Here is a 57671-nt window from a genome sequence, read left to right as displayed (position 1 = left end):
ACTTTCTAACTCTTCACTTCCTATATAAAAAGCTCCACCTTCTATACGAGGATCTGAAAACAGAAGAAAAGGACAGCCCAGATTTTTCATCATCCAGTAACCTTCAAAGCCTTCCGCAGGTCGATATCCTGAAAAATAAATAGCTAAAGGTGGTTTGAAATCTCCTGGATGAAAGAAATAATTAATTTCATCTCTTTTGTTATCATGAAGAGTATTTCCACCTAAAACGAATTTACCGAATTGTTTTCTACTCCAACGTTGATGAAGATTCCCTATTTTTAGTTTTCCCTGTCCTCTTGCTTCAATAGAAATTGCCAAATAGGCATTATATGTTTGCTCAATCAGAATAGTAGAAGCCAAATCCGACTCTTCAAAAACAAGATCCTCTGTAATATCAGCAATCGATCCTTCAAAAATCTTTTTGATACGAAATCTAAACTCAACTCCTGAACTTTTTTCATATTCAAGCCATAATTCAATTGGTAGGCTGCGTGTTACAGCAATATTATAACTCCAATATGCTAGCTGAGAAAACTCCTCACCAAAATCTCCCTCTAATTCTACATATTCATGTCCTTGATAAGATACATTTCCTTGAAACGAATGGTGAACCTGTATTGTAGAAGGTTTCATTTTATCGCCATATCCTCCTCCAAATAGAGAAGTCGATAAATCTTTTAGCAATCTTTCTGGTTCGGAGAAGTCAATAGCTCTTGCACAACGTTTTTTCAGTAAATCTAAAACATCAGAATCACTTAACTGAAAATCCTGAGGATAAAAAACTGTATAAGGATCTAATTTTTTCGAAAAAGGCAACAAATCACTTAGATAACGCCCATCTTCTATCAAAACAGCATGAAAACTTGAAATCTTATCTGTCTCCATCATTTTGCGAATAGCAAGAGGTGAATCTGGACAAAAATAGTACCAATCCATGTTTTCAGGAATATCATAATGGTGTTTCCAATTATCAATTCCAATTTGTAAAATTTTAAGTTCCCTCACCATTTGTTACTTCTCCAATCCAATGATGCAATTTTTCTAAGAAACGTTTTCCTGTATGCTCTTTAATTTTGTCAATTGTATAAATTAGCGACTGATTCCATTCCTTGAGTGTATCTAAATAATGAGACATAGCCTTGTGAAGTTCTGATACTTCCGAAAGAAGATAGCCATTCTTTAAATGTTCTACATAAACGGTCTTGACTCTATTGATTTGAGGAATCCCCGCACTTATGGCAGCTATCTGTGTATAAAGATGAGGCTGAAGGCTAAGGTCAATAAGCAAACGTACATATTCTAAATTTTTAATCAAGTCCGACTCATCATACATATTTATAAATTGATAACGTAAGTTCTGATTCTCATTTTCTTCTAATGGATTCTCAGCTTCTCCATAATCTGATTCTTTTTCAAAATTAGCTACCTGGATACGTTGGAAAATCATATCTTGTACCATCTCTTCAACTTGATTCATCTGTTCCTGATTTGCAGCAAAAGTACCAAAAACTAATTCTGTATCGTCTGTCTTAGCAATAAATGATAGAACTTCATAAATACCTTCTTCATCAAGTCCCTCTTCAAAATTAAGATGGTAATAAATAATTGATTCTTTCTTTCTTTGACTTCTTCCAAGTCTTAAACGAGTATCAAAAGGAGACAGATGTTGAAATTTAGCAATTTTTTCAGGGTAGAGGCTCTGTAACTGTTGCAGGCTATCCTCTCTATCTACTAAAACTAAATCAACCTTTTCACAAATCATACTCAATTCACTTAAACTTTCTTGAGGGTTACGACCAATGAAAAGACTCAAAATTTTAGTACTATTCTCTGGTAAACGAGATAAAACAAATTCATTATGTTTGTCGTGAGAAGGTAGGATATAAATATCATCCTCCTTGTATTGTTGCAAGAGTCTTCTTTCAAAGAATTCCGCAATCAATTCCCCTATATTTTTATAGATTATATTTTTATATTGATAGGAAAAAATAGGATTTATTTCAACTCTGCCATCTTCTTGCAGATACTCTCTAAATTGCCAAATTCCATTCAAATTCAAATATTCCTGATAAGATGGAGCCCCATCTTTAAAATAAATCACACTTGACACAAAGCCACGATCATCCATTATATAATGTTCAAGTAATTGACCATTTTCATGAAAATATTGTATATCACTTATAAAACCTTCCTCGCCTTGTTCTACTTGAGCATACCGTTTACCATGTTTGTAAACAGTAATTGCAAATGGACTATATAGAAATTCACACTCTCTATCCCATTCAATATCCCACATATTCAACACTTGGACATGTGCATCATGCAAATCTTGCATGTCATCAAATATAGAATAAACAGATGCTTCTAAGACACCATGGCGATGTAAAAAATAACGTAGATGAGGTTGATAAGCTAATATCATTAGGTAAGAGGTGATTTCTTGTCGCTGGAATAAACGAATTTGATTAAAAGTATCGTCAAATTCTAGTTTAAAGAAGCTACGATACCACGGTGTAATATCCGCATGCCACTGTCGCCCTGAACCATACCAGGCTGGAATAAAATAATACATGCTATCCTCCTAAATTAGTGGTTTATAAGTTTCATTCAGTCTCAGAGCTATCAATTCTTCTCTTACCATGAAAATCATACCAAGTAGCATAAATAAAAGCCCTGGAATCATTGTCAAGCGTAAAAAACGCTCATCATATAAAACAAAAAGCATAGGTAGCCCTGCAATCACAATACTATACACAGCTCCGATAAAGGCAAATCGAAAAATTAATTTATTGATAAACCGACTTGTTTCTTCCCCTGGATAAATCCCATAAATATACTCACCCGATTTTTTCATCGAATCAGCTATCTGTTCTCCACTCATATTAACAAAAGCAAATAAAAAGTTGAAAGCAAATAAGATGAAAAGATAGGTATAAATCCACAAAGGTTTTCCAATGTTCAAATCCTCTATCAATTTTGTATAGAAAGGATTATGAGAATCAACCATTCTAAGTAACACTAAAATATAAATGGGAAGGGTCATAAAGGTCATGACATACATATAGGGCATCCCTCCCGCAGGTGTCAAGGATATTTCAAAATAAGAATAGCGTTTAAAGCGGCTATGTAAACCAATTTTATTGACTGCTACACGGTAACGAGCACGATATAAAATGACATTTATGTAGGTGAAAACAAGTGCAATTAAAAGCATCAAAACAACTACCTCTTTGGGGATTGATAATATTTGAATTGAATTTATTACATCTTGTGGCATATTGATGATCATGGAGGTCAGCATAATTAACATTGATCCTCCAACACCATTACTAGCATTAATATCCGATAACCAGACCAAGAAAAAACTACCTGCACATAAGAGGCTGATATTTAAGATATAAACCAGTACAGTTGAATAGCTTGATTGGACAGGTAAACTTAGAACTACAGCTGCTGACTGAATAAGCGCAATCAGTAAGGTTAAGTACATCTGTCGCCTATCTTGTAATTCTTTTCCACCTCCAGTAAGCCCTTTAAAAAAAGAAAACATCTTCCACAAAATCATGGCAGACATCCAAGGTGAAAGACCAATAGAAAAAAGAGATAAGCTTCTTAAATTCCCACCTGTAAGAGCGGTTGAAAATGCTAAATAAGCAGTCGTTCCCCCTAGAAAATCTCTACTATTCAAATCAACAAAAGGTAAACTAATTCTACCACCCAATACATATATAAATAATAGAAAAAAACTAATACTCAGTTTTTTAAAAATGATGGATGAAACTATATTTTTCATAAGTGACCCTTTCTACACCTGATTACAATGTTACTATTTACCCCTCTAATGAATTGGTTTAATCCTGATGTAAGTAGAGGTGACCTTGTCTAACTATCTACGAAAGCAGAAAACGACCGTTAGAGACCAAGTTATTTGTCTTATATTTTTTGAATATTTATTATCAGCAAACACTGTTTTAAAACTAAATACTTTATCTAAAACAAGAGTTAAATAATAGAAGAGAAGAGAAAATTCAAAATAATTCTCAAATATAATAATTATATCAAAAAAAGCAGAAAAAATCTGCTCATAACTTCTGATTTTCTACTCTAGCTTCAGTCTTATTAGCTGAGGCTAAAGCCTTTCATTTCTTATTTTTCGACTACTCATATTTTCAGTTCATAACAAGCAAATTACGAACAGATTTCACTTAAAAATCAACTATTTTATCATTTTTCATCCATCTTTTCGATTAAGTAGATCATTTCTTGATATCTTCGATAGATTTCCGTATTTTCCAAACCACAAGTATAGGCTTGATAACTTCTAAATCCAAGTGATTCCAAGAGAGTCTCTTTATAAATGTTTGAGTAGAGTCCTTTCATTGTAACAAGACACAATCGTTCTACTAAAGTATCCAGTACATCTTCTAATAACTTTTCTGTAATGGTTTGGATAACTGATCCGCCTCTTATCCTATAAAAATATAAACATTTGTTAATATAAACAAGTTTTGAGGATTCTAAAAACAATTTAATATTTGTTCTGGTATCCTCAATTAACTTACCTTTTGGAAAACGAATCATACGAAACAATTCCCTTTTAAATAGTTTTGCCCATGGATTTGAGTACGAATTATCTTCCATTTCTAACTTGGGTAATTCTCTAATAAACTCATCAGACATCCAGATACGCTCGTAATATTCCCCTATAATCGGAATATTATAAACAGATTGCGAATCATCATATTTTACATAAGTTGATAGAGCTATATCCGCTCCTGTCCTAGTAATAGCTTCATACAAATCCGCTAGAAATGTTTCCTTTAACCAATCATCTGAATCAACGAAGGTAATATACTCTCCTTTAGAATGTTCTATCCCATAATTTCTCGTATCAGACGGACCACCATTTTCCTTTTCAAAGTACTGAAAGCGTCTATCCTTAGTCAAATATTCCTTACAAATATTTGCTGAACCATCTGGCGATCCGTCGTTAATCATTAACACTTCGAAATTAGTATATGTTTGCACTAATAAACTATCTAAACAAAGACGAAGATATTTTTCCACATTATAAATAGGAACAACTACACTGATTAACTCCTCTTTCATCTAATCCAACTCCTTATTATCTATCAAATCACCTATTTTAGAAACCATATCTTCAGGATGAGAGTGATCACAAATAAAGGAAACTTTTTCTCTGTTATGACATGTATTATCAAAGGCAAAAATAGGCTTTCCAATTCGGTATACCTCATCTATAATGTTTGCTATTTCTCCCTCATGATTGATATCCAAATAAAAATCGATTTCTTCTAAAATCTTTATAAGATTCATAGGATTAAATACCGGATAAATGCGAACATTCAAATATTTTTGTAAATCAACTATATTTGGTGCAAAACGCGTATAAGCTAAAATCGAAAAATGAACCTGTGGTAGCTCTTTGATTAGATATTCTATAGCTTCAATATCACATGTATTTGTAAACACAGCTGAATACAATCTTGGCGGAGAAGAGACTAGAGAATTAAATCCTACTTTAAAATTCCCCTTTCTCATAACAATATCCGACCATTCTAAACCGTAATAAAACCACCAATCCGTTCGAAAGCGATTTAAGTTAATATTCGCCCACGGTTTATCTCCTGTAAAATGAATAATAGCTGCATCTTTTTCTATTTCGATTGACTCACTGTACCAACTATCTACCTGACAGTTACGTGCCGCAGTATCCATCCCTACCATAAAATTCCACCTCTGAGAAAGAGGGCGCCAGCGCTCTTTGAATAAGAGATTCAAAATTCCTTGATCTCCATAAACTTCTTGGTGAAACTGATTGGTTAAATCAAGTAGCGAATCTGTGGCGCTTTCTTTTCTCCACAAATCTGCATTGATTAACATCATACCTGAATTAAAAGTACTAGAATCAAGTGGATCTGCTACCGCAGCTAGTGGGCTATCTCCAAGATCATATGAAAACAATTCATCTATACTAGACCTAACTATTATATCTGAATCCAAGTATAAAACCTTATCCTCTGTCACAAATTTAGGAATAAAATAGCGGAAAAAAGCAGCATAAGTTATACTCGAATAGGGTAAGTGATACTCACGCAAATTATGACTTGTTATTTTTACATTGACAATTTCTGACGATAAGGGTTCCAAGCGTTTTTCCATCAGCAAAAACCACTCGGTTGGTAAGTCGTCATTAAAAATATAAAATTTGCATTCACGATTGTGAGCACATATAGATTTGATAGCAGTCTCGACCTTATCCTGATATCCACTATCTGCACCAAAAGCAATTATTTTTTTCATGACTTTTTAGTCTCCTAACTTAATCAATTTCCAACAACCTACGCTATTAACTAACAATTTATATTTTAAGAAAATTTTCTTTTAAAACTTCAATATTATACGAAGAGGTTGTTTTTCTCCTATTTTAATAATATCAAACTAGTTAATAGTAAAACATTTTTTTATATATTGCACCATTTTTTCAGGCTCATTATTTTCAAAAATAAAACTTTTCCCCGTCAAGTCATGACTTGTATTATCAAAACTATAAATAGGAATATCTATACTATGTACTGTTTGAATAATATTCGCAATTTCTCCCTCATGATTGATATCTAAATAAAAATCTAACTTACTCATTATTTCCTGATTTTGGTAAGGACTATGATGAGGATAGAGCGATATATTTTTGAAAGATTCTAGAGCCATTATTCTCGGTCCAAAGTCAGTATACGCTAGTATATGAAAATGAACACTTGGAAGTGCCTCTACCAGATACTCTATATGCTCCAACTCTTGCGTATCTGTAAAAATGGCTGTATGGAATAAACTCACTGTTGCAATGTCACTAAATGTTGTCGGCTTTCTATCCATTTGTGATAAGATAGTTTCCCAATCCAAACCATTGTAAAACCACCACAATTCTCTATATCTTGTTTTTGGTGATTTCTTCCACGGTTTATCTTTGCCTTCATAGTGAATAATAGCAGGTTCATAGTTTTCATCCCAACTATTTAAAAACCACTCTGGCTTTTGAACTAAATAAGCAACCGTATCAAGTCCAACCATAAAATTATAATGAGGAGATACTTTCTTCCACTTATGCTCAAATAATAGATTTAAGACTCCTTGGTCACCATAGACTTCTTGATGTTTTTCTGCAGTCAACTCTAACAGATTTTGACAAATATTATCAGTTTTCCACTTATGAACATTTACCATCATCATTCCTGCATTAAAGTGTCCCCCCCCCAACTATCTTGAACAGCTATGATATAATTTTCTTCAAAATCTTTTTTAAATAATGAATCTATATCTCCATTAACAACCATATCACAATCTAAATATAAAGCTCTATCTTCCTTAACAAATTCTGCAATAAAATAGCGAAAATATGTCATGTATTTGATGTGTTCATTTGGAGTAGAAAAATGCTTTACTTTTTCTGCATCAATTTTTATATTTAAAATCTCACAGTTTATTTTCTCCAGTTTCCTCTCCATCAGAGAAAACCACTCTTTTGGAATATCTTCATTAAAAATATAAAATTTCAAATCTCTATTATGGTAACAAATAGATTTAATAGTTGTTTCCAACTTATCACGATAATTATTATCAGCTCCTAAAACAATTGCTTTCATTTCCATTTCCATTCTCATACTCCTCTGTCTCTTTAACAAAATGTCAAATTCTCTAATTAATAATTATTTTTGAAGATTGTTCTCCAAGAAAACAATTCCAGAGTTCTAAGATTCGTTCCTCTAGGTAATCACGCGCCAACTGATAAGAATTTCTATGAAAATCCTCCATATCTTTAGAAGACAGTTCAACTAATCTCTGAGCCATATCCTCTACCAACTCCTGATCACTTCTACCTTCAAAAGGGACTAAATAACCATTTTCCCCATCTAGTATAAAGGTCGGATTACCATATCTCACATCAAATCCAACAATAGCCAATCCTGCTCCAACCGCTTCCATCAGGGTCAAACCAAAAGTCTCAGTTATAGAAGCTGTTAGATAAATACTATGTTTTATATACTCGTCATCTAGTCTCGCATATCCTTTTAGATGGATATAATCCTCTGCCGAATATTCACAAATCAGTTCTTTTAACCCATTATATTCCATACCTTGACCAAAGATAGAAAAATCAATATTTGCACCCTTCTGATGTGCTAAAACAACTGCTCTAATAGCTAAATCGACTCGCTTTGAGTAAATCAATCTTGACGCAGTCATAATTTTTTGTGGTTGCCTAACTTTGTCTGGATATTGTAAAGACTTCAAACTCCCTACTGGAATAGTATAAATTTGGGGAGCTTGCTGCCCTTCTTTTTGAAAAGACTCCTTCAAAATTTCTGCCTGTAAGTTAGTAGATGTAATCATGAAGTCCAAACGATGAGCATACTTCACAGGGTAGTAATACTCATAGCTAAAGGGATGTTCTCCAAAAGTATGCTCCGAATGAAACACCAATCCTAGTTTTGCACCTGAAGATTGTTCCAGTAGCGGACGAGCAAAATCAATATTAGAAGCCCTATCCATCAACACAATATCACTATCTTTTAGGTGGAGCTTGTTTATAACAAGTTTCATCAGTTCTTCATGGGTTATTAGTTTACTATCTTTTAATAGATAATAGAGTTTCTTTTTCAGAGAAATTTCCTCTAATGCTATACTCCCGTCTTGGTTATGATAAACACGTCTTCCTAGTTCAGCTAAAATTTGATTATTTTGATAGTTCAATACAAAATAATCGGTTACCAATTTCCGCGTAGAATAAATCTCCCTTTTCAGTAAATATCCTTCTGAAAAATAATCCACATATTGAACTTTATTTAAAAAATATTTACTATATCGAAAAACGACTATTTCTCCATTATCCAGCTTATAAGTTTTACCTTGGTCAGAGCTATCAATTTGTTGCGATTCCTCCAATCCCAGAAGCATCTCCATATCATTGGAAGAAAGTACAGGCTCTGTTACCAACTGATCTGTGAACAGAAGTTGAGCAAAAAGAAGTTCATTGTATCGATAACCTTTTGATAAAAAATAATTTAACTGATCAATACTTGGCCAATGAGTAAACACAAAATATGTCTCTACTCCTAACTTACGAAATATTTTAAGACGATGAGCTTGAGCAACATCAACTCCATTTGGTTCAAACCCTAACAATAGATTAAAATTATAGACAGTCACATTCTCTCTCACATTCATTAAATAATTGGAAATAATCCTCTACACTAGCCACTCCTAATTGTTCAGCTTGTCTTACTACCAGCTGACCATACAATTCTGGGCTGTTTAAAATTTGACGTAAGTGTTGAACAAGAGCATCAACTGTATCACAACAAGTTTCAAGTTTCTTATATTCTTCATGGTGAGTTAGATGGTTAAAAGTATAAAGTAGCACACCTTTTTCCACTGCACAGGATGAGGACTCAAAAATTTCAATATCATACTGAATATCTAAATAAAATGTACTTTTATCTAACAATTCTTGGAAAAAATCATAGCTAATTCCGGGATAGATATGTAGATTAGAATAGATAGATAGATTTGTAATTCTACTTCCCATCTCTGTGACTGCACCCACATGAAAATCAATTTCTGGAAACTGAAGTAAGAGTTCCTCCAAGCCCTCTATCCATTCTGAATTTGTCATAATAACCGCTTGAGGCTTATCCTGCAACTTCCTTTCTCTAGCACATCCATATAGATGGAGATACGGAGAATCTTTTATCCCTTTCGGAGTTGTTAAAATAACTTGATTGACTTTTTCCTTTACCTTATCTGCCTCTTCTAAATTACTTGCCCAATAAAAAATATCGTATTTTTCATTAGAAGAAATAAGATCAAGGATTTCCTCCTCCATGATACAAATATTTTCTTGTTCCAATAAATTTGTTAGCATTTGTTTCACAAATGTCATACGACTTGGATAAATAAGGGGATTATTTTTTGGAGTAACACAAGATATCTTATTTTGCTGTACCCATTCCACTATCACTTCGTCTCCATCAGAATTATAGATTGTACGTAAATGAACTACACCTTCATCATCTACCAATTCTCTACAAAACTTCCATCCATTCACTCCATAATAGTCCACATAGGTAATATGCCCTGCATCGTCGTACCAGCAAACTTTGGAAATCCACCGTTCTGCTATTGGATGATGGAAATAAATAGTAGCCTTTTTGATTCCTCTATCATAAACTGAACCCTCAAAGCCATCCGTCGTAATTTCCCAATAAGTTGGGATTGAAAGTTGATTCAAAAAAAGAGGTTGTTTTTTCTTCTCACTAACAAAATAAGTTAAGGGACTAAGCTCCCCATCAGTAAGACAATCAAAGTCTTCAAAGCAATCTACATACAAGATTGCAAACGGAAGGTCTAGTTCTCGATATAAATTCTTTAATTTTTTTATTTTTGGATTTGCCTTTGTTGCAACAAAAAACATCATTCACCTTCTCAATTATCCATATTAAAATATTTTAAAATTGACTCAATATTCTCTATTATTCTCCCAAGGTCAGTAAATAATTTCCAATATGCTGAATCATCCCTTGAACATCCTGATTTTCAAAAACATAGTGAGATATTTCTTGTGCATGATTTGTTGCTTGGAAAGAATAGAAAGGAATTCCCTTATCTACTACTTTTTGGATAATGTTATAAATTTCGCCCTCATAGTTAATATCTAAATAAAAATCTAACTGATTGAAAACTTTTTCATGCGTCAAAGGGTCAAAGCACGGATACAGAGTAACATTTTTATACTTTTCTAACATTAAAATTCCTGGTGCAAAATAGCAGTGGGCCAAAATATTAAAATTCACTTGTGGAAGAGCTTTAATCAGATTCTCTGCTTCATGCAAATTCACGGTATTCGTGTAAATAGCTGTTTGATAAGGTGGTTTTGAAACAAGAGCGCTCCATCCTTCTTTTACAGGATATTTTCTAAGAAGAACATCCTCCCATGACAATCCATAATAAAACCACCATTCTTCTCTGAATCGATTAAAATGATGTTGATGCCACGGCTTCAAACCTGTAGTATAGTGAATGACTGCTGGTTTTCCTTTAAAAAGATCATACCAAGCCATATCCCCTAGTGTAAATTGCTGACTATCTGACCCCACTTGAAGATTATAGGTTAGAGGAAGACGATACCAATTATCCTGAAAAGCGAGATTCAAGATTCCTTGATCTCCATAAACCTCATGATGATGTTGAGCAGTCAAATCAAATAACTGTTTCACAACATCTTCCTCTCTCCATTTTTTATTATCTATCAATAATAATCCAGAATTAAACTTATCCGATGCTGTCGGTAAATCCTCAACTGCAGCAACAGGATAACCTTGCATATCCAGTTCAAATAGTTCTGATAAATCCTGTGTTACAATCATATCACTATCCAAGTACAAAACCTTATCTTCTACTACATGATGGGGAATTAAATAACGAAAATAAGCAGCATGGTTTAAATGCGCTGTTGGAAGTTTATAATCCTGAAACATAGCTGAAGAACATCTAACATTTACAATCTCTGAATCTATTTTTTCAAGATGATTCTCTACTAACTGAAACCAATCAGTTGGAATATCTTCATTTAGGATATAAAACTTAATCTGCTTCATATGGCTACATATCGATTTAATTGTTGTTTCTAAATAACTCACATAAGCTTGATTTGCCGCAAGAACAATTACTTTTTTATACATAATTCCCCCTTATAGATTTTATTTTATTCAAAATACAAAAAATAAAAAAAGTTACTTCAAACATATTCTATACTATATGTATCATACCAAAAAAAGAGCTATTTTCCAAATGATACAGTCATAATTATCCTATATTTTCCAACCAATTAGGGGTTGGGGAAAAGCACAATCCGAGGAAAAGATTTAGGACATTTTCTCATCATAAAACGCATATTATCGAGGGGTTTCAATACCTGATAATATGCGTTTTTCTGATTTTAATACTCTTCGAAAATCTCTTCAAACCGCGTCAACGTCGCCTTGCCGTACTCAAGTACAGCCTACGGCTAGTTTCCTAGTTTGCTCTTTGATTTTCATTGAGTATAAAGACTTTTGCCCAGTATCTTTTCTATTTAGTCTGGGAAAGCTCTTTTAACTATGAAAGTCAATGTTAGTCTTCGTCATCTCTTTTACGACGTTTGGCAACCAATCCTAAACCTGTTAAACCAAGTATCAATCCAAGAAGTCCTGATTTCACAGACTGTTTCTCTCCTGTATTTGGTAAGTCTTGGCTCGCTTTGGTTCTTGTCTCTTGTGGTCGAGAATTAGTTGATCCACTTGTACTTGTTGACGCCGATGTACTTACTGAGGTACTTGTACTCATTGTGTCTGAGGAACTTGTACTTGTTGACAGAGATGTACTTACTGACCCACTTGTGCTCATTGTATCTGAAGCACCTGTACTTGTAGAAGCATACGCGCTAGCACTTATTGATGCTGAAACACTCGTGCTGGTTGAAGTAGACGTACTTGCTAATATACTTGCGCTTGTTGAAGCCGATGTGCTAACTGACATACTGATAGAATCCGATTTAATAATACTATCAATATCTAGGCTAGGGAGTGGTTTAACAATTTCCGGCATTCCCTTACTTGTAACAACAGAATTGCTTGCGCTGATTGAAGTCGATACACTTGCTGATGTACTTGTGCTTGTTGAGGTTGACGTACTTGCGCTCGTTGAAGCGGACTCAGACGCTGATTGACTTGCGCTCGTTGAAGCACTTGTTGATGCTGATTCAGACGCTGATTGACTTGCACTTGTTGAAGCACTTGTCGATGCGGATTCTGACGCTGACTGGCTCGCGCTCGTTGAAGCACTTGTCGATGCGGACTCTGATGCTGACTGGCTCGCGCTCGTTGACGCTGATTCAGAAGCTGACTGACTTGCGCTCGTTGAAGCACTTGTCGATGCGGATTCTGACGCTGACTGGCTCGCGCTCGTTGAGGCACTTGTCGATGCCGATTCAGACGCTGATTGACTTGCGCTCGTTGAAGCACTTGTCGATGCCGATTCAGAAGCTGACTGGCTCGCGCTCGTTGAGGCACTTGTCGATGCCGATTCAGACGCTGATTGACTTGCGCTCGTTGACGCTGATTCAGAAGCTGATTGACTTGCGCTCGTTGAAGCACTTGTCGATGCTGACTCTGATGCCGATTGACTTGCACTTGTTGAAGCACTTGTTGATGCTGACTCTGACGCTGATTGACTTGCGCTCGTTGAGGCACTTGTCGATGCGGATTCAGAAGCTGACTGACTTGCGCTCGTTGAAGCACTTGTCGATGCCGATTCAGAAGCTGATTGACTTGCGCTCGTTGAGGCACTTGTCGATGCGGATTCAGAAGCTGACTGACTTGCGCTCGTTGAAGCACTTGTCGATGCCGATTCAGATGCTGACTGACTTGCGCTCGTTGAAGCTGACTCAGAAGCTGACTGACTTGCGCTCGTTGAAGCACTTGTCGATGCCGATTCTGATGCCGATTGACTTGCACTTGTTGAAGCACTTGTTGAGGTTGATTCTGAGGCTGATTGACTTGCGCTCGTTGAAGCACTTGTCGATGCGGACTCAGAAGCTGACTGGCTTGCGCTCGTTGAAGCAGACTCTGATGCTGACTGACTTGCACTTGTTGAAGCACTTGTCGATGCGGATTCAGACGCTGACTGACTCGCGCTCGTTGAAGCACTTGTTGAGGCAGACTCAGAAGCTGACTGGCTCGCGCTCGTTGAGGCACTTGTTGAGGCAGACTCAGATGCTGATTGACTTGCGCTCGTTGAGGCACTTGTCGATGCCGATTCAGAAGCTGACTGGCTCGCACTTGTCGATGCTGATTCAGAGGCTGACTGGCTTGCGCTCGTTGAAGCAGACTCTGATGCTGACTGACTTGCACTCGTTGAAGCACTTGTTGAGGCCGATTCAGACGCTGATTGACTTGCACTTGTTGATGCTGACTCTGATGCCGATTGACTTGCGCTCGTTGAAGCACTTGTCGATGCGGACTCAGACGCTGATTGACTTGCGCTCGTCGAAGCAGACTCTGATGCTGATTGACTTGCGCTCGTTGAGGCACTTGTCGATGCCGATTCTGATGCCGATTGACTTGCACTTGTTGAGGCACTTGTCGATGCTGACTCAGACGCTGACTGACTCGCGCTCGTTGAAGCACTTGTTGATGCAGATTCAGAAGCTGACTGGCTCGCGCTTGTTGAAGCACTTGTCGATGCTGACTCTGATGCCGATTGACTTGCGCTCGTTGAGGCACTTGTCGATGCCGATTCAGAAGCTGATTGACTTGCGCTCGTTGAGGCACTTGTCGATGCCGATTCTGATGCCGATTGACTTGCACTTGTTGAAGCACTTGTTGATGCTGATTCAGAAGCTGACTGGCTCGCGCTTGTTGAAGCACTTGTCGATGCTGATTCAGACGCTGATTGACTTGCGCTCGTTGAGGCACTTGTCGATGCGGATTCTGACGCTGATTGGCTCGCACTTGTCGATGCTGATTCAGAGGCTGACTGGCTTGCGCTCGTTGAAGCTGATTCAGAAGCTGATTGACTTGCGCTCGTTGAGGCACTTGTCGATGCTGATTCAGAAGCTGATTGACTTGCACTCGTTGAAGCACTTGTTGACGCCGATTCAGAAGCTGATTGACTTGCACTTGTTGATGCAGACTCAGATGCTGACTGGCTCGCGCTGGTTGAAGCACTTGTCGATGCTGATTCTGATGCCGATTGACTTGCACTCGTTGAAGCACTTGTTGAGGCTGATTCTGAGGCCGATTGACTTGCGCTTGTTGAAGCACTTGTTGATGCGGACTCTGATGCAGATTGACTTGCGCTCGTTGAGGCACTTATCGATGCAGATTCAGAAGCTGACTGGCTCGCACTTGTTGAAGCACTTGTTGATGCTGACTCAGAAGCTGACTGACTTGCGCTCGTTGAAGCACTTGTTGATGCTGACTCTGACGCTGACTGGCTCGCGCTTGTTGAAGCTGACTCTGATGCCGATTGACTTGCGCTCGTTGAGGCACTTGTCGATGCGGACTCAGATGCTGATTGACTTGCACTTGTTGAAGCACTTGTCGATGCTGATTCAGAAGCCGATTGACTTGCGCTCGTTGAGGCACTTGTTGAAGCTGACTCTGATGCTGACTGACTTGCGCTTGTTGAAGCACTTGTTGAAGCTGACTCTGACGCTGATTGACTTGCACTTGTTGAGGCACTTGTCGATGCTGACTCTGATGCCGATTGACTTGCGCTTGTTGAAGCACTTGTCGATGCGGACTGACTTGCACTTGTTGAAGCACTTGTCGATGCTGACTCAGACGCTGACTGGCTCGCACTTGTTGATGCAGATTCAGACGCTGATTGACTTGCGCTCGTTGAGGCACTTATTGAAGCTGACTCTGATGCTGACTGACTTGCGCTTGTTGAAGCACTTGTTGAAGCTGACTCTGACGCTGATTGACTTGCACTTGTTGAGGCACTTGTCGATGCCGATTCAGAAGCTGACTGGCTCGCACTTGTTGAGGCACTTGTCGATGCCGATTCTGATGCTGATTGACTTGCACTCGTTGAAGCAGACTCAGAGGCTGACTGACTTGCGCTCGTTGAAGCACTTGTCGATGCTGACTCTGATGCTGACTGACTTGCGCTCGTTGAGGCACTTGTCGATGCGGATTCTGACGCTGATTGACTTGCACTTGTTGATGCACTTGTCGATGCGGATTCAGACGCTGACTGACTTGCACTTGTTGATGCACTTGTCGATGCGGACTCTGACGCTGATTGACTCGCACTTGTTGATGCACTTGTCGATGCGGATTCAGACGCCGATTGACTTGCGCTCGTTGAGGCACTTGTCGATGCTGACTCTGATGCCGATTGACTTGCGCTCGTTGAGGCACTTGTCGATGCCGATTCAGAAGCTGATTGACTTGCGCTCGTTGAAGCACTTGTTGAGGCCGACTCAGACGCTGACTGGCTCGCGCTGGTTGAAGCACTTGTCGATGCCGATTCAGAAGCTGATTGACTTGCGCTCGTTGAGGCACTTGTCGATGCTGACTCTGATGCCGATTGACTTGCGCTGGTTGAAGCACTTGTTGATGCGGACTCTGATGCCGATTGACTTGCGCTCGTTGAGGCACTTGTCGATGCGGACTCTGATGCCGATTGACTTGCGCTCGTTGAGGCACTTGTCGATGCCGATTCTGATGCTGACTGACTTGCGCTCGTTGAGGCACTTGTCGATACGGACTCTGATGCAGATTGACTTGCGCTTGTTGAAGCACTTGTCGATGCTGATTCAGACGCTGACTGGCTCGCACTCGTTGAAGCACTTGTTGAGGCCGATTCAGAGGCTGATTCAGAAGCTGATTGACTTGCGCTCGTTGAAGCACTTGTCGATGCGGACTCTGACGCCGATTGACTTGCGCTCGTTGAGGCACTTGTCGATGCTGACTCTGACGCTGATTGACTTGCACTTGTTGAGGCACTTGTTGATGCCGATTCAGAAACTGATTGACTTGCGCTGGTTGAAGCACTTGTCGATGCGGACTCTGATGCCGACTGGCTCGCGCTTGTTGAAGCTGACTCAGAAGCTGACTGACTTGCACTCGTTGAAGCACTTGTTGAGGCTGATTCAGACGCTGACTGGCTCGCACTTGTTGAAGCACTTGTCGATGCCGATTCTGATGCCGATTGACTTGCGCTTGTTGAGGCACTTGTCGATGCCGATTCAGAAGCTGATTGACTTGCGCTCGTTGAGGCACTTGTCGATGCGGACTCTGATGCCGATTGACTTGCGCTGGTTGAAGCACTTGTTGATGCGGACTCTGATGCCGATTGACTTGCGCTCGTTGAAGCACTTGTCGATGCTGACTCAGAAGCTGACTGGCTTGCGCTCGTTGAAGCACTTGTCGATGCTGATTCTGACGCTGATTGACTTGCGCTTGTTGAAGCACTTGTTGATGCTGATTCAGACGCTGATTGACTTGCGCTCGTTGAGGCACTTGTCGATGCTGATTCTGACGCTGATTGACTTGCGCTCGTTGAAGCACTTGTCGATGCTGATTCAGATGCTGACTGGCTCGCGCTTGTTGAAGCACTTGTCGATGCTGACTCTGAGGCCGACTGGCTCGCGCTTGTTGAAGCTGACTCTGAGGCCGATTGACTTGCGCTCGTTGATGCACTTGTCGATGCTGACTCAGACGCTGATTGACTTGCACTTGTTGATGCACTTGTCGATGCTGATTCAGAAGCTGATTGACTTGCGCTCGTTGAAGCACTTGTCGATGCTGATTCAGACGCTGATTGACTTGCACTTGTTGATGCACTTGTCGATGCTGACTCAGACGCTGATTGACTTGCGCTTGTTGAAGCACTTGTCGATGCGGACTCTGAGGCCGACTGGCTCGCGCTTGTTGAAGCTGACTCAGACGCTGATTGACTTGCGCTCGTTGAGGCACTTGTCGATGCGGACTCTGAGGCCGATTGACTTGCGCTCGTTGATGCACTTGTCGATGCTGACTCTGACGCTGATTGACTTGCACTTGTTGATGCACTTGTCGATGCTGATTCAGAAGCTGATTGACTTGCGCTTGTTGAAGCTGATTCTGATGCCGATTGACTTGCGCTCGTTGAGGCACTTGTTGAGGCCGATTCAGAAGCTGATTGACTTGCACTTGTTGATGCACTTGTCGATGCGGACTCTGAGGCCGATTGACTTGCACTCGTTGAGGCACTTGTCGATGCCGATTCAGAAGCTGATTGACTTGCACTTGTTGAAGCTGATTCAGACGCCGATTGACTTGCGCTCGTTGAGGCACTTGTCGATGCGGATTCAGAAGCCGATTGACTTGCGCTCGTTGAGGCACTTGTCGATGCTGACTCTGACGCTGATTGACTTGCGCTCGTTGAGGCACTTGTCGATGCTGACTCTGACGCTGATTGACTTGCACTCGTTGAGGCACTTGTCGATGCTGACTCTGACGCTGATTGACTTGCACTTGTCGATGCTGACTCAGAAGCTGACTGGCTCGCGCTCGTTGAGGCACTTGTCGATGCTGATTCAGAGGCTGATTGACTTGCGCTTGTTGAAGCAGACTCTGACGCTGATTGACTTGCGCTTGTCGATGCACTTGTCGATGCTGACTCTGACGCTGATTGACTTGCACTTGTTGAAGCACTTGTCGATGCTGACTCTGATGCAGATTGACTTGCACTTGTTGAGGCACTTGTCGATGCTGACTCTGATGCCGATTGACTTGCGCTCGTTGAGGCACTTGTCGATGCTGATTCAGATGCTGATTGACTTGCGCTCGTTGAGGCACTTGTCGATGCTGATTCAGATGCTGATTGACTTGCGCTCGTTGAGGCACTTGTCGATGCTGACTCAGACGCTGACTGGCTCGCGCTTGTTGAAGCTGACTCTGACGCTGACTGACTTGCACTCGTTGAAGCACTTGTTGAGGCTGATTCTGAGGCCGATTGACTTGCGCTTGTTGAAGCACTTGTTGATGCGGACTCTGATGCAGATTGACTTGCGCTCGTTGAGGCACTTATCGATGCAGATTCAGAAGCTGACTGACTTGCACTTGTTGAAGCACTTGTTGATGCTGACTCAGAAGCTGATTGACTTGCGCTCGTTGAGGCACTTGTTGAAGCGGACTCAGACGCTGATTGACTTGCGCTCGTTGAGGCACTTGTTGATGCTGATTCAGAAGCTGATTGACTTGCGCTTGTTGAAGCACTTGTCGATGCTGATTCAGACGCTGATTGACTTGCACTTGTCGATGCTGATTCTGAAGCTGATTGACTTGCGCTTGTTGAGGCACTTGTCGATGCTGACTCAGATGCCGATTGACTTGCGCTTGTTGAAGCACTTGTTGAGGCTGACTCAGACGCTGATTGACTTGCGCTCGTTGAAGCACTTGTTGATGCAGATTCTGAAGCCGATTGACTTGCGCTTGTTGAGGCACTTGTTGATGCCGATTCAGACGCTGATTGACTCGCGCTTGTTGAAGCACTTGTCGATGCTGATTCAGACGCTGATTGACTCGCACTTGTTGAGGCTGACTCAGAAGCTGATTGACTTGCGCTCGTTGAAGCACTTGTTGAGGCTGACTCAGAAGCTGACTGGCTCGCGCTCGTTGAGGCACTTGTCGATGCTGACTCAGAAGCTGATTGACTTGCGCTTGTTGAAGCACTTGTCGATGCTGATTCTGATGCCGATTGACTTGCGCTTGTTGAGGCACTTGTCGATGCTGATTCTGATGCCGATTGACTTGCGCTCGTTGAAGCACTTGTCGATGCTGACTCAGAAGCTGACTGGCTCGCGCTCGTTGAGGCACTTGTCGATGCTGATTCTGATGCCGATTGACTTGCGCTCGTTGAAGCACTTGTTGAGGCTGACTCAGAAGCTGATTGACTTGCGCTTGTTGAGGCACTTGTCGATGCTGATTCTGAAGCTGATTGACTTGCACTTGTTGAAGCAGACTCTGATGCTGACTGACTTGCGCTCGTTGAAGCACTTGTTGAGGCTGACTCTGACGCTGATTGACTTGCGCTTGTTGAAGCACTTGTCGATGCCGATTCAGAAGCTGACTGGCTCGCGCTCGTTGAAGCACTTGTTGAGGCTGACTCAGAAGCTGATTGACTTGCGCTTGTTGAAGCACTTGTCGATGCTGACTCAGACGCTGATTGACTCGCGCTCGTTGAAGCACTTGTTGATGCAGATTCTGAAGCTGATTGACTCGCGCTTGTTGAAGCACTTGTCGATGCTGATTCTGATGCTGATTGACTTGCGCTTGTTGATGCTGATTCAGACGCTGATTGACTCGCACTTGTTGAAGCTGATTCAGAAGCTGACTGACTTGCGCTCGTTGAGGCACTTGTCGATGCTGATTCTGAAGCTGATTGACTTGCACTTGTTGAGGCACTTGTCGATGCTGACTCAGACGCTGACTGGCTCGCACTTGTTGAAGCACTTGTCGATGCTGATTCAGACGCTGACTGGCTCGCACTCGTTGAAGCACTTGTTGAGGCCGATTCAGAGGCTGATTCAGAAGCTGATTGACTTGCGCTCGTTGAAGCACTTGTCGATGCGGACTCTGACGCCGATTGACTTGCGCTCGTTGAGGCACTTGTCGATGCTGACTCAGAAGCTGATTGACTTGCGCTCGTTGAGGCACTTGTCGATGCTGATTCAGACGCTGACTGGCTCGCGCTCGTTGAAGCGCTTGTCGATGCGGACTCTGACGCTGACTGGCTCGCGCTGGTTGAGGCTGATTCTGAGGCAGATTGGCTCGAGCTAGTTGACTCAGACGCTGATTGACTTGCTGATTCTGAAGCCGACATCGACTCAGACGCCGATTGGGATTCTGACAATGATTGGGATGAACTTGCCGAAGCCGAGAACGATGTGCTAGCACTTTCAGATGTTGATCTGGATGCTACAACACTCTCAGAGGTAGATCGTGATGTTACCACACTTTCAGATGTTGATCTGGACGTTATAACACTTGTTGAAATTGATGTTGATGTTACAATACTTGTCGATAGAGATGTACTATACTCCTCATTCGATAACGCAACTTTTAGAGACTCTTTCGTACCATCCGTATACACAACAGTCACTGAACCATCCGCTGCAACGTCAATTCTATCAATTGGCAGACCTGCATTCTTGGTTCTCACTGCTTCACGAATCTTTTCTTGATCCTTTTCAGAAGGATTCGTTTTGTTTGTTACCTGAATCGTATCAGGTGTGGCTGGATCATACTTTTCACTCAATGGAGCTTGACGGATGCCATAAGGCACTCGTGTTTCATTCTCAGAGAAATCTTTCACACGAACATAACGTGTCCATTCATTATCAGTCGCCTTACTACCATCCCCGTCCGGTCTATATTGTTTATTTGAATTATAAACAGCATCCGTAATGACTTGTCTATTTTGAGGATGATCATCACTTGCAGGGAAGTTTCCACCAGTACCACCTGGTACGGCACTACCACCACTATGAACATCTGGCCCTATAAGGGAAGTCGTTGTTGGATTTCCATTACCATTGTTATCATTCCAAGCTTCAATATTTCTAACCTTACCGCTATTGTCAGTAGTTACTACCATCACACGGAATTTATCACCAGCATAGATTTTGCTCTTACCATCTGAATACTTAGGTGCTTCTACCCATGTATTAGTCTTAGGATTATAAACTTCTACCTTAACCGTAACATTTGGCAATTCATTTTCTTTAGTAATTGTTTTAGTCGTTGTTTCTGATTCTAACGGGTTAGTTTGGCTCGACGTTGGATTTGGAAGAGCTTGTTTAATCGTTACTCTACCCGTTGGAAGCAAGCCGTTATTAGCATTGTAACCTGCTGCAAGGTCTCTTGGCTCGAAGGTCAAGCTTGTATCGTTAGGACCAGCTGTCTTAGTAAAGGTCTGAGTGCCGATTGTCAAGGTTACTGTCGCACCTGGTGTAACATTAGTTACCTCAATACTACGATTTGGCAAACCACCTTTTTCAGTCAATTGATCATCTGCGATTTGTGGCGCCTGCGGTTTAATGACAATATCAAAAGTCTTATCTTCAGCTACATCCCCTGCGGCATCACTGGTCTTATAAGTAACAGTATAAACACCAGGATCGGTTAAGTTACCTGTAATTTTAGCAGTGGTTCCTTTTTTGACAACTTCTACTGTAAGATTTTCATTTGCTTTTCTACCAACTGTCGCACCTGGAACTGTTGTATTCAAGTCTTCTTGGTCACTAACCGTAACAAGATTCTTTAAATCGTCCTGAGTTACAGGCGTACCTGCAACATACACCTTGTTTTCTGAACCTGTATTTGCAGTAATAGCAGGTTTTTCATTGATAGCATCTGCTTTCACCCAATCCTTAGCTGCTGGTGGCTCTTGTCCTCCATCTGCATATTTAACCAACAACTGAACCTTATCCGTACCTTTCTGAATACGATACGGTGGATTAGTTGGGTCATTGACGCTAATAGTCAATTCTTTCTTAGTTGGGTCTCCAGCTACCGCTGTCTCAACAGCCGTAACCTTCCCTGCGAAAACTCCTGCTACATTCCATGTTCCATTTGGTTGTTTTTGAAGAGCAAGATCTTGATTCCCATTTAAGCGAACATAAGCTAAACCAGCATCATGTGGAATTTGAACAACCACATCTTTTGCCGAAGCAACACTATTGCTTTTATCACCTGTTTTTGGTGTTTTAGCAACCCTTGATGGCTGGATTGTATAATCTCCAAGAGTGACTGCTTTACTTGCAATATCACTTTTAAGTCCATTAACAGTTTGAGTCACCTCAATCCCTTTGGCTTTACTGTCACCACGTTGAAGATTTTGATGTTCAGACTGAGTCAATACTTCATTTGAACCAAGATTTAAAGTCCATGTTGTACCATTTACAGTTGCAGCCTTTTTCGTACCATCTTGAAGCGTTACCTCTACCGTTGCACCCGGTGCATTCGTACCTGTGATAACACGATCTGTCGAAGTTAACCTATCTCCATAAACTGCTTGATTTGCAGGATTGATTGTAGGCGCCTGCGGTTTCACTTTTGGATCGACAGGATTGCTCGTACCATCTTTATAAGTAATGGTTACTCTACCATTATTATCAATAGTATAATTACTGATACGATTCGTATCTTGAGGATTAGCTCTCTTAACAGCTTCAAGAATCTTATCACGATCTGGATCTGTCAAGGAGTTTGGATCGGCAACTGGAACCGCATCTTCTGGTTGTAGCCCTCGGAATTTATCACTTAATTTCCCTTGAACAATCTGAAATGTAGTGTCATTATTTGTATTTCCAGAAAGATCTTCTGTACGAATCTGACGTGTCCAAAGATTGCTGGCTGCATACTGTTGATTTTCGTTGTATGTACCTTGAATTGTCAGCGTAGCTGGAGTCTCAGTCGTAGCAGTCGTAGGAGTCGTAATATGGCTAATCGTTCCACCTCTATTATAAGCAGAACCTGTCATATTACTTTGTTTATAGCGACCACCGTCCCATACTTCTACAGTGCGAACCTTGCCACTGTTATCTTTAGTTTTGATAACAAAGCGGTATTCATCACCAGCAAAGAGTTCATATCCCGAACCGGAACGTCTTTCTTCGTCATTAGCACTGTTACGAACAGCTTTCCTAGTTTGATCAACCCAATTATCCCCATCCTTGACTTGCAGAACGACGTCTACATTTGGTCTTTCAGTTTCATTAGTAATCGTCCCAGTACCTTGGTCTGAGGTTAAAACTTCAGTTGTGTTTGCCCCTGCAGGCACACTTTGTGTCGCAGTCACACTACCCGAAGGAAGCAGACCATTGTTTGCGGCGTAAGCCGTTCCCAAATCTGCTGCAGTAAAGGTTACGCTGGTAGCATTACCTTCTGCTGTTTTAGGCTTAATTGTTTGACCTGCAACTGTTAAGGTTACAGTTGCACCTGGAAGAACATTATTTACCGTGATCGTTTGATTTGGTAAGCCACCACGCCCAGCTAGATTTTCAATAGACGGCGTATTCACTTCTCTCGCCAATTCTGAGATTGGTTTGGTACGAGAGCGACCATCCTTATAGGTAATCTTGGCATTAGATCCTTCAAAGGTAACATCCTTGATACGTTCTTTTTCTTTGACTTCATCCGTATCATGGGCATTCTTAATAGCTTCTTTTATGCTTGTCTTTTCATCCTCTGTTAAAGCTGTCAGATTTGTTACTTTAATCTTCTTATCTGGATTCAAATTAGCATTTTTAACGCTCAAATCACCTTGTACAATCTTAAATGTATTTCCCACAGACTCATTGTCTGAAATATCTGTAGCTGTAATAGAACGAGTCGAAGTATTTCCGGTACTGTATTGAAGTTCTTCCTTAATTGTTCCCTGTGCAACTAGTTTAGCTGGAGTCGTAGATGAGGCAGGTGTAACAGAAGAAATATTGGTTACAGTTGCGTTTCCAAAACTATCATCGAAAGCATTTCTACTCGGAACACTCTTTCCGTCAGAGCCACCTATTTTTATATCTGTTTGCTTTATATAGTTACTATTGTCAGTGATCGATGTTGTAAATCTCATCTGGTCACCAGCATAAAACGTATAGACTGATGTATCACCTGAAGTCGTCTTAGGAGCAGCTTCCCACGTCTTAGTCGCTTTATTGTAAACTTCTACAACTGTAGTCGCTACCGGTTTAACGTTTTCCTTGGTAATTGTTTTAGTCGTCGTTGCTGATTCAAGTGTTTCTGGTTGGTTTGTTGTCGGATTAGTAAATGCCTTACTTTGTTTAACCGTTACTTCTCCTACTGGAAGTAAACCATTACTATCTGCTAAGTCACTCGCTCCAATTGTTAGACTTGTCGCATTAGCTGGTACTGTCTTCATTACAGTTTTACTTCCACTTCCAAGCGTCAAGGTTACTGTTGCACCTGGTGTCACATTAGTGACTGTAATACCACGATTTGGTAGTCCACCAGTATTTGTCAACTGATTATCAGCAATTTGTGGAGCCTGTGGTTTTACCTTAATCGTTACAGGAACATTTCTGCTATTTGTTGAACCTGCTGAACCTTGTGGTAATGTTACACTAACTTCTTTCTTATAAATACCTGCTGCTGAAGCATCTGGTGTAGATTGCCAAGCATAAGTTGTCCCAGTCGGAATAGTCACACTGGCATTCGAATTTTTAAGAGCATTACCCGGACTAGTAATAATATCATTTAACGGAGCTGTATCCCCAACTGTTGTTTCATAAGTTTGCTTTTCAACAGGATCCACTACTGTGTAGTCAAAACTTGTCTCACTAGTCAAGGCTGGATTAGTAGACGATACAGTCCCAAAGCGACCATTTGGATAGGTTGCTGTTAGAGTATAGGTGGTATGATGCGTCTTAGCGTCCGTACCAGTTGTATGCCATACACTACTAAATGATGGCGTTCCAACAGCAGTAGTGGTCGCTGTTCCTTGGTTATTTAGTTTATACCTATAAGACCACTTGGTATTTTCAGGGAGTTCTTTAATATTAGTGTATAGGTCTGTGTTTCCACCAATGTTATTCGCGTAACTTCCACCGGTAACTGTGTCTTTTCCATCATCGGCTTTGAAAGCGTAAAATTGACCTTTACCGCCTATCGGATTTTTAGCCTCCACTTTCTTATAAACCGTATAAGGATAGTTAAAATCCTTAGTAATTCCCGAGCTAGTGACCGTTAGGACAGCTGTCTTTTCACCGTTACTGCTGAAATCTGGTCTCGTTTTCCAAGTGACAGTGACAGTTGACGGAACTGCTGCCCCACTACTATTGGTGATAAAATCACTTGCAGTTAGTCGGCTAGCATTTTCCCCTTCAACAGCATAAAAGCGGTCTGATTTCGTTTTATAGGGCATTTTTGCCGTCTCAGTAGAGGTCGCTCCCTCTGAGTTAAAGTTATAAGCAGTTGCAGTGACTCGGCTTTCGTCTCTGACTGTCGGCTCTGATATAGTAACCGCACCAGTATCCTTATTTAAAGTCACTCCAGAAGGAAGAGGCTCTGGATTATCCCATTTGGTTCCACTCTTCTTGACACTGATGGTTGTAGTTGTATTGGTATTGCCAGTTGTAGGAGTGTAGGTGATGGTCACGCTATCGCTTTCTCCCTGAGGAGTAACCGTCACACTACCATCGGTAGGTGCTTGAATAGCAGGAGCTGTTGGAGTGGTAGCTTTTGCGATATTTTCAAAGAAGACTTCGGAAGTATCCTGTGAATCTCCATTTTCGTTGTCCTTGTAAGTGACTACGAGTGTTTTACTCAAACCAACTTTTCTTGACGCAATAGTGGCTGTGCTGGTAGTGAGTCCATTGTGCTCCAAAACTTTAGTTACTTCATCAGGAGTCAAGTCTTGACCCAGCTTGCTTGCAGGCATATCACTTGGTAGAGGGAGGTAAACGGTCTTACCATTGACTGTTGCTTTAACAGCCATATTTTCCCCTACACCTGAACCAAAGGTATCACCACCACCAAGCCATCGAACATTGGCAACGTTTAGGTTTGAGGCACTAGTCGCTGTCCCTCTAACCGTCGTTGGTGGGATGACCTCTCCACTATATGTATTCCCATTCATTTGTTGTTTATAGCTATCCATATCGCTAGGCATACCGAAATGAGGAATTGTGCTAGAAGAATTGGTAAATCCTGCTATCATAGACGCCGCACTAGGAACAGATTGACCTTTTGTAATGGGATTATTTAGCGCATTTGTATTGATTGTTGGTTGATAAACTTCCGATTGACTGACAACACGGAAAGGAATATCATAGGTTTGGGTCGTCCCCCCCTTGTTAGGGAAGGTAATAGTAAGCTTATGAGTTCCTTTGGCTAATTTATCTTGAGGACGAAATGAACTTCGAAGATTGGTAATACCAAGGTAAGTAGCGTCCGTATCAGCACCATCAATCTTATATTTAACTTTACTAGCAAAATCAGGAGGAAATTCGTCTAATTTTTTTCCTGTAACGACATCATACAAATCGATAAGTTGGTTAACTTTTGATAGATCTTCTACACCACTAAACTTAAGGAAAGATGATTGTTTCCCTCCTTTAAATTCAGCCCTATAACGATCTTGAGAGCCGACCATTTGGAGGTAGTTTCTATGACGTGAATTTTCCAAGGAACGGAATCCAGCCATATAATAATCGTTGGTGTCTTCTGCACTTTCTGTCGTATAGGTAATTCTATACCCTTCGTAACGGGCACTTCCTTTAGGGTGGAGGGCATAGACATTGGCAGTGGCTCCTTCAATACTATTGAAAGCAAAGTCCCCTTCTTTTTTCACTTTGTCAGTGATTTTATCGGTTTGATAATAAGCATCTGGGTTATTAAAGGCGAAGTCGCGCAAGCTCGTTAGCGTTCCTCTACCAACCCCACTTGGGCCGACACCCGCAACGTTTTCATAGTAGGCTCCACCTTGGTTATTATTAGCATTCCCGATTGCAGCTAACAAATCCCCACTTTTGGAATTGTTACGGAAAGCTTCATCGCTATTTGTTTCTCCCAAAGTGTTCCATGGTTTATTCCCACCATCTTTTTGTTCCACCTTCATATGGGTGATGCGATGTCCCTTTGGAACCGTAAAGTAGAAATAAGGGTTGTCATGCGGTTCCCCACCATCATTAAAGAGAACAGTCCAATTGGTTATCCTTCCATGTCGTTCAGCCTTCATATGGACCTGTGGGGCAATATTTTTAACCTCAACACGTGTGGCAATATTAGCTTTACTCGGCTCTCTTTCATTCCCTTGACGACCCTCTGTCGCATAGAGGTAAGTTCCTTCTCTATAACCATATTTTGCATTTTGATTTGCGGGGCTAGCAGCATTTGTTGCATCAGGTTTCGTTACGACATAACCAACTGTCGCTGTTCCGAAACCGTAGGTCGCCCTATCAGGGTCATTTTCAGCTGCCCCACCTGGTGCAACCCTAAAATTAGCCCCTCTCTCCATTGCTTTACCGTTTAAGCTACTACGTTGTCCGTTATTAGCTCGTTGCACTGCATTGATGATGGAGTTTCGTGCAATTGTCGCTTGTTTGATGACGTCTGTTAGGTCAGCATTTGGAGTTTTTAGTGCTCCCTCGATAGCTGTCACGGCAGCATTAACCTTTGCAACCGCCGCTTCCGTATTTGGCAAGCCAACAGACTTAGCGAGGTACTCACCCATAGTGGCTGAGATTTTAGACAGACGTTTGCGGTCTTCTTGAGCTTTCTTGTCATTCTCGGCAGTTACCGTAGTCGCCACAGCAGCTGTTATAGTTGTGTCTATAAGAGCCGTAGAACCAACTGTCAAACTACTTAATTTCGCATCAATAGTTGCTAAAGAGTTCAGACTATTCTCAATGACACGTGATAATTCGGACGCATTTTCAGTAGCAGATGTACTTACTTGGCTTGCTTGACTAGCTTGACTCGTTTGCGCAGTTTCATCAGCTTCTTTCAAACCAGTAGCCGACTCTTCTGCTACATTTGACAGACTTGTCTTACTAGCCACACTTCCATTAACTGGAGCTTGTGAGGCTAGACCATTCCCCAAGATAGAAGCAATCACATTGCCAGAACCTAGTCCAGATTCGCTGATAGCCTTACTTGCAGATAGACTTGTCTCCAAACTAGTTTTAGCTGACTCCGATTCTTTAAGACTTTTACTAGCCGTTTCCGAAACGTGGATACTCTCGCTAACAGATGCAGATAGACTGACTTCTTGCGAATCTGATTGTGAATTTGTAATAACAGATTCACTCCCTAACTCACTCTTATTTCCTAAAACTGCAGACCCTACAGTCGCCAAGGCATCAGCGGTATTTACCTCCTTTTCAAGAGCTTGTGTAGTCTCCTCCGCATAGACATGCGTAGTAGTCGCAAGCCCCCCCCCCGAGTACCGTCCCAGCCGCAGCTATCCCTTTCAGGATATCCAGTCCAGTCAGTGTATTTGACGATTGCTCTTCGATCACTTCAGTTGTTACCTGGGCAGTGTCTACACCACCTCGCAAGACTTTAAAGAGACCAAACTGAGAAGTCGAAGCTCGCAACCAATGCTTACCCGACTTAATCAGCTTGAAACGGGTCACACGATCCGTCTCTCTATATTCACCTTCTTGTCGTCTAAAAAACATTTTGAAATTCCCTTTCAAACATTATTTTCATTTATAGATATATATAAAATACCATTCTATATTATAGAAAAATAATCGCTAAATAGCAAGAGGTTTGAAAGTATTTTTACCTAAAAAAAAAAAGCATTTTGCTATTTTATATATATTATAAGATGAGTTTTTTATAAAGACACGAAAATGAGTGTAAATCAGCTCATTCTTGGTTTATATTCCTGTTTTTATGCATGATTATTCTATGGTTTTTCTCAAGACAAACCAAAAATTTTTCAAGTGCTTGAATTCGAAAAAACAAAACCCTTATACAAAGGCATTTTTCTTGTCAGATTATCCTTTTTAGTTTATAAATATAGTTTCTATATTGACCTTTTTCGCGATACTATGAAAGACTAACAGTAGACTCCTCACCCCTGATACAACTTGAATGGAGTGATCAAACTCTAATTTGTGAATCAATATATCTGATTAGAAAACTACCATTGAGTGTTTGCTCCACCTCATTAGTCCGCTCAAAACGCCGTCCGCTAATCTTTTCATAGACTTTCTCCCCTCTAGGAGCCCCCACATAAGAACGATAGAGGTAGCCGTCGATTCCCGTTTCGTCAATAGATAGGACTGGTAAATCTTTTAGGTTATCCAAAATATCAAGAAACTCAGCGACTTTCTCTGGATCTTGTTCCTTAAAGCTCGCCATCTTTTTTTAAGTGACCTTCATCTGCTTTAAAGCTGCCCATACTGAGGGCACAGCATAATCAAAACGAGCCGCAATTTCCCGTAAAAAAGCGTCTGGATGAGCCTCTACAAAAGCTCTCAACTCCTCTAAAGGAATCTTACGCTTTTTGACGACTCGCTTTTTCCGCTCTAAGTGTCCTTGTTCGCGTCTTTCTTTTCCCACGTGAAGAGAGTTCTGACGCCGACATCAAAAACTTTGGCGCCTCGACATGGCTGTGTCCCCCTTTGATGTAATCTAATGCTCCTTCTTTAAAATCAGTACTATATGCCATAGCTTTATTAGACCATGCTTATTTTAAAAGATAGAGAAATGAAATAAAATCTGAATTCGAATGTGATAAGGAGCTAGAAATTGAAACAATAGGATTCCCCCATTATTCACACAAAATAAAACCACTAAAAAACAGAGCTTGCCAGCTCTTTTGAAAAGTAGTATAATTATTGCATGCGCAATCATCTTGTGACGCAGAGACTGTCCGTGAATGGACATTCTTCTATTTACAACTCTAAAAAGAAAGGAGATACTATGACCTATTTGGAAAAATGGTTTGACTTCAATCGGCGTCAGAAAGAAATTGAAAGTCTCTTAGAAGAGGCTATTGCCCAGCAGAGCGAGCAAAGTCTGACCTTGAAAGAGTTCTACCTGCTCTACTATCTGGACTTGGCTGAAGAAAAATCTCTACGCCAGATTGACCTGCCAGATAAACTTCATCTGAGCCCGAGCGCTGTTTCTCGGATGGTGGCTCGCTTGGAAGCTAAAAATTGCGGTCTGCTCAGTCGCATGTGTTGCCATCAAGATCGACGCTCTAGCTTTATCTGCCTGACAAGTGATGGGCAAAAGACACTAGCCTCGCTACAAAAAGCTGTCGAAGCAAGCTTGGAAACTGGTTTGGATTTCTTGATTTAAGATGATTTCAGAAAAAAGTTGCGTGCGCAATCATTTTTCTTGACATTCTCTTTTACAAGGAGTAAAATAAAGTCATCATCAAACAAAGGAGTTTTAAACATGATTGAAATCACCTATTTAGATGCCAGCAAGAACGAAAGAACTGTGACTTTCGAGTCTTATGAAGACTTTGATCGTTCACAACAAGCTTGCCTTATCGGCGTCGCAGACTACTACCCTGTCCAAAAATTAACCTATAACGGTCATGATTTGGACTACCATGGAACTTATGGAGATATCTTCTTCTATCTCAAGAAACAAGATTTAAGCCAATATAACTAAAAAAAGGAGAAATACAATGGCAAAAGCAATTACAGATGCAACATTCGAACAAGAAACAAAAGACGGTTTGGTCTTGGTAGACTTCTGGGCAACTTGGTGTGGTCCATGTCGTATGCAAGGTCCAATCTTGGACAAATTGTCTGAAGAACTTTCAGAAGATGTTTTGAAAATCGTTAAAATGGACGTTGATGAAAATCCAAACACAGCTCGTGCCTTTGGAATCATGTCTATCCCAACTCTTCTCTTCAAAAAAGACGGCCAAGTTGTCAAACAAGTTGCTGGTGTTCACACAGCAGACCAAATCAAGGCCATCGTTGCTGAATTGAGCTAATCACATTAGAGACCAAGTACTTTCTTTGGTCTCTTTTTTCTTGCCCTTTGCCATTTTTTAAAAAATATGCTAGACTGTAGATAGAATATTACGATGTTTGGGACATGCCATCGCTAAAAAAAACCTCTACTTGGTATTTTTTAGCTCCCTCAAGGGAGCTTTTTGCGTGCTCTAAACATTTCCCATTTTGGAAGGAGTACTATGAAACGTCAATCTGCCTTGGTCGTCTTTAGTGGCGGTCAAGATTCTACAACCTGCCTCTTTTGGGCTAAAGAACACTATGAAACTGTTGAAGCAGTCACCTTTGCCTACGGTCAACGCCACCATCTTGAAATTCAAGTTGCCCAAGAAATCGCTGAGGAACAGGGCATTCGTCATCACATCTTAGATATGTCTCTGCTGGGACAAATCACTGAAAATGCCTTGACCTCCGATCTGGAAATCGAGCAAAAAGAGGGAGAGGTTCCCAATACCTTCGTTGACGGTCGCAACCACCTCTTTCTATCCTTTGCGGCAGTCCTTGCCAAGCAACGGGGCATTAAAGACATCGTGACAGGTGTCTGCGAGACAGACTTCTCAGGCTACCCTGATTGTCGAGATGTCTTTGTCAAATCCCTCAATGTTACTCTCAACCTTGCCATGGATTACGACTTCGTTATCCAAACACCTCTCATGTGGCTGGACAAGGCTGAAACTTGGGAATTAGCTGACCAACTCGGTGCCTTTGACTATGTTCGTGAAAAGACCTTGACCTGCTACAATGGGATTATCGGAAGTGGCTGTGGAGATTGCCCAGCCTGCCACCTACGTCAACATGGGTTAGATGTTTATCTCTCACAGAAAGGAGAGGACTAATGTTTTTTGCACCCAAAGAAATCAAACAGGAAACTGGGGAGTCTCTGGTCTACAATCCTCACAGAACCTTGGTATCAAAAGAATTTACCTTTGATGCTGCCCACCACCTCTTTCACTATGAGGGAAAATGCAAATCCCTTCATGGTCACACCTATCATCTGCAGATTGCTGTCAGTGGATTTTTAGATGAACGTGGCATGACCTACGATTTCGGAGATATCAAAGCCATCTACAAGAACTACTTAGAGCCCCACCTGGATCATCGCTATCTCAATGAAACCCTGCCCTATATGAACACGACTGCTGAAAATATGATTTACTGGATTTTCCAAACCATGAACCAAGAGTTGCCAGACGAACGTGGTCTCCGTTTGGAATACGTTCGCCTCTATGAGACTCCGACTGCCTTTGCGGAGTTTAGACGGGAGTGGTTAGATGACTAGGGAACGTATCCTCAAACTACCAGTTCTGGAAATTTTTGGCCCAACCTTTCAAGGCGAAGGCCGTGCAATCGGGCAGAAAACCATGTTTGTCCGTACTGCTGGTTGCGACTACCACTGCGACTGGTGCGATTCTGCCTTCACTTGGGATGGCTCTGAAAAGCCAACTCGCATGACTGCTGACGAGGTCATTGCTGCCTTGGATAAATTGGGGAGCTACGACTATGTCACCCTATCTGGGGGAAATCCTGCTATCCTAGCAGCCAACATGGCTGAACTGGTCACCAAGCTCAAGGAACGTGGTGTCACTCTTGCCGTTGAAACCCAAGGGTCTCGCTGGCAAAATTGGTTGAAAGACATCGACCAAGTCACCCTGAGTCCCAAACCTCCTTCATCCAAGATGGAAGTCAACTTTGAGACCTTGGACTTTATCGTTTCCCAACTTGATCCAGACAAGGTCACCTTTAAAATCCCTGTCTTTGACGATGCAGATTTAGCCTTTGCTAAAGGAATACAAGAACGCTACCAACCAGATGTCCTCTTCTTATCGGCTGGAAATCCTGAGCCCAAGGCCACAGGCAATATTATCCAAGATCAACTGAACCGTCTCAAAGAACTCTGGGAACGCGTCGCTACTGACGATAGCTGGGGCAATGTCCGCGTCCTTCCTCAACTCCATACCCTCCTCTACGATAATCAACGTGGTGTTTAAGATTAGAAAGAAAAAATCATGTCACAACAAGAAGAAATGAAAAACCTAAGCCTACTAGGCAACAAAGAAACCAACTACATTTTCGAATATCAACCAGAAGTCCTGGAATCCTTTGACAATCGTCATGTGGAAAATGACTATTTCATCAAATTTAACTGTCCTGAATTTACCTCACTTTGCCCTATTACCGCTCAGCCAGACTTTGCAACTATCTATATTTCCTACATCCCTGACAAGCTCTGTGTTGAGTCAAAATCCCTCAAACTCTACCTCTTTAGCTACCGAAACCACGGAGATTTCCACGAAAACTGTATCAACACCATTGGGAAAGACTTGGTCAACTTGCTAGACCCTCGCTATTTAGAAGTCTGGGGAAAATTCACTCCGCGCGGTGGCATCTCAATTGACCCCTACTACAACTACGGTAAGCCTGGAACTAAGTATGAAGGCTTGGCAGAACAACGCCTCTTCCAACACGACCTTTATCCAGAAAAAATTGACAACCGCTAATACTCTTCGAAAATCTCTTCAAACCGCGTCAACATCGCCTTGCCGTAGGTATGTTACTGACTTCGTCAGTTCTATCCACAACCTCAAAACAGTGTTTTGAGCTGACTTCGTCAGTCTTATCCACAACCTCAAAACAGTGTTTTGAGCTGACTTCGTCAGTTCTATCTACAACCTCAAAGCAGTGCTTTGAGCAACCTGCGGCTAGTTTCCTAGTTTGCTATTTGATTTTCATTGAGTATAAATAGATACGAAAAAGCCCTGTTCCTCAAAATGAGGAGCAAGGCTTTTAAGTTTCAATTATTCTTCTGTTCCAAGGAAGTTTTTCGCAACGAGGGCTGCAAGAACTCCACCAACAATTGGTGCAAGGATGAAAATCCATACTTGTTGAAGAGCTGCGCCACCTACCAAGACAGCTGGTGCCAAGCTACGAGCTGGGTTTACTGAAAGTCCAGTAATGTTCAATCCCACAAGAATCATCGCCATCAATGACAAACCGATTACCAAACCAGCTATCGCGCCATTGCCCTTGCTTGCTGATGTCACAGTCATGATAACCAAGACAAACAAGAAGGTTGCAATGACTTCAAACAAGAATCCACCAAAGACAGTGACACCGTTTGCCAAGGCATTTTCACCAAGACTAGCAGTTGACATACCTGAGTTAGCCAAGAGGAAGAATACCGCAGCTGACGCAAGGAAAGCTCCAACTACTTGTCCAAGGATGTAGTTTACAAGCTCTGAAGATGACAAACGTTTGTTAATAAACATAGCAATCGAAATAGCTGGGTTCAAGTGAGCACCTGAAATAGTTCCGATTGAGTAGGCTGCAACCACGATGGCTAAACCAAAGGCAAAGGCGATTCCAAGGTGACCTAGGCCATCAAGACCATTTCCAAAAACAACAGCTCCTGTTCCGATGAACACAAGCATGAACGTACCGATTAACTCAGCAACAAATTTTTTCATTTTCTTTCTCCTTTTTTCAAAAACTAGATACTAGTCTATCAAAAGAGGGAAAGGGTTTCAAGAAAATTGATTGGAAATTTTCTTGAAAATCATAGAACTACTAGCTAATCCCTAGTATTGAAAAGATTGGATAGCTTCTTTCAAGTCATCTTGTAAACTATTTCTCTGGTCAAGTTGGACATAGACTTCTAACAGACAGGATCTGAAGTTGGAAAATTTGTAAAAATCTTCCCTTTCTTCTATCGGAAAATCAACCGTTTTTATCCAAGAAGCTACTTGCTCTTGCTCCAACTTCCCTTGTAAAATCGGTTCATAAAGCACTCTGGCTAAACGCCAATCTTCGTCATCTGTAAAACGAATGGTAATTCTTTTAAATAATTGGCCAAGTATGTCAAATACTTCATGAACTCTGTTTTTAGGAAAGTCTGGATGACAAACTACCTCTGTCAGTAAATCGGCTCCATGTGCAAAAGCGTGAACCCAACCATACTGACTTGAAAAACCTGTCGTGTCTTTTTCTTTTGAAAGATAGTACAAACCTTGATTTAAAAGGACATTGCGAATTTCTGCCTTTAATCCCTGATAAAAAATCGATTGCTGGTTGACATCTGCAGACAAGAGGTTTGCATAAACAAGTGCCCTAAAAGAACGTTCAAGTGTTGGTAGACCTACCATATCAATCTCTTTATCTAGTCCTCCATCAGCTGAGACCACCTCAGCAATGAACTGAAATTGTTCCTGTGTAAATAGCTCTTCCTGAATTCCTCTAGCAAAGCTTGTAAAAACAAGGTCATCGCGAATCTCTGGAGATGGATCTCCCAAATGGTCAAGCAACCACTGGATTTCTTCATCATGATAACTTGGTCTTTCTTCTGCTATTTTTCTGAGTAACTCTTGATACATGGCAATACCTCTATATTTCTAGCAGCTGTTCAAAAATACAACCCAAGATAACTTTCTGTCTTATTCTTTTTTAGATGGGGTTTTTCCTGCAGCAATTGCATCGGTCTCTGTCATTTCAACAACGTTAGCTTTATTAGTATTTGACGGCATTCTATCTTTGTTATACCAATATACTTTCGCTTGCCCATTCTTAGCGACGTAAACAATTCTATCTTGCTGTTGGGCTCTAGTCTCAGCTTCATGAGCAATTCTTTTCTCTTCTTCTTTTTGAGAAATTAAAGACTCAACTGCACCTATTCTATCAAGCAACTCTGTCTTTTTATCATTATTTTCAATCTGATTAACTGTTTCTTTAGCAAACTTCACTTGACTTGCATCTTGACTTTCTTCCAATTGTTTGACTAAGGTTTCACCTTTTTCTTGCAACTCATTTGCAGCTTTTTCTTTGGCAATTCTCTCTTCTTCTGCTTTTTCTTTAGCTTTTTTCTCGTCTTCGATTCGTTTCGCCTCCTCTATGCTAGATGAAGTATCCGTCGTTGAAGATGTCGAAGCAGTAGATGTCACAGTCTGCTTAGTTTCTGACTGAGAAGATGAAGTTTTCTTTGTAACAGTTGGGTTTTGGAGAGCAACTGCAACAAAACTAACAATGAAAAGCCCTATCATTAAATTTCTTTTTCGAATATCTGGTGCTTTCTTTACAAAATACCAAATACCGACTCCACTCAAAACAAGATAGAGAGTAGGTAGAGCAATCAATAAAATGATTCCCAACAAGACTAGGCCTATTTTGATAAAAAGCATTCTTTTGGGATCTTGCTCTAGCCATTCTTTGATTCTATTCATATTATTCTCCTAAAACTCTGTCCAATCTTTACTCTCCCAACTGGGCACTGTAGGCGATAATCTGATTAACCGTATCAGACAAGAATTGGATGGTATCACGGAGGGGTTTGTCTGTTGAAATATCTGCTCCGATAATCATGGCTGACTCAAGCGGTGTCTTGCTACCACCTGATTTGAGGAGATTGAGCCAGTCCTCAGCTCCAGTTTCTGAATGTTTCAAATGAAGGTAACCAGCTGTCGAGATGACAAGTCCTGCTGAGTAAGTGTAACTATACAAGCCCATGTAGTAGTGAGCTTGGCGCATCCAAGTCAAAGCTGCATCATCGTCAATCTCAATGGCATCTCCCCAGAAATCTGTCAAAACTTCCTTCATAATGCTGTTGAGCTTGCTTGCTCCAAAGGTCTCCCCTTCTTCAATCAGTGTATACACCTTACGCTGGAAGGCTGCTTCCAAGAGGTGAGTAATGAAATTATGGAAGTAGGTATCTGTCAAGCGGTGAGCAAGGGCGAAGCGTTTTTGACGTGGGTCATCAGATTGGTGCTCCAAGTAATCACTGAGAAGCAATTCATTGAAGGTTGATGGCGCTTCGACGTAATAGGTCGACATATGGGCATTGAAGTAACTTTGGTGATTGTCAGAAAAGATAAATTGACCAGAATGCCCAATTTCATGAATCAGGGTATAGACATCACTCAAACGACCTGTCCAGCTCATAAGGACATATGGATGCACGCGATATGGGTCCGCTGCATAGCCACCAGAATCCTTGCCACTATTGGCAGCAAAGTCCACCCAGCGCTCTTCTTGATAACGAGCAACTTCCTGACAATATTCTTGTCCCAAAGGTTCTACGGACTTCATGACCAAGTCATAGGCATCGTCGATACTTACCTCAGGATTCAGGGCGCTATCCAAGTCCAATTTCCAGTCTGCAAAGGTCATCTTTTCAAGACCATTGACCTTGGCAACATGCTTGAGATATCTCTGAGCAACGGGCGCAAAATCCTTCATGATGAGGTCAATCTGGCGGTCAAACATGGCACGGTCCACTTCCTGCTCAGCTAGAAGATAATCAAAGACTGAGTCGTAACCCTTCATATCTGCCAATAGTTTTTCAGACTTGACTTGGGCTAAATAGGCTGCTGCAGCCGTATTTTGGTGCTTACGAAGACCTTCTGAGAAGGAACGGAAGGATTTCTCACGAACCTCAGCATCCTCATGGTTTTGGTAGAAGTTCTCATAGGTAACAAAGCTGTTTTTGTAGGTCTTGCCACGGGCTTCAAAGTCAGCCATTTCAAAGTCCCCAGCACGCATCTTAGTGTAAATATCCTGCGGACTGTAGAAAACTTCACCGAGATTGGTCAAGGCCTTCTCCACATCAGCCCCTAGATAGTGGGCTTTTTTGATTTTTGCCTGACGAATGGCAGCTGTTAAATGTGGCAATTCACCCAAACGATCCAAAACTTCCTCACCAGCTTCCACCAAGGCATCGTCAAAGAAGGTCAAGGCTACACTGGCATCTGTTTCGAATTCCATCCCAGCTTGGGCAATGTTAGCAAATTCGTCATTGCTATAATCTGTCGTCTGAGGCATAAAACCATAGTTACCAATATGGCTCATCTGAATGTAGATTTGTTCCAATTCCGCAAAGGCCTTCTCGAAATCCTCGAAAGTATGAAGATTGCCCTTGTAATCACGACTAAATTGGTTGATGTCTTCACGAGCCTTCTCGATTGCACGCAAGAAATCCTCACGGTCTTGGTATAGGGCTGTTAAATCCCAAAGTTCCTTCTCTGGAAATTCTGAACGGTGTTTTTGTTCCATTTTCTTCCTCTTATTTCTCTAATTCTAATAAAACACTAAGGGCTGATAAAGCATAAAGCGGCGCTGTTTCTGCTCGCAAGATACGAGGACCAAGTCCTGCCAAGACGGCTCCCTTAGCTTCAAAACTCTCAATTTCTGCAGGTGAGAGCCCGCCTTCTGGTCCAAAGATAAAGAGCAGTTTAGCTCCTGTTTCAAGACCAGAGACCGCTTGTAAGAGCGCAGCGGCTTCACCTTCTTTAGCCGACTCTTCATAAGCCACTACAATGCGGTCAAACTGGTCAAGTTGGGCTAGAAAATCTGCTTTCTTCTCAAAAAGCTGAATATTTGGGACCAGATTACGCTTACTTTGTTCTGCCGCGCCAAGGGCAACTTTTTCTAGTTTTTCAACCTTTTTACCCAATTTCTTGCCATCCCACTTGGCGACCGACCAATCGGCAGGGAAGGCCCAGATTTGGCTAGCTCCGAGTTCCGTCACTTTTTGAGTGATGAACTCTAGCTTGTCTCCTTTGGGAAAGCCAGATGCGATGGTCACTTGAACTGGCAGTTCCACATTGTCAGCTAATTCTTGGACCAACTCAAACTGACGGTTTTCCACATTTAGCACACGCGCCAAGCGCTTGATACCATCATCAAAGACCAAAGTAACCTCATCATCTTCTTTCAAGCGCATAACCTGAAACATATGCTTGCAGGTCTCCTTGTCCTCGATGGTAACAAGGGAGATAGCACTGCCTTTGACAAAATACTGCTGCATGCTAGCCTCCAATCACACCGGAAATATCCTTGGTTTTCTTAAAGACACAGGCATTCCATTCCCCTTGAACCATGTGAGTTTCGAGGAAAAATCCAGCTGACTCAGCCGACTCGCGCACCATGTCCCACTTGTCCTTGATAATCCCACTCATGATGAGGTAGCCTTCATCCTTGATCAAACGATAAGCATCATCCGTCAGATGAATGAGGATATCCGCCAAGATATTAGCTACAATCACATCTGCCTCAATCTCAACTCCCTTAAGCAAGTCTCCTGCTGCTACATGGATATTTTCCATGCCAGAGTTTAGCTCAATATTTTCCTGAGCAACCCGAACTGCCACATCATCTAGGTCGTAGGCAAAAATTTCTTTGGCACCCAGAAGCGAGCTAGCAATAGAAAGAACTCCTGAACCAGTCCCCACATCTAGCACTGTTTCTCCACCACGAAGAACCTGCTCCAAGGCAAAGAGACTCATCTTAGTAGTTGGATGGGTTCCCGTACCAAAAGCCATACCTGGATCCAGCTTGATAATCTTTTCTCCCGCAGTCGCCTCATAGTCTGTCCACGACGGCACGATAGTCAAGTCATGAGTAATGCGAGCTGGTTCATAGTATTTCTTCCAGTTGTCTGCCCAGTCTTCCTCAGCCAAGGCAGTCGTCCCCATCTTGACCTCACCCAAATCCATAAAGTCTGTCAATTCTGCTAAGCGAGCCTGTAAGTCCGCCTCAACCACTGCCACATCAACCGTATCAGGGTAGTAGGCTGTCACAACGATTTCTTCTTGCTGCTCAACCTCTGGGAAAATCTCACCAAAACGATCCACATTTCCCACATAGTCCATGCTGTCTTCAATCGCAACACCTTGAGCACCCAACTCAATCAAGAGATTGGAAACTAACTCCTCCCCCTCACGCTTCACTGTAACTTTTAACTCTTGCCATGTTTCCATGATAATCTTCTTTCTAAAATCCTAAATTACTTATAAGTGATATCCAATCTTTCCCAAAACAATCTTATTAGCTGATTCATTAAAATCGAAATATATACGCACACTACTATCAGGTCGAAATAATTTAAAATGCATTATATAATGATGATTTCCAATTTTATATTTTTCTTTTATCTCTCCACTTCCCATGCCTGAACAATTTGCTACGGAAGATTTTAAACTATTAATTAATTCATTTCTATGTCCAATAAATGAATCTAATTTATTACCATAACAAAAATCATTCAAATCATATAAAACTCGTATGATTTCTTGTTTATAATCCTTTGCTGAATAACCTTTAACAAATTCAAACTCAAAATCTTCCTCTGCTAATAAAAAATTATCAAAATAAGGCATTTTGAGCGTTGATTCAAATTCACTCATCGGCATCGATAATATGAACTCTTTTTCTAGTTCCATTGCTTCCGCATCATTAATTACTGAATTTTTTATCTCTCTATCTGTTAAAAATTTATAATAACAATCACTCTCAATTTCTTTATATGTTTTTCGACTTCTTATTTCAATATTTTTATATAATTCTGGTAACAGAAGATTAAGAAATTCATTTGATACATTAATTATGAGGTTCCTATTTTCATCTTCCGCACAATAATATTCATCGGGAATTTTACAAGAAGAATTTTCAATATTCTCCTTCAAATAAATAGAGTAGTCACTCTCCATTGTAATCGCTCCAAAATCACTAGGAGTATGTACATACAATTCACCAATCTTATGTTTCATTCTATCTTCCTAATCTATGTTTCATCATTTCAAATAAATCAATTTTAGCTTGATCAAAGAAACCTTTTGGCCAATCAATAATTTCTCCTGATTCATTGACTCCGATAGAAATTATTTCATGTCTTCCATCTTGTTTATTAAAATAATATAATCTAAAATCGGATTCAACACACTTTTGTCTTAAACTATATAATCTCATACCATTAATTACATGATCACTATGTGTTTCAACGATTACCTGGACCCCACCTTTATGGCTTAATTCAGCTAAAAATTGTCCAATTTGAGATTGTCCATACGGGTGCAAATGTGCCTCTGGATTCTCAACAATGAGCACTCTCTCTTTTTTATCTTCATTATTTAATACCGATAAATAAAGCCCTTGAACTATGATTGGAAGAATATAGGATATCCCAAAACCAACATTAGTTGGTAATACATCTATTCCATTTTCTTTAAACCTCAATGAAGACACTCCTAAGTCATCATTGACAGAAACTTCAAATTGAACATCATCAATAATTTTATTTACCCAATACTCACACTCATTTTTAAATCCACCATTGCTCTTTTTCATTACTGTCGGAAATTTTAAAGCTCTATACTTAACATTAACTCTCTCCAAAACAAACAACGTATTCTGACCAAAACTTCCTACATCTTCTACATCTGTTTTTTCAATCATTTGCGAAACTCTAGGGCCAAACCTTTCAGCGTTGATATAATAAAATGTTTTCTCATTTCTTTCATTTGCTACCGTTGATAAGTAATTTTCAGAAAAACGTTCCTCTTCAATAGAGAATTTAGAAATTGTATCATCAATAGCAATTTGAAATTCCTGTCCACTACTATCTATGTCTAGGTTACTATCAGTAAAATTAATTAACTTAGACGGTAAACCTAAATTTAAACCACATACATTATTTGTATAAATTTTCTTTTTTTCTCCAGCTAATTCATATAATAGAAGACTTTGAATAAATGAAGATTTACCAGCTGAGTTTCTACCAGTTAATACTGTCAACTTGGATAAATCTATACTTTCATCTCGAAAACACTTATAATTTTTAATTTTTATATTTCTGATAGACATTCGTCAATAACCTCCTGACACATTCTAAAATAATTTTCTACTTTACTTTTACTGTTCGTTGAAGTTGATATAGACATAAAATTATTAGGATCTTTTAATTTTTGCGAGAGTTTAGCTAGGGCAATATGACTGTAATTTTTAAAGTTATACTCTTCATATTTTCTATTTGCTAAAATAACACTAAAGGCACTAAAAAGTGGTTTGTTAATTAACATAGAATATTCATACTGTTCTATCTCTTCATTATAGCTAAGCTTCACAAATCCTTTATCCCCAAATAACTCAAAACATCTACTCATTGAATTTTTAAAAATTTCTAAATATTGACTAAGGGTTTCTTGAGAAATTATCTTATTCAACTTTTCATTTTCATCATTTAATAAATCAACAATGTTAGAATTCTGATAATTTACTTTTTTTTCTTCAAAATCATAGATTCTATAAAAGGCAAAAAATCTCAATACTAATTCATGATGATCTAATCTCAATGTTTTAACACGTCTGTTAGTCGCAGATAGAAATTCTTCAGATTCTGTACATAAATTCAATAATTTTCTAGTATTATTTGTACTTACTGCATTTCTCATTTCCTGATTATTAAGAGCTTTACCTCCTGTGTTAATTCGTTTAAAAATATCATAAATGATTCGGTGTGGAGAATCATAACTAAGTATATTCAAAGATAATTGTGTTCTGTTTATTCGACTTTTTATTTTGGGAGGAAGTTCCGAAAATTTCATTCCGTTGTATGGAGTACCCAGATACTCTAATGAAGATAACCGAAACTTATCGTCTAAAAAATCAAAAATGGTTGTTAAGCGTTGTTGACCATCGATAACAGAAAATTCATAATCTTCACTGCTATCCGCACCAGTTTCATACAAGTAAAATGCAGGTATAGGTATGCTTAACATTAATGATTCAATTAAATGTGATTTTCTCTTGTTCTCTTTCCAAACATAGCCGCGTTGAAAATCTGGACTTAAGTTGATTGCATCTTCCGTATGAAGTTCATGCAAATATTTAACCGACAGCAACTGTTGTTGTATGCTGATATCTTCTGGGTTAAACGGACTACTAATATCCTCTGTAATCTCTTCCTCTGTATTTTCAACTCCTAAAAAATTATTTTCCGCTTTTTCAATGGTTAGTTCTTGAAGTGATTCCTGAAACTCAATAAAATTCAATGGCTCCTCATTAAGAGACTTATAAAAGAATAACTCTCCATCTTCGATTACCACAACGAACGCTGGAACTTGAAAATACGATTCGATACGCTCTAGTATATCATTATCTTTTTTATACGTTTCTTTATACTCCAATATTACAAATGGCTTCTCAGAGTGGAAAATAGCAAAATCTACAAATAAATGATTATGGTTATCTTTACTAATTTCATGACTTCTCCGAATGTCATAGCCTACAAATTTTTCATTTAATTTATCAAAAATCTGTTGTTCTTTCATAATATATTCTCCTTTTTGGCTTTATTTTTTATTATTTAATATCTCGGATAAGGATAAAACTCTCCCTCTTCCAAGCCAACTTTTCCTTCTTCAAAGACTTCTTGGTTCCATTCCATGACGAATTCTTCTGCTTCTGGGTCTTCCAAAAAGTCCATGAGGGCATCTAGTCCAACCTCGGCAGTATCTTTAAGAAATAGCGCAAAATAAGCTAAAAATTCGCGAGAAAATCCTTTTTTAGGTAGGTAAGGAATGACCGTCAAATAGTCTTCTGCATTGACTGTTGATTTGGCAGGATTGTAAAAAAGCACTGCTTCTTCAAAGAGAATGTCATCTGATGAAACCTCTCCATCTTCATCCACCATCTCCACACCTGCAGCGTTTTGCGCTTCCAATAAAAAACTCACTTCAACCGCGTGGTTGCGTTTGTCCCAACTAATCTCAAAGTCAAAGGGAAAATTCTTCTCCAACTCTTCCTCTAAAACATCTAAAAATCCATATGTTGCCATTTTGTCCTCTTTCTATGCGACTCTTAAATCGCCCCGATTGCTCGGAAATATGCTAAAATAGATACTACCATCTTACCACATATACATCAGAAAATCCACGTTAGAAAGGACTGCTATGCCAGACAATCTCGCGCTTCGCATGCGCCCTAAAACCATCGATCAGGTCATTGGTCAGGAACATCTGGTCGGACAAGGAAAAATCATCCGTCGCATGGTGGAAGCCAACCGTCTGTCTTCCATGATTCTATATGGACCTCCGGGAATCGGCAAGACCAGTATCGCCTCAGCCATCGCTGGAACGACCAAGTATGCCTTTCGAACTTTCAATGCGACAGTTGATAGTAAAAAGCGACTGCAAGAAATTGCGGAAGAGGCTAAATTCTCTGGTGGTCTCGTCCTATTGCTAGACGAGATTCATCGACTGGATAAGACCAAGCAAGACTTCCTCCTGCCACTTTTGGAAAGTGGACTGGTTATCATGATTGGGGCTACGACTGAAAATCCTTTCTTTTCTGTCACTCCTGCCATTCGTAGCCGTGTTCAAATTTTTGAGTTGGAACCTCTGTCTAACCAAGACGTCAAAGAAGCTCTTCAGATAGCTCTAAATAACCCTGAGCGTGGTTTTGATTTTCCAGTAGAACTAGATGAGGATGCGCTGGATTTCATCGCAACTTCTACAAACGGAGACCTTCGTTCTGCCTTCAACTCACTGGATTTGGCAGTTCTCTCTACCCCTGAGAATGACGAGGGCATCCGCCATATCACTCTAGACATCATGGAAAATAGCCTGCAGCGGAGCTACATTACCATGGACAAGGATGGAGACGGTCACTACGATGTTCTCTCAGCCCTGCAAAAGTCTATCCGTGGCTCAGATGTTGATGCCAGTCTTCACTATGCTGCCCGCTTGATTGAGGCTGGTGATTTGCCAAGTCTCGCTCGTCGTTTGACTGTTATCGCTTATGAAGATATCGGTTTGGCCAATCCTGAAGCCCAGATTCACACCGTGACTGCTCTGGATGCTGCACAAAGGATTGGATTCCCAGAAGCCCGCATTCTCATTGCCAATGTCGTGATTGATTTGGCCCTTTCTCCAAAATCCAACTCAGCCTATGTAGCTATGGATAAGGCGCTTGCCGATCTCAAAACATCAGGGCACTTGCCTATTCCGCGACACCTGCGTGATGGGCACTACAGTGGAAGCAAGGAACTAGGGAATGCCCAAGACTATCTCTATCCACACAACTATCCTGGAAATTGGGTCAAGCAAGACTATCTGCCAGAAAAAATTCGTAATCATCACTATTTCCAAGCAGAAGATACTGGTAAATATGAACGTGCTTTGGCTCAAAGAAAGGAAGCTATCGACCATTTGCGAAAAATCTGAAATCCTTTTCAAAAAATTGCACTTTCCTCTTGATTTTTTTTGAAAAAGTGGTATCATATAAACATAGAAACGCTGTGGTGTACGACTTCACACTTAAGTGTTGACCGACTATTTTTTGTATTATTAGGGAAACAAAAGTCTTCTAACAGCATGTAGGCCGTCTCACACGGAAACAGCTTCAGTTAGAGCGAGTTGCCCACCTGCTTAATTGCGCGGGTTCAATACAAACCGTGAAGTTTCGGCACCAATACAGCTTTTTTCTTTGCCTCCTTAGCTCAGCTGGCAGAGCAGCGGACTCTTAATCCGTGGGTCACAGGTTCGATCCCTGTAGGGGGCATCTACATACAACAGGAAAAGCCTTGAGTAAAGGCTTTTTTTCGTATCTGTTCTACTTTTGGTCAACCAATGGATAGTAAAGATATAATTTTGTAAACACCCTTTCCAGACAACTCTAATCTAATTGCACTCAAAATTTTAATAAATTTAAAACAAAAGTCTTGCTTTTCTTTTTATTTTTGATATACTTGTTCTTGTATCTGATACATGTTTATTAAAAAGGAGTTCAGATGGATACAAAATTCTCAGTTGCTTTGCATATCTTAACAATGATTAGTGAAAGCAAGGATACATTAAGTTCTCAGGCATTGGCTACTAGTGTTGGGACTAACGCTAGTTACATTCGAAAAGTGATTGCCTTATTAAAAAATGCAGATTTGATTCATTCCCAGCAAGGAAAAACAGGCTATCAACTCAGTAAGTCTCCAAAGAAAATGACTTTACTAGAGATCTACTATGCTACTCAAGAAATCAATCACATTAGTTTATTCCCTGTTCATCAAAATAGTAATCCCGATTGTCCCGTTGGAAAACATATCCAAGGAGCAGTTTCACCGCTTTTCGCTAGTGCCGAATCTCAATTAGAGAAGGAATTAGCAAATCAAACTTTAGAAGATGTCATTGACAATCTATATAAACAAGCCAAACAAGTCCGAAACTGATTTGATAGCAAGTCAGTTTTTACTGTAAACAACATGAACTTGTATCAAATACAAGTCTATTGAATTATATTAAAAAAGAAAAGAGAAATTACATGAAAGCCGCACAACACACTACTTATAACAAAAATAATATCACACTGAACATCACAGAAATCGCTAAACCAAGTATTACAGACAAAGAAGTTTTAATCAAAGTCACCGCAGCCGGTGTTAATCCTCTCGATAACATGATCTCTCGTGGTGAGGTTAAGATGATTGTTCCTTACAAACTTCCTCAAACTGCAGGTAATGAAGTGGTTGGAATCGTTGAAAGCATTGGCAAGCAAGTTAACAACTTTCAGCTAGGAGACCGTGTCTTTGGCCGTCTGCCACTTGATCATATCGGCGCCTTTGCAGAATACGTAGCTGTCGATAGCCAAGCCTTAGCCAAGGTTCCAGACTATCTGTCAGACGAAGAAGCCGCTGCTGTACCTTTGACTGCCTTGACAATCCTGCAGGCTCTTGACCTCATGGGCGCTCAAGCTGGGAAAACGATCTTTATTTCTGGTGGGACTGGAGGTGTCGGTGGAATGGCCATTCCGATTGCCAAGGCCAAAGGTTTGAAGGTCATTACCAACGGTTCTGGAGATAGTGCTGAGCGTGTATTGAACCTCGGAGCAGATAGATTTATCGATTACAAAACAGAGGATTATACAAAAACTGTTAGCCAGGTGGATTATGTCCTCGATACTCTCGGTGGAGCTGAAACTGAAAAACAAATGTCTATCATGAAAAAAAGTGGTCATCTTGTTTCACTTCGTGCCATGCCAAACGGTGCCTTTGCCAAACGCATGAACCTACCAAAATGGAAACAGATGATTCTTGGCTTGGCAGGTCGCAAATTTGATAAGATGGCGGAAAAATACGGCGTTCACTACCATTTTATCTTTGTAGAAAGCAATGGCGCTCAATTACAAGAGGTAGCTGACCTCTTTAGTAAATTAGAAATCAAACCCTCTATCGATACAGTTTATCCATTTGAAGAGGTAAATAACGCTTTGGACAAGGTTGCTAACGGTCGCTCTCGTGGAAAAACAGTTCTCAGCTTTAAGAAATAAAAAGGAAAACACAATGTCATATCTTACTACAAAAAATCAATACATCACAGTCGACGGGAACAAAATCGCTTATCGCGAACTTAGTAAAGGCAAATCAAAACTACCTCTTCTGATGCTGGTCCATTTGGCAGCAACTCTCGATAACTGGGATCCTAAACTCTTAGACTTGATTGCTGAAAAACACCATGTCATTGTAGTCGATTTTCCTGGAGTAGGAGACAGTCAGGGCAAAGTTGCTCCGACGATTCCTGGAATGGCTAAGCAGACAATTGACTTTGTAAAAGCGATTGGTTACGATAAAATCAATCTTCTTGGCCTTTCTATGGGAGGTATGATTGCCCAAGAAATCATCAGAATAAATCCCACTCTAGTCAATCGTTTAATCTTGGCTGGAACAGGACCTCGAGGTGGAAAAGAGGTCGATAAGGTCACAGGGAAAACCTTTAACTATATGTTTAAAGCGGGACTCGAGCGCATCGATCCTAAACGCTATATCTTCTATAATCATGATGAACAAGGAAAAATCGAAGCCTTGAAAGTTCTCGGACGAATGGGAATGCGAACCAAGGAATTTGCGGACAAAGACATGAAGGTACCGGGATTTTTGACCCAGCTCAAAGCCATTAAACGGTGGGGGAAAGATTCTCAGGACGACCTAACATTTATCACCCAACCAACCTTAATCGTCAACGGGGATAAGGATATGCAGGTTCCAACGGAAAATTCTTATGATATGCATGAAAAAATCGAAAATAGTAAACTTATCATCTATCCAAATGCTGGCCACGGTTCAATCTTCCAATATGCAGAGGAGTTTTCAAAAGAATTAAAAGCTTTCTTGGAGGACTAAGATGGTCAAAACCATTCTAATAACAGGCGCTACTGACGGTATCGGTAAACATTTGGCAAAGAAATTTGCCAGCCAAGGGTATCAGGTCATCCTCCATGGTCGAAATCCTCAAAAACTTGAGCTGGCGCTTCAAGAGGTTCGGACAGTTTCCTTGAGAGGCAGAGTTTCTAGCTACCTTGCAGATTTTTCAAAATTAGATGATGTTTATCGATTTGTGGAGGAAATCAAGCGAGACTTTCAACGTATTGATGTCTTGTTTAACAACGCAGGCCTTTATGCTGGAAAAGAACGAAAAGCGAGTGCTGAAAATGTCGAGTTGACTTTTATGTTATCTGTTCTGGCTCCTTATATTTTAACAACTGAGCTAAGCCCCTTGTTAGAAAAAGCGTCTGACGTTCGTGTTATCAATACTTCTTCCTATATGCATCATTTTGCCAAGGTCAAGGATTTAGACTTTGGATTTGAGAACAGCTATAATCCAGGATTGGCCTACAATAATTCCAAACTTTACACTATTTGGATGACACGCTATCTGGCCAGAGACTTCTTTCTAAAAGGTTCAAGCATCACCATCAATTCTTACCATCCTGGCTTAATTTCAACCAACTTAGGGAATGATTCCAGTGATAAAAAGACGAAAAAGTCTCTCTTCGGACGCTTGATAAAGTCATTTTCCAAAAATCTAGACGAGGGAATTGAAACAGGCTACTATCTTACATTATCAGAAGAAATCACTGGTTTGACTGGCTACTACTTTGATGAGAAGAAAGTAAAATCTGTATCTGAAAAAGGCTATACTTTTGAGAAAGCTCAAGATTTAATCAATTACTGTAATGATAAAATTGAGTTATTTAAACAGAAATATGTTGAGTTTGATTAGAAATTTAATACAAGAGGAAGACTGGGAAGGAACTCAATTTCAGGAGAAAACGAAGTAAATCTTCCCACAATAAAAATGAAACATCTTAAAATCTAATTTATTGCCAATAAAGGAGTTGGAAATATGAAACATATTATTATCATTGGGCACCCTAAACGAGAAAAGAAAACTCTATCTATCGAAAATAAGGAATATGAAATTAGTTTTGATGAATTTAAATCTGGGAAACACAATGAAGATCCCTTCATTTGGAATGATAATTTTCTTTATACATTTTGTCATACAAATGTTTCTCTAAGTAAAGATGTCAGAGAGTGGATTGAAACCAAAGAGGAAAAAGAGGAAGTTTATTTTGTATTTGTATCTAAAGCTAAGGATGAAAATAATAAGGAAATCCTGGAAATTGACACAATTATAAAAGCCAAAGAACTATACAAGTGGCCTGAAAAAGGGCAAAGAAACAAAGAAATACTTCCTGAAATCTTTAATCCCAAAATAAAGAATTATCACTTGCCAGATTGCTATGATGGTAATTTGACTGAACATAATAAAAAGAAACTTTATACTTGTATAGGTGATGAAACCGAGTCGTTTTTACCTATGAAAGAAAAAGGAGATTCTTTCAAACCATACTATTTCGATGAGAATATTGCTAATAAAATTCTGAGTTTAATAACTGTTGGAGACAATCATGCTTACTATGTAGCCAAAGAAACATCTCCTAGACTTCAAACTGATGAATCAAAGAAAATTTTTAAAGAAATATCAAAGGAACTTTTTGATATTATAACAAACTGTAAACAGGATAAAACTCTTCACTTAACTGGGAAACTATTAAAAGATTTAGATATGAATCATCGAAAAAAATAACTAAACAATTAGACTAGACAAAAAGGCTTTTTTGCTTCCTATCTCCCCTTCTTCATAATATATTTCCGTTCAGGTGCTTCAACCATTTGAACGATTTCAAATCCTTCTTTTTGGTAAAGGTGCTTGGCTACTTGATTTGCCTCGAAGACATTTAGAGAAATACTATCTATGTTTCCATTTTCAAAGACCAAACTAACAAATTTCCTTAAAGCCTGCCTACCTAAGCCTTGCCCCTGTTTCTGGGGGTTGATAAAAAATCTTCCAATATGAAGATTACTGTCTTCTAGCCTGATTTTCTGGATAAGCCCCACAAACTCTTGTCCATCAAAGATAGAAAAGATTCCTTCCAACTCTTGCAAAACTTGAATTGTCAAGGGAAATGAAATCCTTGGTCCCATCCATTGTTCTTGAAATGATTTGCCTAGGGAGTTGGACCATTGGCATACGAGCTGAGCATTTTCTGTGCTCACCTTTTCTTCAAAACGAATTGTCATCTTTGCCTCACCATCTTATCTATGTTTCTCCATTATACTACTTCTCCCATTTTTTTACGAATAGATAAGTATGATTGATTTTTATTTTTTTCTTGTCGGGAGCATTCTCGCTTCCTTTCTTGGTTTGGTTATTGACCGTTTTCCAGAGCAATCCATTATCAGTCCAGCCAGTCACTGCGATTCCTGTCAGACTCGCTTGCGTCCCTTAGATTTGATTCCGATTCTCTCTCAGGTCTTCAATCGCTTTCGCTGTCGCTACTGCAAGGCTACTTATCCTATCTGGTATGCCCTTTTGGAACTAGGCTTAGGGCTTATCTTTCTGGCTTGGTCTTGGGAATTACTTTCCTTGAGTCAAGTCATCCTAATCATTGCTGGTTTGACCTTGGGCATCTACGACTTTCGCCATCAGGAATATCCCTTACTGGTCTGGATGACTTTCCACCTAATCCTAATGGCCGGCTCTGGCTGGAATCTGGTCATGATTTTCTTCCTTGCTCTTGGAATTTTGGCTCATTTTATCGATATTCGCATGGGCGCAGGGGATTTCCTCTTTTTAGCTTCTTGTGCTCTCGTCTTTAGCGTAACGGAGTTACTGATCTTGATTCAGTTTGCTTCTGCGACGGGAATTCTAGCTTTTCTCCTGCAAAAGAAAAAGGAAAGACTTCCTTTTGTGCCTTTCCTCTTACTCGCTGCTTGCGTGATTATTTTTGGTAAGCTACTGCTTGTTTGATAAAGTCCTGAATCGGCTCTCCTTCATGGAGAGCTTTTACGATTTTTGAACCGACGATAACGCCATCTGACACCGCATTGAAGCGTTCTACATCGGCTTGACTAGATACTCCAAAACCTGTCAAGACTGGGATATCGGACACTTGATGCAATTGTGCCAAGTGCTTGTCCAAGTCTGCACGATAATTGCCTGATTTCCCTGTCACCCCATTGATGGCAACCGCATAGACAAATCCTTCTGCCCCTTCAATCAACTCTTTCTGACGCTCAATTCCTGTCGTCAAACTAACTAGGGGAATCAAGGCGATGTCTGTGTCTGCTAAAAAGGGCTCCACAAAGTTGGCATGCTCATGAGGCAGGTCTGGGATAATCAAGCCCTTAACCGCTGTATCTGCCAAATCTTTGACAAAGTTCTCCACACCGTACTGAAAGAGGGGGTTGAAGTAGGTCATGATGACCAGCGGAACCTCTGTTTCAATGGTTTTCAAGGTTTCAACCAAAGCCTGAGTAGACGTTCCGTGAGCTAGACTGCGTAAGCCTGCTTCTTCGATAACAGGTCCATCTGCAACAGGGTCTGAAAAGGGAATGCCCACTTCAATTGCAGAGACACCCAAATCTTCTAAAAAGTGGATTGTTTCAGCTAGACCATCCAAACCTTTCTCATGGTCTCCAGCCATGATATAGGGAACAAAAATTCCTTTTCCAGCTGCTTTGATAGCATTTAATTTTTCTGTTAATGTCTTAGGCATGAGCTTCTCCCTTCTTTGCTGCATCTGATTCCAAGCGGTCCTTGACTTGGACCACATCCTTGTCCCCACGACCTGATAGACAGACTATCATGGATTTGTCTGGTCCAAGTTCTTTGGCCAATTTCACTGCAAAGGCGATAGCATGGCTAGATTCTAAGGCTGGGATAATCCCTTCCACACGAGACAAGAGTTGGAATCCTTCCAAGGCTTCTTTGTCTGTCACAGGGACATAGCTGGCACGTTTGATATCGTGGTAGTGAGAATGTTCTGGACCGATACCAGGATAGTCCAATCCTGCTGAGATAGAGAAGGCTTCAAGAATTTGACCATGAGCATCTTGGAGTACATCCATGAGAGAACCGTGAAGAACACCAGGACGCCCCTTGGTCAAGGTAGCTGCGTGGTGCTCTGTGTCTACACCAAGTCCAGCCGCTTCAGCTCCATACATAGCTACAGACTCATCTTCTACAAAGGGATGGAAGAGACCGATGGCATTAGAACCACCACCAACACAGGCTACTAGGGCATCTGGCAGATCTTGACCTGTCAAGTCACGGTACTGTTGTTTAGCCTCTCGACCAATGACACTTTGGAAGTCACGAACAATTTCTGGAAATGGATGAGGCCCCAAGGCAGAACCAAGAATATAGTGGGTATCATCGATATTAGCTACCCATGAACGAAGGGCTGCATTGACCGCATCCTTGAGCACGCGCGAACCGTCTGTCACTGCCTCAACCTTAGCTCCCAAAAGCTCCATTCGGAAGACATTGAGGGCTTGGCGTTTAACATCTTCCTCACCCATATAGATGGTACATTCCATGTTAAAGAGGGCTGCAGCAGTTGCAGTTGCCACACCGTGCTGACCAGCACCTGTTTCAGCGATAATTTTCTTTTTACCCATGCGTTTAGCCAGAAGAACTTGTCCCAAGGCATTGTTAATCTTGTGGGCCCCTGTATGGTTAAGGTCTTCACGTTTGAGATAAATCTTGGCTCCGCCAATATGCTGGGTCAAGTTTTTTGCGTAGTAAAGGGGAGTTTCACGTCCCACATACTGACGTAAGAGTTGGTTTAATTCCTCTTGGAAACTTGGGTCTGCCTGACTTTCACGATAAGCCTTCTCCAACTCCAAAACTGCTGTCATCAATGTTTCTGGGACGAAACGTCCACCGAATTTTCCGTAAAATCCATCTTTATTTGGTTCTTGATATGCCATTCTTTACCCTCTCTATAAATCTTCTAATCTTTTCATGATCTTTTTGTCCATCTGTCTCCACTCCGCTCGATACATCTACTGCATAGGGAGTAAAGTGTTGAATTGCTTTTACTACATTGTCTTCCTTAAGCCCACCTGCAATAAAGAAGGGCTGTGCTAGTCCCGTCGTATCCAGTTGAGCCCAGTCAAAGGTCTGGCCACTCCCAGCCACAGGGGCATCAAAGAGTAGATAGTCTGCCTGAGAATTGGGCACATGACCCTCTCCATCCACCTGCACAGCCTGAATACTGGCACAAGGCAAATTCTCAAACAAATCATCTGCCACCTGACCGTGAACTTGAACCAAGTCCAAGCCAACTTTTTCAATGACTTCTAGCAGTTGAGCCCGACTTGGTGAAACAAATACACCAACCTTTTTGACATCGGCAGGAATAAGTTTTGCCAGCTCAGCAGCCTCTTCCAAAGTCACCTGTCTTTTACTAGGTGCGAAGACAAAACCGATATAGTCTGCTCCTGCTGACACGGCTGTTTCTACCGCTTCTTTGGTCGATAGTCCGCAAATCTTAACCTTTGTCAATCTGCAACTCCTTGATTCTCTGGGCTACATCTTCTGCCTGCATAAGAGCTGTCCCAACTAAAATTCCATTAAAGTATGGTGCTACTCGTTCCGCATCCTGCCCTGTGAAAATAGCAGATTCAGAAATGTACAAGCAATCATCTTTAAAATGTTTAGCCAAATCTACACTGGTCTGCAAGTCAACTTCAAAGGTGGTCAAATTGCGGTTATTAACCCCAATAATCTGAGCACCAAGTCTGTGAGCCACTTCTAGTTCAGTTAGATTGTGAGTCTCCACCAAGACTTCCAGACCAAGCTCTGTCGCATAGTCATAAAGTTCCTTGAGGCGTTCTTCTGACAAGGCGGCCACAATGAGCAGGATGACTGTTGCACCTGCATTACGAGCGCGGATGATTTGCTTTTCATCGATAATAAAGTCCTTGTTAAGCGTCGGAATCTGTACCTGACTGGAAATCTCTCGCAGATAATCCAAATGTCCTTTAAAGAAAACTTCATCTGTCAGAACAGAAATCATCACTGCTCCGTTTTCTTCATAAGTCTGGGCCTGTTGCACAATATCCACATCAAGATTGATATCTCCCAGACTAGGGCTAGCTTTCTTGACCTCAGCGATTACCTGTAGACGGTCTTGGTGTTGTTTTAGATAGTCAGCCAAGCGATAGGTCTGACGCAAGGGCTGGATTTCCTCCAGCTCCATCTGCTCGACCTCACGCGCCTTCTGCTCCAAAATTCGTGCTAAAAATTCCTGACTCATTTTTGGTACTCCTGTAACAGTCTGAGTTTTTCAAGGGCCTTGCCACTAGCAATCACTTGACGAGCTAAGGCAACTCCATCCTTGATATTATCTACCTTACCATTAGCATAGAAACCAAGACCAGCATTCAAGACTGTCGTTTCCAAGAATGGACTTGCTTCGTTTTTCAGAACGCTAAGCAAAATTTCTGCATTTTCCTGAGCATTCCCTCCACGAATATCTTCGATAGCGTAGCGCTCCATCCCCAAATCTTCTGGAATAAAGCTTGACAAGGTGATTTCGCCATTTTCAAGAAGTGCAATCTTGGTTGTTCCATTCAAACCAGCTTCATCCAATCCTTCTGGCCCAGCAACCACGATAGCACGTTTACGACCCATATTTTTCAAAACCTGAGCTGTACTTTCTAGCAATTCTGGACGACTAATTCCAAGAAGCTGTGTTTCCAAGGCCATTGGATGAATCAGGGGACCAGTCAAGTTCATGATTGTTGGAATTCCTAGTTCCAAACGAGCTGGCATGATGTATTTCATTGCTGGGTGCATATTTTTAGCGAAGAGAAAGACGATTCCAGTTTTATCAAAGACCTTACCTAGTTCAGCTGGTTTGAGGTCAAGATTGATGCCCAAGGCTTCGAGGACATCTGCAGAACCAGATTTAGAAGAAATCGAGCGATTACCATGTTTTGCCATGTGAACACCGCCACCAGCCAAGACAAAAGCTGCAGTTGTGGAGATGTTAAAGCTGAAAGACTTGTCCCCACCTGTACCACAGTTGTCCATGGCATCATGAATTTCAGTTGGAATGTGTTGGGCATGCCCTCTCATGACTTGGGCAATGGCTGTGCGTTCTTCAGGTGTTTCCCCCTTCATCTTAAGAGCCAAAAGGAGAGAAGCAATTTGCGCTTCCGTTACACGCCCAGTTACGATACGCTCAATGACATCCGTCATTTCCACACCTGATAAATTTTCAAATTTTGCTAGTTTTTCAATAATCTCTTTCATCCTAGTTTCCTCACTTTACAACCTTCTCGATAAAATTCCGAATAGAAGACAAGCCATCTGGCGTTCCGATACTCTCTGGATGGTACTGGAAGCCATAAATCAGCAGGCTTTTGTGTTGAATTCCCATGATGGCTTGGTCATCAGTCGAACGAGCTGTCACTTCAAAGTCTTCTGGCATTTCTTCAATCAAAATACTGTGATAACGCATGACTGCACGTCCATCCTCAATGCCTTGATACAAAACAGATGGCGCTTCAAAACTGATATTGCTCTGTTTCCCATGCATGACTTTGGGAGCCAAACCTAGCTTACCACCAAAAACTTCTGCAATGGCTTGGTGACCCAAACAAATTCCAAGAATCGGTTTCTTGCCAGCAAAGTCACGAATCATGTCTTCCATCTTTCCAGCATCAACTGGCCAACCAGGTCCAGGAGAAAAAACCAGACCATCTGCCTTTTCAGCTTCTTCATACAGCTTGGGATCATCATTTCTCAAAACCTGAACTTCTGCAAAATTCCCAATGTATTGGGCCAAGTTATAGGTAAAAGAATCATAGTTGTCAATCAATAAAATCATGGTCTTAGTTCTCCAATTCTAGTCATAGATTTTGCTTTGTTAATGGTTTCTTGGTATTCGTTTTGGGCGATGGAGTCGTAGACAATCCCTGCCCCAGCCTGCACATAAGCTGTTTGATTTTTGAGAATCATCGTTCGGATGGCAATGGCAAAATCCATATCGCCCGTCGCAGACAAGTAGCCGATTGCTCCTGCGTATACGCCCCGTTTTTCCGTTTCCAGTTCATAGATGCGTCTCATCGCGCGAATTTTTGGTGCTCCAGAAACAGTTCCAGCAGGAAGTGTTGCTTTCAAGGCATCCATAGCAGTGAGTTCTGGAAGCAAACGCCCCTTGACCACGCTGGTCAAATGCATAACATAACGGAAGAGCTCCACTTCCATATACTTGGTGACTTGGACACTGGCCGTTTCAGAGATGCGGCCAATATCATTACGACCCAAGTCTACTAACATTCGATGCTCTGCTGTTTCCTTCTCATCCGAAAGCAGGTCTGTCGCCAAAGCCTTGTCTTCTTCATCCGTAGCGCCTCTTGGTCGTGTCCCTGCAATCGGATTGGTTGTCACGATGCCATTTTTAACAGAAACCAAGCTTTCTGGACTAGCTCCGATGATTTGATAATCCCCAAAGTCATAGAAATAGAGGTAATTAGATGGATTGGTCACGCGAAGATTTCTGTAGAAGTCAAATGGATTTCCAGTAACTTCTGCTGAGAAGCGCTGACTGAGCACGCATTGGAACATATCACCATTTCGAATCAAGTCACGAGCGGTTTCCACCATTTCCTCAAACTTCTGAGGAGCGATATGTGGTTTGAAGTCTAACGGAGATAGATCCAAATCTTCAAATTCATTTGGAGCAGGAATACGTAATTCCTCAAGCACTTGGTTCAAGGCTTCTTCCAAGTTTTCTTGACTACGCTCGCTATAAAGAGCATCCTCGATGACATGGATTTTTTCCTTCTTGTGGTCAAAGACCATGTAACTCTCATAGACGAAGAAATGCATGTCTGGCGTTCCAATAGTATCTTCCGGAATTTGACCAATTTCTTCATAAAGCGAAATCATATCGTAACCCACAAAGCCAATTGCCCCACCACCAAAAGGGAGGTCTGAATGGTGCTGTCTCTTATGAGTCACTTCATAAAGGAAATCCAAGGGATCCTGATCAATCACTTGACCATTTTGATAAAGGACTCCATTTTCAAACTTAATCTCAAAAACTGGATTATAGGCTAAGATAGAAAAACGAGCTGTTTCCTTGTCTCTCGGAATACTCTCTAAGATAACCTTGTGTTGCCCCTTTAGGCGCATATAAGCCAAGATTGGTGATAAGACATCTCCATGAATGATTCGTTCCATTGTAATTTCCCTTTCAGTTCTACTTCTAGTCCGTGGCGACTGTATGAAAAATCCCCACGCAAAATAACTTGCGTGAGGACGAAATTCGCGGTGCCACCTCAATTATAGGATTTCTCCTATCTCTCATTCCTGTCTCAGATACCTCCTGTAACAGGTTGTGCTATAAAGGGCACTCCCTTGAGAATTATGTTTTCTTCTCTCGTTTCAGATGGACCCAACTTTACAGCTTTCTCTGCTTGTTTCCAGCAACCACAAGCTCTCTGTGAGAGAAAGGACTGTAATTTTTCCATCTTTTATTTCTTAGCTTCTAGGTAGTCCGCAATCGCAGCTACGTCCTTGTCTCCACGACCGGAGACATTGATGATGATAATGTCGTCTTTACTTAGTTTCGGTGCACGTTTAACTGCTTCTGCGATAGCATGCGAACTTTCAATCGCTGGGATAATTCCTTCTGTCTTGCTGAGAAGGAGGAGAGCTTGAAC

Annotated in this window: 47 protein-coding genes, 1 tRNA gene and 1 other annotated feature (2 of these 49 only partly in view); of the genes, 15 read left to right on the top strand and 33 right to left on the bottom strand. The window is 40.8% G+C overall.

The window, feature by feature from the left end; translation table 11 throughout:
* The 14 genes from asp2 to HWX15_RS10250 all read right to left on the bottom strand — a co-directional run.
* Positions 1-1008, bottom strand: partial view of an accessory Sec system protein Asp2 gene (asp2, locus tag HWX15_RS06215; protein WP_175880570.1) — the 5' portion only. Its footprint begins 525 nt before the window's first position; 1008 of the gene's 1533 nt are visible here — the first part of the coding sequence; the start codon lies at positions 1006-1008; its stop codon lies off the left edge, out of view.
* Positions 992-2572: an accessory Sec system protein Asp1 gene (gene asp1 / locus HWX15_RS06210; RefSeq protein WP_175880569.1), complete on the bottom strand. Its 1581-nt coding sequence runs from the start codon at positions 2570-2572 to the stop codon at positions 992-994. Before asp1 ends, asp2 begins: the two co-directional genes overlap by 17 nt.
* Before the next feature lie 9 nt (positions 2573-2581).
* Positions 2582-3793: an accessory Sec system protein translocase subunit SecY2 gene (secY2, locus tag HWX15_RS06205; RefSeq protein ID WP_175880568.1), complete on the bottom strand. Its 1212-nt coding sequence runs from the start codon at positions 3791-3793 to the stop codon at positions 2582-2584.
* 431 nt (positions 3794-4224) lie between these two features.
* Positions 4225-5109, bottom strand: a complete 885-nt coding sequence (locus HWX15_RS06200; protein ID WP_175880567.1) for a glycosyltransferase family 2 protein — start codon at positions 5107-5109, stop codon at positions 4225-4227.
* Positions 5110-6324, bottom strand: coding sequence for a glycosyltransferase family 8 protein (locus tag HWX15_RS06195; protein WP_175880566.1), 1215 nt, complete (start codon positions 6322-6324; stop codon positions 5110-5112). It abuts the gene before it with no gap.
* Positions 6325-6462: 138 nt separating this feature from the next.
* Positions 6463-7245, bottom strand: coding sequence for a glycosyltransferase (locus HWX15_RS09950; protein WP_254867348.1), 783 nt, complete (start codon positions 7243-7245; stop codon positions 6463-6465).
* 2 nt (positions 7246-7247) lie between these two features.
* Entirely contained in the window at positions 7248-7676 is a 429-nt protein-coding gene (locus HWX15_RS09945) for a glycosyltransferase (RefSeq protein WP_254867347.1), read from the bottom strand.
* A gap of 40 nt (positions 7677-7716) precedes the next feature.
* Positions 7717-9228, bottom strand: a complete 1512-nt coding sequence (locus tag HWX15_RS06185; protein WP_175880565.1) for a glycosyltransferase — start codon at positions 9226-9228, stop codon at positions 7717-7719.
* A complete protein-coding gene (locus HWX15_RS06180; RefSeq protein ID WP_175880564.1) occupies positions 9215-10492 on the bottom strand; it encodes a hypothetical protein in 1278 nt (425 codons plus the stop codon). Before HWX15_RS06180 ends, HWX15_RS06185 begins: the two co-directional genes overlap by 14 nt.
* Before the next feature lie 58 nt (positions 10493-10550).
* A complete protein-coding gene (locus HWX15_RS06175) occupies positions 10551-11759 on the bottom strand; it encodes a glycosyltransferase (protein WP_175880563.1) in 1209 nt (402 codons plus the stop codon).
* A 430-nt stretch (positions 11760-12189) separates the two neighbouring features.
* A complete protein-coding gene (locus HWX15_RS06170; protein WP_175880562.1) occupies positions 12190-28425 on the bottom strand; it encodes an LPXTG cell wall anchor domain-containing protein in 16236 nt (5411 codons plus the stop codon).
* Between the two features lie 25 nt (positions 28426-28450).
* A complete protein-coding gene (locus HWX15_RS06165) occupies positions 28451-28750 on the bottom strand; it encodes an accessory Sec-dependent serine-rich glycoprotein adhesin (protein ID WP_175880561.1) in 300 nt (99 codons plus the stop codon).
* Positions 28751-29180: 430 nt separating this feature from the next.
* Positions 29181-29441 carry a hypothetical protein gene (locus tag HWX15_RS10175; RefSeq protein ID WP_175880560.1) on the bottom strand — a complete coding sequence of 87 codons (261 nt, stop codon included), beginning with the start codon at positions 29439-29441 and terminating at the stop codon, positions 29181-29183.
* A gap of 6 nt (positions 29442-29447) precedes the next feature.
* The gene (locus HWX15_RS10250) at positions 29448-29642 is read right to left on the bottom strand and encodes an IS630 transposase-related protein (protein ID WP_175880559.1); all 195 of its coding nucleotides are present in this window, start codon (positions 29640-29642) and stop codon (positions 29448-29450) included.
* A gap of 363 nt (positions 29643-30005) precedes the next feature.
* Here HWX15_RS10250 and HWX15_RS06150 point away from each other — a divergent pair, with 363 nt between their 5' ends.
* The 7 genes from HWX15_RS06150 to queF all read left to right on the top strand — a co-directional run bounded on the left by HWX15_RS06150 (position 30006) and on the right by queF (position 33555).
* Entirely contained in the window at positions 30006-30386 is a 381-nt protein-coding gene (locus HWX15_RS06150; protein WP_175880558.1) for a MarR family transcriptional regulator, read from the top strand.
* 99 nt (positions 30387-30485) lie between these two features.
* A complete protein-coding gene (locus tag HWX15_RS06145) occupies positions 30486-30707 on the top strand; it encodes a DUF4649 family protein (RefSeq protein WP_000570255.1) in 222 nt (73 codons plus the stop codon).
* Positions 30708-30723: 16 nt separating this feature from the next.
* Entirely contained in the window at positions 30724-31038 is a 315-nt protein-coding gene (gene trxA, locus HWX15_RS06140; RefSeq protein ID WP_001029579.1) for a thioredoxin, read from the top strand.
* A gap of 201 nt (positions 31039-31239) precedes the next feature.
* The gene (gene queC, locus HWX15_RS06135) at positions 31240-31893 is read left to right on the top strand and encodes a 7-cyano-7-deazaguanine synthase QueC (protein ID WP_175880557.1); all 654 of its coding nucleotides are present in this window, start codon (positions 31240-31242) and stop codon (positions 31891-31893) included.
* Positions 31893-32336 carry a 6-carboxytetrahydropterin synthase QueD gene (gene queD / locus HWX15_RS06130; RefSeq protein ID WP_175880556.1) on the top strand — a complete coding sequence of 148 codons (444 nt, stop codon included), beginning with the start codon at positions 31893-31895 and terminating at the stop codon, positions 32334-32336. The genes queC and queD overlap by 1 nt, the downstream gene beginning before the upstream one ends.
* Positions 32329-33045, top strand: coding sequence for a 7-carboxy-7-deazaguanine synthase QueE (gene queE, locus HWX15_RS06125; RefSeq protein ID WP_175880555.1), 717 nt, complete (start codon positions 32329-32331; stop codon positions 33043-33045). Before queD ends, queE begins: the two co-directional genes overlap by 8 nt.
* Positions 33046-33063: 18 nt before the next feature.
* Positions 33064-33555, top strand: a complete 492-nt coding sequence (gene queF / locus HWX15_RS06120; protein ID WP_000082587.1) for a preQ(1) synthase — start codon at positions 33064-33066, stop codon at positions 33553-33555.
* 297 nt (positions 33556-33852) lie between these two features.
* Here the strand turns inward: queF and HWX15_RS06115 are convergent, their stop codons facing one another.
* From HWX15_RS06115 to HWX15_RS06070, 10 genes are all read right to left on the bottom strand, one after another.
* Positions 33853-34521 (bottom strand): MIP/aquaporin family protein, encoded by a 669-nt coding sequence (locus HWX15_RS06115; RefSeq protein ID WP_175880554.1) that lies wholly within the window; start codon positions 34519-34521, stop codon positions 33853-33855.
* A 111-nt stretch (positions 34522-34632) separates the two neighbouring features.
* Positions 34633-35424 carry a DUF2785 domain-containing protein gene (locus HWX15_RS06110; protein ID WP_175880553.1) on the bottom strand — a complete coding sequence of 264 codons (792 nt, stop codon included), beginning with the start codon at positions 35422-35424 and terminating at the stop codon, positions 34633-34635.
* 60 nt (positions 35425-35484) lie between these two features.
* The gene (locus tag HWX15_RS06105) at positions 35485-36267 is read right to left on the bottom strand and encodes a deoxyribonuclease (protein ID WP_175880552.1); all 783 of its coding nucleotides are present in this window, start codon (positions 36265-36267) and stop codon (positions 35485-35487) included.
* Between the two features lie 28 nt (positions 36268-36295).
* On the bottom strand, positions 36296-38092 hold the full coding sequence (gene pepF / locus HWX15_RS06100; protein ID WP_175880551.1) for an oligoendopeptidase F: 1797 nt from the start codon (positions 38090-38092) through the stop codon (positions 36296-36298).
* Between the two features lie 10 nt (positions 38093-38102).
* Positions 38103-38846, bottom strand: coding sequence for a 16S rRNA (uracil(1498)-N(3))-methyltransferase (locus HWX15_RS06095; protein ID WP_175880550.1), 744 nt, complete (start codon positions 38844-38846; stop codon positions 38103-38105).
* Position 38847: 1 nt separating this feature from the next.
* Entirely contained in the window at positions 38848-39798 is a 951-nt protein-coding gene (gene prmA, locus HWX15_RS06090; RefSeq protein ID WP_175880549.1) for a 50S ribosomal protein L11 methyltransferase, read from the bottom strand.
* Positions 39799-39828: 30 nt separating this feature from the next.
* Positions 39829-40587 (bottom strand): hypothetical protein, encoded by a 759-nt coding sequence (locus tag HWX15_RS06085; protein ID WP_175880548.1) that lies wholly within the window; start codon positions 40585-40587, stop codon positions 39829-39831.
* Between the two features lies 1 nt (position 40588).
* On the bottom strand, positions 40589-41680 hold the full coding sequence (locus HWX15_RS06080; RefSeq protein ID WP_175880547.1) for an AAA family ATPase: 1092 nt from the start codon (positions 41678-41680) through the stop codon (positions 40589-40591).
* Positions 41662-43146: a DUF262 domain-containing protein gene (locus tag HWX15_RS06075; protein ID WP_175880546.1), complete on the bottom strand. Its 1485-nt coding sequence runs from the start codon at positions 43144-43146 to the stop codon at positions 41662-41664. Before HWX15_RS06075 ends, HWX15_RS06080 begins: the two co-directional genes overlap by 19 nt.
* A 35-nt stretch (positions 43147-43181) precedes the next feature.
* Positions 43182-43652: a DUF3013 family protein gene (locus HWX15_RS06070; RefSeq protein WP_049531867.1), complete on the bottom strand. Its 471-nt coding sequence runs from the start codon at positions 43650-43652 to the stop codon at positions 43182-43184.
* 115 nt (positions 43653-43767) lie between these two features.
* Here HWX15_RS06070 and HWX15_RS06065 point away from each other — a divergent pair, with 115 nt between their 5' ends.
* The 7 genes from HWX15_RS06065 (at position 43768) to HWX15_RS06035 (ending at position 49734) form a co-directional block, all read left to right on the top strand.
* Positions 43768-45039: a replication-associated recombination protein A gene (locus tag HWX15_RS06065; RefSeq protein WP_175880545.1), complete on the top strand. Its 1272-nt coding sequence runs from the start codon at positions 43768-43770 to the stop codon at positions 45037-45039.
* A 264-nt stretch (positions 45040-45303) separates the two neighbouring features.
* A tRNA-Lys gene (locus HWX15_RS06060) sits at positions 45304-45376 on the top strand.
* A 229-nt stretch (positions 45377-45605) separates the two neighbouring features.
* On the top strand, positions 45606-46037 hold the full coding sequence (locus HWX15_RS06055; protein ID WP_049523912.1) for an Rrf2 family transcriptional regulator: 432 nt from the start codon (positions 45606-45608) through the stop codon (positions 46035-46037).
* A 92-nt stretch (positions 46038-46129) separates the two neighbouring features.
* Positions 46130-47134: an NADP-dependent oxidoreductase gene (locus HWX15_RS06050; RefSeq protein WP_175880544.1), complete on the top strand. Its 1005-nt coding sequence runs from the start codon at positions 46130-46132 to the stop codon at positions 47132-47134.
* A gap of 13 nt (positions 47135-47147) precedes the next feature.
* The gene (locus tag HWX15_RS06045; RefSeq protein ID WP_175880543.1) at positions 47148-47984 is read left to right on the top strand and encodes an alpha/beta fold hydrolase; all 837 of its coding nucleotides are present in this window, start codon (positions 47148-47150) and stop codon (positions 47982-47984) included.
* Position 47985: 1 nt separating this feature from the next.
* A complete protein-coding gene (locus tag HWX15_RS06040) occupies positions 47986-48864 on the top strand; it encodes an SDR family NAD(P)-dependent oxidoreductase (protein ID WP_175880542.1) in 879 nt (292 codons plus the stop codon).
* A 123-nt stretch (positions 48865-48987) separates the two neighbouring features.
* Positions 48988-49734, top strand: a complete 747-nt coding sequence (locus tag HWX15_RS06035) for a hypothetical protein (RefSeq protein WP_175880541.1) — start codon at positions 48988-48990, stop codon at positions 49732-49734.
* 38 nt (positions 49735-49772) lie between these two features.
* On the opposite strand, the gene HWX15_RS06030 is transcribed toward HWX15_RS06035, so the two are convergent.
* Complete coding sequence (locus tag HWX15_RS06030) at positions 49773-50228, bottom strand: GNAT family N-acetyltransferase (RefSeq protein ID WP_175880540.1); 456 nt, start codon at positions 50226-50228, stop codon at positions 49773-49775.
* Positions 50229-50298: 70 nt separating this feature from the next.
* Here HWX15_RS06030 and HWX15_RS06025 point away from each other — a divergent pair, with 70 nt between their 5' ends.
* A complete protein-coding gene (locus HWX15_RS06025; RefSeq protein ID WP_175880539.1) occupies positions 50299-50958 on the top strand; it encodes a prepilin peptidase in 660 nt (219 codons plus the stop codon).
* On the opposite strand, the gene trpA is transcribed toward HWX15_RS06025, so the two are convergent.
* The 8 genes from trpA to trpB (HWX15_RS05985) form a co-directional block, all read right to left on the bottom strand.
* Positions 50930-51706 carry a tryptophan synthase subunit alpha gene (gene trpA, locus HWX15_RS06020; RefSeq protein ID WP_175880538.1) on the bottom strand — a complete coding sequence of 259 codons (777 nt, stop codon included), beginning with the start codon at positions 51704-51706 and terminating at the stop codon, positions 50930-50932. The two genes, HWX15_RS06025 and trpA, sit on opposite strands and share 29 nt — an antisense overlap.
* Complete coding sequence (gene trpB / locus HWX15_RS06015) at positions 51699-52922, bottom strand: tryptophan synthase subunit beta (RefSeq protein WP_175880537.1); 1224 nt, start codon at positions 52920-52922, stop codon at positions 51699-51701. Before trpB (HWX15_RS06015) ends, trpA begins: the two co-directional genes overlap by 8 nt.
* Positions 52900-53499 (bottom strand): phosphoribosylanthranilate isomerase, encoded by a 600-nt coding sequence (locus HWX15_RS06010; protein ID WP_175880536.1) that lies wholly within the window; start codon positions 53497-53499, stop codon positions 52900-52902. Before HWX15_RS06010 ends, trpB (HWX15_RS06015) begins: the two co-directional genes overlap by 23 nt.
* Positions 53486-54253, bottom strand: a complete 768-nt coding sequence (gene trpC / locus HWX15_RS06005) for an indole-3-glycerol phosphate synthase TrpC (protein WP_175880535.1) — start codon at positions 54251-54253, stop codon at positions 53486-53488. Before trpC ends, HWX15_RS06010 begins: the two co-directional genes overlap by 14 nt.
* Positions 54250-55254, bottom strand: coding sequence for an anthranilate phosphoribosyltransferase (trpD, locus tag HWX15_RS06000; protein ID WP_175880534.1), 1005 nt, complete (start codon positions 55252-55254; stop codon positions 54250-54252). The genes trpC and trpD overlap by 4 nt, the downstream gene beginning before the upstream one ends.
* A 10-nt stretch (positions 55255-55264) precedes the next feature.
* Positions 55265-55831: an aminodeoxychorismate/anthranilate synthase component II gene (locus HWX15_RS05995; RefSeq protein ID WP_175880533.1), complete on the bottom strand. Its 567-nt coding sequence runs from the start codon at positions 55829-55831 to the stop codon at positions 55265-55267.
* Positions 55828-57189, bottom strand: a complete 1362-nt coding sequence (trpE, locus tag HWX15_RS05990) for an anthranilate synthase component I (RefSeq protein ID WP_175880532.1) — start codon at positions 57187-57189, stop codon at positions 55828-55830. Before trpE ends, HWX15_RS05995 begins: the two co-directional genes overlap by 4 nt.
* Positions 57190-57260: 71 nt before the next feature.
* Positions 57261-57486 (bottom strand) — a binding site (T-box leader).
* Positions 57483-57671: the 3' portion of a tryptophan synthase subunit beta gene (gene trpB, locus HWX15_RS05985; RefSeq protein ID WP_136937328.1), read on the bottom strand. 990 nt of this gene lie beyond the right edge of the window; the window shows 189 of its 1179 coding nt (coding positions 991-1179); its start codon lies beyond the right edge, outside the window; its stop codon occupies positions 57483-57485. It overlaps the preceding feature by 4 nt.

Source organism: Streptococcus thalassemiae, from assembly GCF_903645285.1.
In the GTDB taxonomy this organism is placed as follows: domain Bacteria; phylum Bacillota; class Bacilli; order Lactobacillales; family Streptococcaceae; genus Streptococcus; species Streptococcus thalassemiae.
The sequence above is the reverse complement of the archived record's forward strand: the minus strand, read 5'-3'. Positions and strand labels throughout refer to the sequence as shown.

What these genes read in the sequence shown, in the direction of transcription:
- asp1 (WP_175880569.1), bottom strand. Translation starts at nt 2,572, where the DNA reads ATGTATTATTTTATTCCAGCCTGGTATGGTTCAGGGCGACAGTGGCAT.
- secY2 (WP_175880568.1), bottom strand. Translation starts at nt 3,793, where the DNA reads ATGAAAAATATAGTTTCATCCATCATTTTTAAAAAACTGAGTATTAGT.
- HWX15_RS06200 (WP_175880567.1), bottom strand. Translation starts at nt 5,109, where the DNA reads ATGAAAGAGGAGTTAATCAGTGTAGTTGTTCCTATTTATAATGTGGAA.
- HWX15_RS06195 (WP_175880566.1), bottom strand. Translation starts at nt 6,324, where the DNA reads ATGAAAAAAATAATTGCTTTTGGTGCAGATAGTGGATATCAGGATAAG.
- HWX15_RS09950 (WP_254867348.1), bottom strand. Translation starts at nt 7,245, where the DNA reads ATGGTAAATGTTCATAAGTGGAAAACTGATAATATTTGTCAAAATCTG.
- HWX15_RS09945 (WP_254867347.1), bottom strand. Translation starts at nt 7,676, where the DNA reads ATGGAAATGGAAATGAAAGCAATTGTTTTAGGAGCTGATAATAATTAT.
- HWX15_RS06180 (WP_175880564.1), bottom strand. Translation starts at nt 10,492, where the DNA reads ATGTTTTTTGTTGCAACAAAGGCAAATCCAAAAATAAAAAAATTAAAG.
- HWX15_RS06175 (WP_175880563.1), bottom strand. Translation starts at nt 11,759, where the DNA reads ATGTATAAAAAAGTAATTGTTCTTGCGGCAAATCAAGCTTATGTGAGT.
- HWX15_RS06165 (WP_175880561.1), bottom strand. Translation starts at nt 28,750, where the DNA reads ATGTTTTTTAGACGACAAGAAGGTGAATATAGAGAGACGGATCGTGTG.
- HWX15_RS10175 (WP_175880560.1), bottom strand. Translation starts at nt 29,441, where the DNA reads ATGGCGAGCTTTAAGGAACAAGATCCAGAGAAAGTCGCTGAGTTTCTT.
- HWX15_RS06150 (WP_175880558.1), top strand. Translation starts at nt 30,006, where the DNA reads ATGACCTATTTGGAAAAATGGTTTGACTTCAATCGGCGTCAGAAAGAA.
- HWX15_RS06145 (WP_000570255.1), top strand. Translation starts at nt 30,486, where the DNA reads ATGATTGAAATCACCTATTTAGATGCCAGCAAGAACGAAAGAACTGTG.
- trxA (WP_001029579.1), top strand. Translation starts at nt 30,724, where the DNA reads ATGGCAAAAGCAATTACAGATGCAACATTCGAACAAGAAACAAAAGAC.
- queC (WP_175880557.1), top strand. Translation starts at nt 31,240, where the DNA reads ATGAAACGTCAATCTGCCTTGGTCGTCTTTAGTGGCGGTCAAGATTCT.
- queD (WP_175880556.1), top strand. Translation starts at nt 31,893, where the DNA reads ATGTTTTTTGCACCCAAAGAAATCAAACAGGAAACTGGGGAGTCTCTG.
- queE (WP_175880555.1), top strand. Translation starts at nt 32,329, where the DNA reads ATGACTAGGGAACGTATCCTCAAACTACCAGTTCTGGAAATTTTTGGC.
- queF (WP_000082587.1), top strand. Translation starts at nt 33,064, where the DNA reads ATGTCACAACAAGAAGAAATGAAAAACCTAAGCCTACTAGGCAACAAA.
- HWX15_RS06115 (WP_175880554.1), bottom strand. Translation starts at nt 34,521, where the DNA reads ATGAAAAAATTTGTTGCTGAGTTAATCGGTACGTTCATGCTTGTGTTC.
- HWX15_RS06110 (WP_175880553.1), bottom strand. Translation starts at nt 35,424, where the DNA reads ATGTATCAAGAGTTACTCAGAAAAATAGCAGAAGAAAGACCAAGTTAT.
- HWX15_RS06105 (WP_175880552.1), bottom strand. Translation starts at nt 36,267, where the DNA reads ATGAATAGAATCAAAGAATGGCTAGAGCAAGATCCCAAAAGAATGCTT.
- pepF (WP_175880551.1), bottom strand. Translation starts at nt 38,092, where the DNA reads ATGGAACAAAAACACCGTTCAGAATTTCCAGAGAAGGAACTTTGGGAT.
- HWX15_RS06095 (WP_175880550.1), bottom strand. Translation starts at nt 38,846, where the DNA reads ATGCAGCAGTATTTTGTCAAAGGCAGTGCTATCTCCCTTGTTACCATC.
- prmA (WP_175880549.1), bottom strand. Translation starts at nt 39,798, where the DNA reads ATGGAAACATGGCAAGAGTTAAAAGTTACAGTGAAGCGTGAGGGGGAG.
- HWX15_RS06085 (WP_175880548.1), bottom strand. Translation starts at nt 40,587, where the DNA reads ATGAAACATAAGATTGGTGAATTGTATGTACATACTCCTAGTGATTTT.
- HWX15_RS06080 (WP_175880547.1), bottom strand. Translation starts at nt 41,680, where the DNA reads ATGTCTATCAGAAATATAAAAATTAAAAATTATAAGTGTTTTCGAGAT.
- HWX15_RS06075 (WP_175880546.1), bottom strand. Translation starts at nt 43,146, where the DNA reads ATGAAAGAACAACAGATTTTTGATAAATTAAATGAAAAATTTGTAGGC.
- HWX15_RS06070 (WP_049531867.1), bottom strand. Translation starts at nt 43,652, where the DNA reads ATGGCAACATATGGATTTTTAGATGTTTTAGAGGAAGAGTTGGAGAAG.
- HWX15_RS06065 (WP_175880545.1), top strand. Translation starts at nt 43,768, where the DNA reads ATGCCAGACAATCTCGCGCTTCGCATGCGCCCTAAAACCATCGATCAG.
- HWX15_RS06055 (WP_049523912.1), top strand. Translation starts at nt 45,606, where the DNA reads ATGGATACAAAATTCTCAGTTGCTTTGCATATCTTAACAATGATTAGT.
- HWX15_RS06050 (WP_175880544.1), top strand. Translation starts at nt 46,130, where the DNA reads ATGAAAGCCGCACAACACACTACTTATAACAAAAATAATATCACACTG.
- HWX15_RS06045 (WP_175880543.1), top strand. Translation starts at nt 47,148, where the DNA reads ATGTCATATCTTACTACAAAAAATCAATACATCACAGTCGACGGGAAC.
- HWX15_RS06040 (WP_175880542.1), top strand. Translation starts at nt 47,986, where the DNA reads ATGGTCAAAACCATTCTAATAACAGGCGCTACTGACGGTATCGGTAAA.
- HWX15_RS06035 (WP_175880541.1), top strand. Translation starts at nt 48,988, where the DNA reads ATGAAACATATTATTATCATTGGGCACCCTAAACGAGAAAAGAAAACT.
- HWX15_RS06030 (WP_175880540.1), bottom strand. Translation starts at nt 50,228, where the DNA reads ATGACAATTCGTTTTGAAGAAAAGGTGAGCACAGAAAATGCTCAGCTC.
- HWX15_RS06025 (WP_175880539.1), top strand. Translation starts at nt 50,299, where the DNA reads ATGATTGATTTTTATTTTTTTCTTGTCGGGAGCATTCTCGCTTCCTTT.
- trpA (WP_175880538.1), bottom strand. Translation starts at nt 51,706, where the DNA reads ATGCCTAAGACATTAACAGAAAAATTAAATGCTATCAAAGCAGCTGGA.
- trpB (WP_175880537.1), bottom strand. Translation starts at nt 52,922, where the DNA reads ATGGCATATCAAGAACCAAATAAAGATGGATTTTACGGAAAATTCGGT.
- trpC (WP_175880535.1), bottom strand. Translation starts at nt 54,253, where the DNA reads ATGAGTCAGGAATTTTTAGCACGAATTTTGGAGCAGAAGGCGCGTGAG.
- trpD (WP_175880534.1), bottom strand. Translation starts at nt 55,254, where the DNA reads ATGAAAGAGATTATTGAAAAACTAGCAAAATTTGAAAATTTATCAGGT.
- HWX15_RS05995 (WP_175880533.1), bottom strand. Translation starts at nt 55,831, where the DNA reads ATGATTTTATTGATTGACAACTATGATTCTTTTACCTATAACTTGGCC.
- trpE (WP_175880532.1), bottom strand. Translation starts at nt 57,189, where the DNA reads ATGGAACGAATCATTCATGGAGATGTCTTATCACCAATCTTGGCTTAT.